55 protein-coding genes (1 of these 55 running past the window's edge) are annotated in these 54,686 nt (G+C 60.2%); 33 read left to right on the top strand and 22 right to left on the bottom strand.

Annotated features, from left to right (window positions below; translation table 11 throughout):
• The 7 genes from ACCD02_RS02565 to ACCD02_RS02535 all read left to right on the top strand — a co-directional run.
• A protein-coding gene (locus ACCD02_RS02565; RefSeq protein ID WP_413298383.1) for an alpha/beta hydrolase crosses the window boundary here: on the top strand, positions 1–971 show its 3' portion. The gene continues 4 nt to the left of window position 1, outside the view; only the last 971 of its 975 coding nucleotides appear in the window; its start codon lies beyond the left edge, outside the window; the stop codon is at positions 969–971.
• A gap of 177 nt (positions 972–1,148) precedes the next feature.
• Positions 1,149–2,144: a GlxA family transcriptional regulator gene (locus tag ACCD02_RS02560; RefSeq protein ID WP_413298382.1), complete on the top strand. Its 996-nt coding sequence runs from the start codon at positions 1,149–1,151 to the stop codon at positions 2,142–2,144.
• Positions 2,145–2,307: 163 nt separating this feature from the next.
• A complete protein-coding gene (locus ACCD02_RS02555) occupies positions 2,308–2,991 on the top strand; it encodes an ABC transporter permease (protein ID WP_413298381.1) in 684 nt (227 codons plus the stop codon).
• Positions 2,988–3,983 carry an ABC transporter ATP-binding protein gene (locus tag ACCD02_RS02550; protein ID WP_413298380.1) on the top strand — a complete coding sequence of 332 codons (996 nt, stop codon included), beginning with the start codon at positions 2,988–2,990 and terminating at the stop codon, positions 3,981–3,983. Before ACCD02_RS02555 ends, ACCD02_RS02550 begins: the two co-directional genes overlap by 4 nt.
• A 2-nt stretch (positions 3,984–3,985) precedes the next feature.
• Positions 3,986–4,651, top strand: a complete 666-nt coding sequence (locus ACCD02_RS02545) for an ABC transporter permease (RefSeq protein ID WP_413298379.1) — start codon at positions 3,986–3,988, stop codon at positions 4,649–4,651.
• Between the two features lie 88 nt (positions 4,652–4,739).
• Positions 4,740–5,627 (top strand): glycine betaine ABC transporter substrate-binding protein, encoded by an 888-nt coding sequence (locus tag ACCD02_RS02540; RefSeq protein WP_413298378.1) that lies wholly within the window; start codon positions 4,740–4,742, stop codon positions 5,625–5,627.
• A gap of 93 nt (positions 5,628–5,720) precedes the next feature.
• Complete coding sequence (locus ACCD02_RS02535; protein ID WP_413298377.1) at positions 5,721–7,265, top strand: amidase family protein; 1,545 nt, start codon at positions 5,721–5,723, stop codon at positions 7,263–7,265.
• Positions 7,266–7,477: 212 nt separating this feature from the next.
• On the opposite strand, the gene ACCD02_RS02530 is transcribed toward ACCD02_RS02535, so the two are convergent.
• Positions 7,478–8,362 (bottom strand): LysR substrate-binding domain-containing protein, encoded by an 885-nt coding sequence (locus ACCD02_RS02530; protein ID WP_413298376.1) that lies wholly within the window; start codon positions 8,360–8,362, stop codon positions 7,478–7,480.
• A gap of 158 nt (positions 8,363–8,520) precedes the next feature.
• On the opposite strand from ACCD02_RS02530, the gene ACCD02_RS02525 reads away from it, so the two are divergent.
• The 3 genes from ACCD02_RS02525 (at position 8,521) to ACCD02_RS02515 (ending at position 14,755) form a co-directional block, all read left to right on the top strand.
• On the top strand, positions 8,521–11,544 hold the full coding sequence (locus ACCD02_RS02525) for an FAD-binding and (Fe-S)-binding domain-containing protein (protein ID WP_413298838.1): 3,024 nt from the start codon (positions 8,521–8,523) through the stop codon (positions 11,542–11,544).
• Positions 11,545–11,894: 350 nt separating this feature from the next.
• Positions 11,895–14,090 carry an OsmC domain/YcaO domain-containing protein gene (locus ACCD02_RS02520; RefSeq protein WP_413298375.1) on the top strand — a complete coding sequence of 732 codons (2,196 nt, stop codon included), beginning with the start codon at positions 11,895–11,897 and terminating at the stop codon, positions 14,088–14,090.
• A 203-nt stretch (positions 14,091–14,293) separates the two neighbouring features.
• Complete coding sequence (locus ACCD02_RS02515) at positions 14,294–14,755, top strand: hypothetical protein (RefSeq protein ID WP_413298374.1); 462 nt, start codon at positions 14,294–14,296, stop codon at positions 14,753–14,755.
• Between the two features lie 126 nt (positions 14,756–14,881).
• Here ACCD02_RS02515 and ACCD02_RS02510 read toward each other — a convergent pair whose 3' ends face one another.
• The gene (locus ACCD02_RS02510; protein WP_413298373.1) at positions 14,882–15,220 is read right to left on the bottom strand and encodes a hypothetical protein; all 339 of its coding nucleotides are present in this window, start codon (positions 15,218–15,220) and stop codon (positions 14,882–14,884) included.
• Between the two features lie 237 nt (positions 15,221–15,457).
• On the opposite strand from ACCD02_RS02510, the gene ACCD02_RS02505 reads away from it, so the two are divergent.
• The gene (locus ACCD02_RS02505; RefSeq protein WP_413298372.1) at positions 15,458–15,784 is read left to right on the top strand and encodes a hypothetical protein; all 327 of its coding nucleotides are present in this window, start codon (positions 15,458–15,460) and stop codon (positions 15,782–15,784) included.
• On the opposite strand, the gene ACCD02_RS02500 is transcribed toward ACCD02_RS02505, so the two are convergent.
• Positions 15,781–16,152 carry a VOC family protein gene (locus ACCD02_RS02500; protein WP_413298371.1) on the bottom strand — a complete coding sequence of 124 codons (372 nt, stop codon included), beginning with the start codon at positions 16,150–16,152 and terminating at the stop codon, positions 15,781–15,783. The two genes, ACCD02_RS02505 and ACCD02_RS02500, sit on opposite strands and share 4 nt — an antisense overlap.
• Positions 16,153–16,307: 155 nt before the next feature.
• Between ACCD02_RS02500 and ACCD02_RS02495 the strand changes: the two genes are divergently transcribed.
• The 5 genes from ACCD02_RS02495 (at position 16,308) to ACCD02_RS02475 (ending at position 20,959) form a co-directional block, all read left to right on the top strand.
• Entirely contained in the window at positions 16,308–16,811 is a 504-nt protein-coding gene (locus tag ACCD02_RS02495; protein ID WP_413298370.1) for an isochorismatase family protein, read from the top strand.
• Positions 16,812–16,946: 135 nt separating this feature from the next.
• Complete coding sequence (locus ACCD02_RS02490; protein WP_413298369.1) at positions 16,947–18,188, top strand: DUF1835 domain-containing protein; 1,242 nt, start codon at positions 16,947–16,949, stop codon at positions 18,186–18,188.
• A 139-nt stretch (positions 18,189–18,327) separates the two neighbouring features.
• Positions 18,328–18,885: a DUF6891 domain-containing protein gene (locus tag ACCD02_RS02485; protein ID WP_413298368.1), complete on the top strand. Its 558-nt coding sequence runs from the start codon at positions 18,328–18,330 to the stop codon at positions 18,883–18,885.
• Positions 18,882–19,322, top strand: coding sequence for a hypothetical protein (locus ACCD02_RS02480; RefSeq protein WP_413298367.1), 441 nt, complete (start codon positions 18,882–18,884; stop codon positions 19,320–19,322). Before ACCD02_RS02485 ends, ACCD02_RS02480 begins: the two co-directional genes overlap by 4 nt.
• A 95-nt stretch (positions 19,323–19,417) precedes the next feature.
• Positions 19,418–20,959, top strand: coding sequence for a class I SAM-dependent methyltransferase (locus ACCD02_RS02475; protein ID WP_413298366.1), 1,542 nt, complete (start codon positions 19,418–19,420; stop codon positions 20,957–20,959).
• Positions 20,960–21,118: 159 nt separating this feature from the next.
• Here ACCD02_RS02475 and ACCD02_RS02470 read toward each other — a convergent pair whose 3' ends face one another.
• On the bottom strand, positions 21,119–21,859 hold the full coding sequence (locus ACCD02_RS02470) for an SDR family oxidoreductase (RefSeq protein ID WP_413298365.1): 741 nt from the start codon (positions 21,857–21,859) through the stop codon (positions 21,119–21,121).
• A gap of 125 nt (positions 21,860–21,984) precedes the next feature.
• Between ACCD02_RS02470 and ACCD02_RS02465 the strand changes: the two genes are divergently transcribed.
• On the top strand, positions 21,985–22,914 hold the full coding sequence (locus tag ACCD02_RS02465; protein ID WP_413298364.1) for a LysR family transcriptional regulator: 930 nt from the start codon (positions 21,985–21,987) through the stop codon (positions 22,912–22,914).
• Between the two features lie 36 nt (positions 22,915–22,950).
• Here ACCD02_RS02465 and ACCD02_RS02460 read toward each other — a convergent pair whose 3' ends face one another.
• Positions 22,951–23,646: a tRNA (adenine(22)-N(1))-methyltransferase gene (locus tag ACCD02_RS02460; RefSeq protein ID WP_413298363.1), complete on the bottom strand. Its 696-nt coding sequence runs from the start codon at positions 23,644–23,646 to the stop codon at positions 22,951–22,953.
• A 253-nt stretch (positions 23,647–23,899) separates the two neighbouring features.
• On the opposite strand from ACCD02_RS02460, the gene ACCD02_RS02455 reads away from it, so the two are divergent.
• Entirely contained in the window at positions 23,900–24,157 is a 258-nt protein-coding gene (locus ACCD02_RS02455) for a hypothetical protein (protein ID WP_413298362.1), read from the top strand.
• An 18-nt stretch (positions 24,158–24,175) separates the two neighbouring features.
• Here ACCD02_RS02455 and ACCD02_RS02450 read toward each other — a convergent pair whose 3' ends face one another.
• On the bottom strand, positions 24,176–25,093 hold the full coding sequence (locus ACCD02_RS02450) for a LysR family transcriptional regulator (protein WP_413298361.1): 918 nt from the start codon (positions 25,091–25,093) through the stop codon (positions 24,176–24,178).
• Between the two features lie 127 nt (positions 25,094–25,220).
• Between ACCD02_RS02450 and ACCD02_RS02445 the strand changes: the two genes are divergently transcribed.
• Positions 25,221–25,484, top strand: a complete 264-nt coding sequence (locus tag ACCD02_RS02445) for a DUF2798 domain-containing protein (protein WP_413298360.1) — start codon at positions 25,221–25,223, stop codon at positions 25,482–25,484.
• A gap of 6 nt (positions 25,485–25,490) precedes the next feature.
• On the opposite strand, the gene ACCD02_RS02440 is transcribed toward ACCD02_RS02445, so the two are convergent.
• From ACCD02_RS02440 to ACCD02_RS02420, 5 genes are all read right to left on the bottom strand, one after another.
• Positions 25,491–25,982, bottom strand: a complete 492-nt coding sequence (locus tag ACCD02_RS02440; protein WP_413298359.1) for a GNAT family N-acetyltransferase — start codon at positions 25,980–25,982, stop codon at positions 25,491–25,493.
• 7 nt (positions 25,983–25,989) lie between these two features.
• Positions 25,990–28,233 (bottom strand): ATP-binding protein, encoded by a 2,244-nt coding sequence (locus tag ACCD02_RS02435; protein ID WP_413298358.1) that lies wholly within the window; start codon positions 28,231–28,233, stop codon positions 25,990–25,992.
• A 326-nt stretch (positions 28,234–28,559) separates the two neighbouring features.
• Positions 28,560–29,993: an efflux transporter outer membrane subunit gene (locus ACCD02_RS02430; protein ID WP_413298357.1), complete on the bottom strand. Its 1,434-nt coding sequence runs from the start codon at positions 29,991–29,993 to the stop codon at positions 28,560–28,562.
• Entirely contained in the window at positions 29,990–31,570 is a 1,581-nt protein-coding gene (locus tag ACCD02_RS02425; protein ID WP_413298356.1) for a DHA2 family efflux MFS transporter permease subunit, read from the bottom strand. Before ACCD02_RS02425 ends, ACCD02_RS02430 begins: the two co-directional genes overlap by 4 nt.
• Positions 31,563–32,672: an HlyD family secretion protein gene (locus ACCD02_RS02420; protein ID WP_413298355.1), complete on the bottom strand. Its 1,110-nt coding sequence runs from the start codon at positions 32,670–32,672 to the stop codon at positions 31,563–31,565. The genes ACCD02_RS02425 and ACCD02_RS02420 overlap by 8 nt, the downstream gene beginning before the upstream one ends.
• 98 nt (positions 32,673–32,770) lie before the next feature.
• Here ACCD02_RS02420 and ACCD02_RS02415 point away from each other — a divergent pair, with 98 nt between their 5' ends.
• On the top strand, positions 32,771–33,460 hold the full coding sequence (locus tag ACCD02_RS02415) for a CerR family C-terminal domain-containing protein (protein ID WP_413298354.1): 690 nt from the start codon (positions 32,771–32,773) through the stop codon (positions 33,458–33,460).
• Position 33,461: 1 nt separating this feature from the next.
• Here ACCD02_RS02415 and ACCD02_RS02410 read toward each other — a convergent pair whose 3' ends face one another.
• Entirely contained in the window at positions 33,462–34,610 is a 1,149-nt protein-coding gene (locus ACCD02_RS02410; protein ID WP_413298836.1) for an MFS transporter, read from the bottom strand.
• A gap of 188 nt (positions 34,611–34,798) precedes the next feature.
• On the opposite strand from ACCD02_RS02410, the gene ACCD02_RS02405 reads away from it, so the two are divergent.
• Entirely contained in the window at positions 34,799–35,413 is a 615-nt protein-coding gene (locus ACCD02_RS02405; RefSeq protein ID WP_413298353.1) for a TetR/AcrR family transcriptional regulator, read from the top strand.
• 140 nt (positions 35,414–35,553) lie between these two features.
• Here the strand turns inward: ACCD02_RS02405 and ACCD02_RS02400 are convergent, their stop codons facing one another.
• Together ACCD02_RS02400 and ACCD02_RS02395 are read right to left on the bottom strand one after the other, a co-directional pair.
• The gene (locus tag ACCD02_RS02400; protein WP_413298352.1) at positions 35,554–35,760 is read right to left on the bottom strand and encodes a hypothetical protein; all 207 of its coding nucleotides are present in this window, start codon (positions 35,758–35,760) and stop codon (positions 35,554–35,556) included.
• A 65-nt stretch (positions 35,761–35,825) separates the two neighbouring features.
• A complete protein-coding gene (locus ACCD02_RS02395; RefSeq protein WP_413298351.1) occupies positions 35,826–36,746 on the bottom strand; it encodes an AraC family transcriptional regulator in 921 nt (306 codons plus the stop codon).
• A gap of 100 nt (positions 36,747–36,846) precedes the next feature.
• Here ACCD02_RS02395 and ACCD02_RS02390 point away from each other — a divergent pair, with 100 nt between their 5' ends.
• The gene (locus ACCD02_RS02390) at positions 36,847–37,575 is read left to right on the top strand and encodes an SDR family oxidoreductase (RefSeq protein WP_413298350.1); all 729 of its coding nucleotides are present in this window, start codon (positions 36,847–36,849) and stop codon (positions 37,573–37,575) included.
• A gap of 42 nt (positions 37,576–37,617) precedes the next feature.
• Here ACCD02_RS02390 and ACCD02_RS02385 read toward each other — a convergent pair whose 3' ends face one another.
• Positions 37,618–38,022, bottom strand: coding sequence for a hypothetical protein (locus ACCD02_RS02385; protein ID WP_413298349.1), 405 nt, complete (start codon positions 38,020–38,022; stop codon positions 37,618–37,620).
• Between the two features lie 326 nt (positions 38,023–38,348).
• Between ACCD02_RS02385 and ACCD02_RS02380 the strand changes: the two genes are divergently transcribed.
• Positions 38,349–39,227, top strand: coding sequence for a DMT family transporter (locus ACCD02_RS02380; RefSeq protein ID WP_413298348.1), 879 nt, complete (start codon positions 38,349–38,351; stop codon positions 39,225–39,227).
• Between the two features lie 109 nt (positions 39,228–39,336).
• Here the strand turns inward: ACCD02_RS02380 and ACCD02_RS02375 are convergent, their stop codons facing one another.
• Entirely contained in the window at positions 39,337–40,266 is a 930-nt protein-coding gene (locus tag ACCD02_RS02375) for a LysR family transcriptional regulator (RefSeq protein WP_413298347.1), read from the bottom strand.
• Positions 40,267–40,369: 103 nt separating this feature from the next.
• Here ACCD02_RS02375 and ACCD02_RS02370 point away from each other — a divergent pair, with 103 nt between their 5' ends.
• From ACCD02_RS02370 to ACCD02_RS02360, 3 genes are all read left to right on the top strand, one after another.
• Complete coding sequence (locus tag ACCD02_RS02370; protein ID WP_413298346.1) at positions 40,370–41,365, top strand: DMT family transporter; 996 nt, start codon at positions 40,370–40,372, stop codon at positions 41,363–41,365.
• Positions 41,349–42,503, top strand: a complete 1,155-nt coding sequence (locus tag ACCD02_RS02365) for a gamma-butyrobetaine dioxygenase (protein WP_413298345.1) — start codon at positions 41,349–41,351, stop codon at positions 42,501–42,503. The genes ACCD02_RS02370 and ACCD02_RS02365 overlap by 17 nt, the downstream gene beginning before the upstream one ends.
• Positions 42,504–42,904: 401 nt before the next feature.
• Positions 42,905–43,540 (top strand): LysE family translocator, encoded by a 636-nt coding sequence (locus ACCD02_RS02360; protein WP_413298344.1) that lies wholly within the window; start codon positions 42,905–42,907, stop codon positions 43,538–43,540.
• Between the two features lie 19 nt (positions 43,541–43,559).
• Here the strand turns inward: ACCD02_RS02360 and ACCD02_RS02355 are convergent, their stop codons facing one another.
• From ACCD02_RS02355 to ACCD02_RS02340, 4 genes are all read right to left on the bottom strand, one after another.
• On the bottom strand, positions 43,560–44,039 hold the full coding sequence (locus ACCD02_RS02355; protein ID WP_413298343.1) for a VOC family protein: 480 nt from the start codon (positions 44,037–44,039) through the stop codon (positions 43,560–43,562).
• 150 nt (positions 44,040–44,189) lie between these two features.
• Positions 44,190–44,960, bottom strand: a complete 771-nt coding sequence (locus ACCD02_RS02350; protein ID WP_413298342.1) for a slipin family protein — start codon at positions 44,958–44,960, stop codon at positions 44,190–44,192.
• Positions 44,961–44,962: 2 nt separating this feature from the next.
• Entirely contained in the window at positions 44,963–45,517 is a 555-nt protein-coding gene (locus ACCD02_RS02345) for an NfeD family protein (protein ID WP_413298341.1), read from the bottom strand.
• Between the two features lie 224 nt (positions 45,518–45,741).
• Positions 45,742–46,968 carry an MFS transporter gene (locus tag ACCD02_RS02340; protein WP_413298340.1) on the bottom strand — a complete coding sequence of 409 codons (1,227 nt, stop codon included), beginning with the start codon at positions 46,966–46,968 and terminating at the stop codon, positions 45,742–45,744.
• Between the two features lie 160 nt (positions 46,969–47,128).
• Here ACCD02_RS02340 and ACCD02_RS02335 point away from each other — a divergent pair, with 160 nt between their 5' ends.
• On the top strand, positions 47,129–48,064 hold the full coding sequence (locus ACCD02_RS02335; protein WP_413298339.1) for a LysR substrate-binding domain-containing protein: 936 nt from the start codon (positions 47,129–47,131) through the stop codon (positions 48,062–48,064).
• 150 nt (positions 48,065–48,214) lie between these two features.
• On the opposite strand, the gene ACCD02_RS02330 is transcribed toward ACCD02_RS02335, so the two are convergent.
• Complete coding sequence (locus tag ACCD02_RS02330) at positions 48,215–48,349, bottom strand: hypothetical protein (RefSeq protein ID WP_413298338.1); 135 nt, start codon at positions 48,347–48,349, stop codon at positions 48,215–48,217.
• On the opposite strand from ACCD02_RS02330, the gene ACCD02_RS02325 reads away from it, so the two are divergent.
• The 3 genes from ACCD02_RS02325 to ACCD02_RS02315 all read left to right on the top strand — a co-directional run bounded on the left by ACCD02_RS02325 (position 48,348) and on the right by ACCD02_RS02315 (position 50,421).
• Positions 48,348–48,884, top strand: coding sequence for a carbonic anhydrase (locus tag ACCD02_RS02325; protein WP_413298337.1), 537 nt, complete (start codon positions 48,348–48,350; stop codon positions 48,882–48,884). The genes ACCD02_RS02330 and ACCD02_RS02325 overlap by 2 nt on opposite strands.
• A 172-nt stretch (positions 48,885–49,056) precedes the next feature.
• Positions 49,057–49,413: a hypothetical protein gene (locus tag ACCD02_RS02320; RefSeq protein ID WP_413298336.1), complete on the top strand. Its 357-nt coding sequence runs from the start codon at positions 49,057–49,059 to the stop codon at positions 49,411–49,413.
• A gap of 75 nt (positions 49,414–49,488) precedes the next feature.
• Positions 49,489–50,421, top strand: coding sequence for a GlxA family transcriptional regulator (locus tag ACCD02_RS02315; protein WP_413298335.1), 933 nt, complete (start codon positions 49,489–49,491; stop codon positions 50,419–50,421).
• Position 50,422: 1 nt separating this feature from the next.
• On the opposite strand, the gene ACCD02_RS02310 is transcribed toward ACCD02_RS02315, so the two are convergent.
• Positions 50,423–51,955 carry an MFS transporter gene (locus ACCD02_RS02310; protein WP_413298334.1) on the bottom strand — a complete coding sequence of 511 codons (1,533 nt, stop codon included), beginning with the start codon at positions 51,953–51,955 and terminating at the stop codon, positions 50,423–50,425.
• Positions 51,956–52,058: 103 nt separating this feature from the next.
• On the opposite strand from ACCD02_RS02310, the gene ACCD02_RS02305 reads away from it, so the two are divergent.
• The 3 genes from ACCD02_RS02305 to ACCD02_RS02295 all read left to right on the top strand — a co-directional run bounded on the left by ACCD02_RS02305 (position 52,059) and on the right by ACCD02_RS02295 (position 54,633).
• On the top strand, positions 52,059–52,976 hold the full coding sequence (locus ACCD02_RS02305) for a GlxA family transcriptional regulator (RefSeq protein ID WP_413298333.1): 918 nt from the start codon (positions 52,059–52,061) through the stop codon (positions 52,974–52,976).
• A gap of 117 nt (positions 52,977–53,093) precedes the next feature.
• Complete coding sequence (locus ACCD02_RS02300) at positions 53,094–54,065, top strand: nitrilase-related carbon-nitrogen hydrolase (RefSeq protein WP_413298332.1); 972 nt, start codon at positions 53,094–53,096, stop codon at positions 54,063–54,065.
• Positions 54,066–54,114: 49 nt separating this feature from the next.
• The gene (locus ACCD02_RS02295) at positions 54,115–54,633 is read left to right on the top strand and encodes a carboxymuconolactone decarboxylase family protein (RefSeq protein ID WP_413298331.1); all 519 of its coding nucleotides are present in this window, start codon (positions 54,115–54,117) and stop codon (positions 54,631–54,633) included.
• Positions 54,634–54,686 lie beyond the last annotated feature (53 nt).

The raw sequence follows: 54,686 nt of genomic DNA, 5'->3' as shown, positions 1-54,686 counted from the left end.
CAGACGTCACTACAAAAGAGATAAACTTTGCTGTTAAGTACGGCGATGCAACCCTGAACCTCAAAGGCACTGTATTTGAACCTGCGAATATCGATGCGGCGGCCCGTAAACTGCCTCCGGTGGTCTTTAACTCCGGTTTTACTGGCGGCGTCACGATGTACGGCCAATTGTTCGGTCGAGCCCTGGCCGCGCGTGGCTATCGGGTCATGACCTACGACGTGGCGGGTTTCTTCTCCAACAAGCAGGTGCGCAACACCCTTCAGGCCGGTGACCAGGTGATCACCCACGTCATCCTCGAAGACCAGAAAGACGAAGTGCTCGGTGCCGTGCAATGGGCGCGGGACAACTTCGGTGAAATGCCGGTGGTTGCGTCTTGGGCAATGGGCTCGGTGGCCAGCCTCGGTGCGGTTGCAGAACTGGCCGCCAAGGGCGGCGAGCAGATTCGTCTCTGGGTACCGATGAGCTACACCAATATCCGCAAATTGCAGGACCTGCGCGCCGACAGTGCCGCTGCGGATGCGGCGATACGCGAACTCGCCGATGATGCAGCGATCCCGGCCTTCGATACCGGTACGGCTGCAACCAGGCTTGGCTACTATCCCTTGGATCCAGATACCCAAGCCTATGTCGATCAGCAACTGGGCGGCTACACCGAAGCGGGCGGTGCCGATCGCTGGCCGGGTTGCAGCCATGTCTCTGCCAAGTCTTACAAGACCTACGTGGCCTATGATCCGGAGCAATCCATTGAAGGAGCCCAGGGCTTCCCGCCTGCGCTGATCATTCATGGGGCTGACAACACCCTGCATATGCCTGCGGAGTCCATCCGCCTGCATCGGCACTATCCGGGTGATGCCGGGCCTGGCGCGCTGATTTTGCCGAACATGCAGCATGGACAGCAGAATCAGGTCGACAGCCCGGTGTTCAAATCGATGATACAGAGCATCGATGAAGCCATCCGCGCCCACGCCTGATCTGCCCGTCACCGCCTGCAAGACCCCGACACCGTGGTCTTGCAGCACCTTCGCTGTCATCCATCTTCAGTCTGGCTTTAGTATGCGGCTCAGGACTTGCGCCCGGCACCTCGCGATCACGCCTGGTGCAGCAGTGCCCTATGTCCGCTTGCAACCTTCCATGACAAGGAACTGGCGATGACAAGCCCCAGTGAACCTACAGCGCCTGCCAGCAGTGAATCAACCCGGCGTATCGGTCTGCTCATCCTGCCGCAATTTTCCATGATGGCCCTGGCCGGAGCGAGCGAGCCATTGCGTGCGGCGAATCGGCTTTCCGGCAAGCGGCTCTACGAGTGGACCCTGCTGTCGGAGTCGGGCGGCATGATCAGCTCCAGCAGCGGCTTTGAGATACAGACCGTCGCCATCGACCAGGCACCCGAGATCGACCGGGTATTCGTCCTGGCCAGCCTCGACATCGAAAACCAGAAGCCACCCAACATGCTGCGTTACCTGCAGCGCATGGCGGCCCGGGGCAAAACGGTAGGCGCCTTGAGTACCGGCACTTTCATTCTGGCCCGTGCGGGATTGTTGGAGGGTAAGCGCTGCACCTTGCATTGGGAGTCCATTGGCCAGTTTGCCGAAGAGTTCCCGACCATCGAGGTGACCAGGGAGCTGTACGTCAACCATGGCAATCGCTGGACCTGTGCTGGCGGGACTGCCGCCATCGACCTGATGCTGGCGCAGGTCGGGCTGGATTTTGGCAACCCACTGGCCGCCAGCATTGCCGAGCAGTTTCTGCACGCGCGCATCCGGGCGCCGGAAGAACACCAGCGAATGTCTATCCAGTGGCGTTTCGGAATCCATGACCGGCGCCTGACAGCGGCCATTGCCTTCATGGAAAACAACCTTGAACACGTCGTCGGCATCGAGAGCATTGCTGATCGCTGCAATCTGTCGCATCGGCAATTGGAGCGCCTGTGGCATCAGCACTTTGGCATGACACCGAAGAAGTTCTACCTGGAGCTGCGCCTCAACGAAGCGCGCCGCTTGCTGCGTGAAAGCGCCCAACCCATCGCTGCCATTGCCTACTGCTGCGGTTTTGTCTCGGCGTCGCACCTGGGGGCGGCCTATCGACGGGTCTGGGGTTGTACGCCGGGCGAGGAGCGGCGGAAATTTGATGAGGCCCACTCCTGACAATGATTGCCGACAAGCCGCGTAATGGCGGTTTTTTGATAGAGATCGTCGATCTCCAGGCGCTGTGACAGTTGCGCCTCGGGGTAAGGTTCTTCACAAGCCCGGCGGGCAATTCCAGATGCACTGCCGGCGAAAATAACAACGACGTGAAGAGGGCGCCACCATGGAAACCATGCACTTCATTCTGGAAAACGCCAGGCTGATAAGCCTGCTACTCGGGCAGCATCTGCTTATCGTGATGGTCGCGGTGGGGCTGGCGATCATTACCGGGGTGCCAGTCGGCATTGCCATTTCCCAGCATCCGCGTGCGCGGCGCTGGGTCCTGGCCTTCGCCGCGATACTGATGACCATTCCCTCCGCCGCACTGTTCGGGCTGATGATCCCGGCCTTGTCCCTGATTGGCTATGGGATCGGCGTGGTGCCAGCGGTCATTGCCCTGTTCCTCTACTCCCAGTTGCCGATTATCCGCAATACCACCACGGCCATTGCCAATATCGATCCGGCGTTGCGCGAGGCCGCCACAGGAATGGGCATGTCTTCCTGGCAACGCCTGCGCAAGGTCGAGCTGCCGCTCGCGGTGCCGCTGATCATGGCCGGGGTCCGCATGGCCACTGTGATCAATATCGGCATCGCGGCAATCGCCGCCTATATCGGTGCCGGTGGCCTGGGTAGCCTGATCATTCGTGGCATCGCCCAGTCCGACACCCGCCAGTTGCTGGCCGGGGCCATCGTCATCAGTGTGATTGCCATTGCTGCCGACTATGCGCTGTACGCCTTGCAACGCCTCTTGACGCCAACCGGCCTGACCAAAATGGGCGCAGGCCAAATGAAGGAAGCGACGACGTGATCCAGATCGATAACTTGAACAAAAAATTTGGCTCTATCACCGCCGTAGAAGATGTCTCATTCAAGGTTGAAGAAGGGCAGATCTGCGTACTGCTAGGCCCTTCGGGCTGTGGCAAGACCACAACGCTGAAAATGATCAATCGGCTGATACCACCCACCTCGGGCACGGTCAGGATCGCCGGTCGCGATACTGCCGAGCTCGATAGCGTGACACTCAAGCGCTCGATCGGCTATGTGATCCAGCAGGTGGGCCTGTTCCCGAACATGACGGTGGAAGAAAACATCTGCGTCGTGCCCAACCTGCTGGGTTGGGACAAGGCCAGAAGCCGCAAGCGTGCTGCCGAGTTGCTGGAAGTGGTGGCGCTGGAGCCGTCGAAGTTCCTGCAGCGCTATCCCTGCGAGTTGTCGGGCGGTCAGCAGCAACGCATCGGTGTCGCCCGCGCTCTGGCCGCAGACCCGCCAGTGATGCTGATGGACGAGCCGTTTGGTGCAATCGATCCGATTAACCGCGAGGTGATTCAGGATGAGTTCATGCGCATACAGCGCCAGGTCAACAAGACCGTGTTGTTCGTCAGCCACGACATTGATGAAGCCGTGAAGATGGCCGACTGCATTGCCCTTTTCCATAACGGCAGGATCGAGCAGTTCGGCACGCCCGACGATCTGTTGGCGCGGCCGGACAGTGAGTTCGTCGCCAATTTCATGGGCGGTGACCGGATCATGAAGCGCCTGTGCCTGCTGCGGGCGGCCGATGTCGCCTGCATGAATCCGCCACGTGAACAGATGCAGGTTGTGGGCGGCAACGGCGGCTCGTTGCACACGCCGTTGATCGTCAAGCCTAGCGACGATCTGCGCCAGGTACTTTCGCAACTGCTGGGGCGCGGACAGCAGTGGGCACTGTGCAACGACAGCGATGGTCGCATGGTCGGCTATGTCTACCAGGCGGATATCCTCGCCAGGCTGGTTGAAAACACCACAACGGCGGGGCACTGACGATGCCTGACGTGATGATGAAATTCTGGACCGGGCTGCAGTATTACTGGAGCGACATCAGCTATCTCAGCGGACAACACCTGCGTATCGTCGCCATCAGCGGCGTGCTGGCTCTGTTGGTCGCGCTGCCTCTGGGCGTGTGGATGAGTCGTGCGGCCAATCAACGCTATGCTATGGCCAGTATGCAGGTCCTTAACGTCGGGCAGGCCATTCCCAAGCTGGCATTGCTGGCCCTGGCCATGAGTCTGCTGGGCATTGGCGGTGGTGCGGCGATCTTCGGCCTGTGGGTCGCAACGCTGTTACCGGTGGCGGTCAATACCTATGAAGGTCTGCGTGCCGTACCCAGGCATCTGATCGAGGCGGCCGAAGCGATGGGCATGACCCCACGGGAAACGCTATTGAAGGTCGAAATCCCCAACGCCATGAATGTGATCTTCGCCGGTATTCGCACGGCACTGGCCATCAATGTTGGCACCGCGCCCCTGGCTTTTCTGGTCGGCGGGGGCGGGCTGGGCGAGTTGATCTTCACCGGGATCGACTTGAATGACTTCGGCATGATGCTGGCCGGTGCCGCCTCGACTGCCTTGCTGGCTGTCGCCGTGGATATGGGCTGCGGCCTGATTCAAAACGTTGTGGTGTCGCGTGGGTTACGGCTGGCCGGGCGTTAGTGCCCATTCCAGGGCTCGAACTGCTGGCGGCAACTGCACCCGCAGATCCTCCAGGGCTGCTTATAAAACTGATAATCCGAGGTGCATGATGATTCATCGAATACTCACCAGTCTGGTCTTCTCTCTGTCCTTGGGCGCATTTGGCAGCGCCAATGCCGAGAACACTATTGTCGTAGGCGGCAAGAAGTTCACCGAGCAGCAACTGGTTGCGGAAATGACTGCGCAGTTATTACGCGCCAATGGCTATAGCGTCGATAAACGCGCCGACCTCGGTTCTTCGGTGCTGCGGGCGGCACAGGAAAACGGTCAGGTTGATGTGTATTGGGAGTACACCGGAACTTCGCTGGTTATCTATAACAACATCAAGGAGCGGCTCGACGCCGACGAAACCTATAAGCGGATCAGCATGCTCGATGCGCAAAAGGGTATTACCTGGCTGAATCCATCAAAAGCCAACAATACTTACGCTCTGGCCATGCGCAAGGATGAAGCGGGTAAAGACGGCATCACGTCGATCAGTGATCTGGCGCAAAAGGTCAGTGCAGGCAAGGAATATAAGTTTGCCTCCAATGCCGAGTTCTTTTCCCGCTCTGACGGCTTGAAGCCTTTGCAGGAGATGTACAAGTTCGAGTTCGAGCGCAAGAACATCATCCGCATGGACGGCGGCCTTACCTATCAGGCGCTCAAGGATGGTCAAGTCGACCTGGCACTGGTGCTTTCTACGGACGGGCGGATCCCCGCGTTCGGTTTCATTGTGCTCAAGGACGATAAGGACTTCTTCCCCAGCTATGCGCTGACGCCCGTCATTCGTACAAAAATCCTTGCGGATAACCCCAGGATCGGTGAGTTGCTCGACGCACTGTCGGCCAGGATCGACGACGAAAACATTGCAAAACTCAATGCTCGGGTCGATGTCGGTCGCGAATCCATAGAGAGTGTCGCCAAAGCGTTTCTGCAAAATAACAAGTTGCTCTGATCACAGAGACTGCATCACCCGGGCCAGGCGAATAAAGCTGGCCTGTCTTGTCGGCTGCCATTCTTTTGTGTGTATCCATGATGGGGAATATCAATGCAGTTATTTGAAAAGTTCACAGCCTGTGTATTTTGCATGCTGGCCACCGCTGCCCATGCAGATGGCGCAATCGATCCTCTGACCCTTGTCGATATGCGCAAGGCCCTGGATAACGGCAGTATTACGTCAGAGCAGTTGGTCAGTCATTATCTGGATAATATTCGCGCCAATAATCGCCAGGGGCAAAATATCAATGCGCTGGTAACGCTTAACGACAATGCGCTGGAGCAGGCCCGGCAGTGGGACGCACAACGGGCGAAAAATCCCGGGGCCAGGCATGCGCCGCTGGCGGGTATTCCTTTCGTAGCCAAGGATAACTTCGATAGCAAGGGCCTGGTCACCTCAGGTGGCTCTTATGTCTTGCGCACGTCAGTGCCGGGCCAGGATGCCTTTGCCATCCAGCAACTGATCGACGGCCAGGCCATCCTGCTCGGCAAGACCAATATGTCGGAACTGGCCGCGTCTTTTGGCTGGTTTGGCTACAGTTCGTTCGGTGGCCAGACCCTGAACCCGCGCAATACTCGGCGTGACGCTTCAGGCTCCAGCAGTGGTTCGGCGGCGGCAGTGGCTGCGCAGTTCGCACCTATAGCCCTGGGGTCAGATACCAGCGGTTCGATTCGAGCCCCGGCCAGTGTCACTGGCACGGTGGGCTTGCGGCCTTCCATTGGCCTGATCAGCCGCAGTGGTGTCATTCCTTTGTCTCTGACTTTTGATACCGCGGGCGTCATTACCCGCAGTGTGCTGGATCAGGCGGTGGTGCTGGATGTCATCAAGGGCCAGGACAAAAACGACGCGGCGACCCTGGACCTGGCGTCCGCGCAGATACAGTTCGTCCGGGGCTTGAGTGGGGCATCGCTCAAAGGCAAGACTATCGGCATCGTCAGCAACTTCAAGGGGGCCAATCCCGAAGTCGATGCCGTGTTCCAGGCAGCGCAGCAAACCCTGAAAGAACGCGGCGCGCATATCGTCAGCATTGCTTTGCCCAAGGGGTTTGAAAGCCTGTGGAGTGATGTGCTGGGTCCGGTCGGTGATGCGGAGTTCAAGCCGCAATTCGAACGCTACTTGGCCACGCTCGATGCCAGCCAGCCTCGCACCCTCGAGCAGTTCGTCGAGCAGGCGGGCAAGAACCAGGCACAAAACAACGAGCACGGTATGAACCCGGCGCGTTTGAGTGGGCTGGAAGCCGTACTGAAAGCTGGCACGACCGATTCGCCACAGGTCATTTCCATCCTGACGCGCAAGATTCCACAGTTGCGTGAGCAACTGTCGGCGATCATGAAGCAGAACAAGGTCGACAGCCTGTTCTTCGCCACCCTCAACTGTCCGCCGTCGGTGGTGCATGGGGTAACAGATGACAGTTATGTCTGTACGGCAGGGGACACCTATGCCGCTTCCTATATAGCCTCGGCGACGGGATTCCCCGAGATAACGGTGCCAGCGGGGACGATCAAGGGCAATCTGCCGGTGGGGGTGTCGTTTCTGGGCCGGTATGGCGAGGACGCCAAGGTCGTGAGCCTTGGATATGCGTTTCTGGGGCGTTGAGTGCGGCTGCGACATCCCTCGCAGAACCCTCAGGAGCCTGGCGTGCCCGCGAATGGGCCCGTACATCCCGCGCATTTTTGGAGCCTGACAGTCAGTCTTCGCGCGCAAGTCCGGCCCCCACAGGGATCTGTGTCGCACGCAAGACCTGTGGGAGCCGGCTTGCTGGCGATCGAGTGCAAAGCGCTCGCAATAGCGGTGGTGGCCGTCCTGGGTCAAATCTGCCCCAGCAACCACCCGCGAAACGCCACGAGCGACGGCAGCATTTCGTTGCGCGGCGGGTAGGTCAGGTAATAGCTGCGCTGGCTGGCAAAGGTCTGGCCGAGGCTGATCAGTTCACCGCTGGTCAGCTCATCGGCCACCAGGATGCGCGGCACCAGGCCGATACCGATGCCGGCCCTGACCGCCTGAATCAAATGCGAAGTCAGTTCGAAACTCGGCCCAAGACGCATCAGGCGGTGGGGCAGGTGGTGATGGCTGAACCAGTCGCCCCAGACATTGGGGTTGTTGGCAACATTGAGCAGCATCAGTTCGCCGATGCGCTCCGGTGTCCATTCACCATGGGTCTGGGCGGCTTCCGGGGACATGATCAGCGCCAGTTCTTCGGCGTGCAGGCGGTGGCTGATCAGGCCCGGCAGGTCGGTGGTGCCCACGACTATGGCGGCGTCGATGCCACTGGTGTCGAAGTCGATGGCGTCTATCCGCGAATTGATATGGATGAGCATGCCGGGGTGGGTCTTGTAGAAGCCATGCAGGCGTGGCAGCAACCATTTCGAACCGAAGGTCGGCAACGTAGCCAGACGCAGGGTGCCGCCACCGGACTGGAAGGCCATGGCCTGCAGGGTGGCGCTGCGAATCCGGCCGAGCGCCTCGCTCATTTCTCGTTGGTATAAGCGGCCGACATCCGTTAACTGCACCTGGCGGCCTTCGCGGCGAAACAGGGTCAGGCCCAATTGCTGCTCCAGCGCCTGGACCTGACGGCTGACCGCGCTCTGGGTCAAGGACAGTTCCACTGCGGCGCGGGTATAGCTTTCATGACGGGCGGCGGCTTCAAAGGCCAGCAGCAGCGACATGGAGGGCGTGAGGTGACGGTAATTCATTCGGAAAAGTCATCGATAGCGGCAGGAATATCCAGTTGTCGTGCGCCATGACCTCCGGGATCATTGGCACAGACCAGGATCCGAGGCTGACCGATTAATGCCCGGACGACAAGTATTTTGCTTTTTCCCGTGACCGACCGACAAGAGGCCATCCCATGATGATCGCCCAGCTGACTGCCGCCGCCCCAGCGCCGCAGTATCCTGAATTTCTCGACGCCCTGCGCGCCAGCGGTTTCCGCGGTCAGCTCAGTGCCGATTATGCCACCCGCACCGTGCTGGCCACGGATAACTCGATCTATCAGCGCCTGCCCCAGGCCGCCGTGTTCCCCCAGGACGCCGATGATGTCGCACGCATCGCCACGCTGATGGCCGAGCCGCGCTTTCGCCAGATCAGACTGACCCCACGGGGCGGAGGCACCGGTACCAACGGCCAGTCGCTGACCGATGGCATCGTTGTTGACCTGTCGCGGCATATGAACGGCATTCTGGAAATCAATGTCGCCGAGCGCTGGGTGCGGGTCCAGGCCGGGGTGGTCAAGGACCAGCTCAACGCCGCCCTCAAGCCCCACGGGCTGTTTTTCGCCCCGGAACTTTCGACCTCCAACCGCGCCACCGTCGGCGGCATGATCAACACCGACGCCAGCGGCCAGGGCAGCTGCACCTACGGCAAGACCCGCGACCACGTGCTGGAACTGCACAGCGTGCTGCTCGGCGGCGAGCATCTGCATACCCGGCCCTTGTCCGATGCCGAACTGGACGCTGCCTGTGCCCGGCCCGGCCGCAGCGGCGAGGTCTATCGTAGCGCCCGGCAGATCCAGGAAACCCAGGCCGAACTGATCGAGGCAATATTCCCCAAGCTCAACCGCTGCCTGACCGGCTACGACCTGGCGCACCTGCGTGATGAACAGGGGCGCTTCAACCTCAATAGCGTGCTGTGCGGCGCCGAAGGTTCGTTGGGCTATGTGGTCGAGGCCAAGCTCAATGTCCTGCCGATTCCCAAGTATTCGGTACTGGTCAATGTACGTTACAGCAGCTTCATGGATGCCCTGCGCGACGCCAACGCCTTGCTGGCGCACAAGCCGCTGTCCATCGAAACCGTAGACTCCCGGGTGTTGATGCTGGCGATGAAAGACATCGTCTGGCACAGCGTTGCCGAGTATTTCCCGGCCGATGCCGCGCGCCCGACCCTGGGCATCAATCTGGTGGAGTTCAGCGGCGACGAAGTCGAGGAAGTCAACGCGCGGGTCGCGGCCTTCGTCGAGCACTTGCAAGCGGACACCTCCATCGAGCGTCTGGGCCATACCCTGGCCGAAGGTGAGGCCGCCGTGACCCGGGTCTACACCATGCGCAAGCGCTCCGTGGGCCTGTTGGGTAACGTTGACGGCGAGATTCGTCCGCAGCCGTTCGTCGAAGACACCGCAGTGCCGCCGGAACGCCTGGCCGACTACATCGCCGAATTCCGCGCCTTGCTCGACAGCCATGGTCTGACCTACGGCATGTTCGGCCATGTCGACGCCGGGGTACTGCATGTGCGCCCGGCCCTGGACATGAAGGACCCGGCCCAGGCTGCGCTGGTCAAACCGATCTCCGATGCCGTGGCCGAGTTGACCCAACGCTACGGCGGCCTGCTGTGGGGCGAGCATGGCAAGGGTTTGCGTTCGGAGTACGTGCCGGCATTTTTCGGCGACTTGTACCCGGCGTTGCAGGCGCTCAAGGGCGCCTTCGACCCCTACAACCAGCTCAACCCCGGCAAGATCTGCACCCCGCCGGACGCGGCCGAGGGCCTGCTCAAGGTCAACGAAGTTACCCTGCGTGGCGATCTCGACCGGCAGATCGACGAGCGCGTCTGGCAGAGTTTTGGCTCCGCCGTGCACTGCAATGGTAACGGCGCCTGCTACAACTTCGACCCCAATGACGCGATGTGCCCGTCGTGGAAAGCCACCCGTGAACGCCAGCACTCGCCCAAGGGCCGGGCGTCGCTGATTCGCGAATGGTTGCGTCTGCAGGGTGCGGCGAGCATTGACGTGCTGGAAGCCGCGCGGGGCAGGGCGTCCTGGCTCAAGGAATTGCCGACGCGGCTGCGCAATAACCTGGCGCGTTCCCGAGGCGAGGCGGACTTTTCCCACGAAGTCTATGACGCGATGGCTGGTTGCCTGGCGTGCAAGTCCTGTGCGGGGCAATGTCCGATCAAGGTCAATGTGCCGGAGTTTCGTTCGCGCTTTCTGGAGCTGTACCACGGGCGCTATCAGCGTCCGCTGCGTGACTACCTGATCGGATCGCTGGAGTTCTCCATCCCTTATATGGCCTACGCCCCGGGCCTGTACAACGCGGTCATGGGGTCGAAGTGGGTCAGCCGCCTGCTCGAGCGCCACGTCGGCATGCTCGACAGCCCGCTGATCCATCGCTACAACCTGCAAGCCACCCTGAGCCGCTGCAATGTCCGCGCGGCGACGCTGCCAGCGCTGCGGGAATTGAGTGACGAGCAACGCCTGCGTACTGTGGTGCTGGTGCAGGACGCCTTTACCCGTTACTTCGAAACGCCGCTGCTGGCGTCCTTTATCCAGCTGGTTCATCAACTGGGCTATCGAGTGTTCCTGGCGCCCTACAGCGCCAATGGCAAGCCGCTGCATGTGCAGGGCTTCCTCGGCGCCTTCGCCAAGGCCGCCACGCGCAACGCCACTCAGCTAAAGGCCCTGGCCGACTGCGGCGTGCCTCTGGTGGGGCTGGACCCGGCGATGACCTTGGTCTACCGCCAGGAATATCAGAAGGTGCCGGGCCTGGAAGACTGCCCGAAAGTCCTGCTGCCCCAGGAGTGGCTGATCGATGCCTTGCCGCAAGCCACGAGCTCTGCAGCGCCGGCAGCGTTCCGCCTGATGGCGCACTGCACCGAGAAGACCAACGTGCCAGCCAGCACCGGGCAGTGGGAAAAGGTCTTCGCCCGCCTGGGTCTGAAGCTGACTACCGAAGCCACCGGCTGCTGTGGCATGTCCGGTACCTACGGCCACGAAGCGCGCAACCAGGACACGTCCCGGACCATCTTCGAGCAGTCGTGGGCGACCAAGCTGGACAAGCAGGGTGAAGCGTTGGCCACCGGCTATTCGTGCCGTAGCCAGGTCAAGCGCATGGCTGACCGGCAGCTGCGGCATCCGTTGGAGGTGGTGTTGGAGCGGTTGTTGGCCTGATGCAGCTAGCGGTGTGATCGAATCTATGGCGGCGAATTCTGTGGGAGATTCTATGTTTGCTGTAAAGCCAGAGCAGCCCCTTCGCGGATGAATCCCACAGATCCGACGATATGCACGCGCTACTGTGGGAGCGAATTCATTCGCGAAAGCGGCATAACAGGCGATAAATATTCATCGGATGTACTGGCCTCTTCGCGAATGAATTCGCTCCCACAGGGTTCGGCGATTCAGCAGGTTTTGGCGTGTTTACAGGAGAGATCATCGACCCACAGCACATAGCCAAAGACTTCCCGCAGAAAAACCGGATAATGGCGGCCATTCGTTTGCTCGCTTATTGATGGTAATGCCACATGGAAATCAAGGTTAACTTTCTCGACAACCTTCGACTTGAAGCCAAGTTTGATGACTTCACGGTGATCGCCGATCAGCCCATTCGTTACAAGGGCGACGGTTCGGCACCGGGTCCATTCGATTACTTTCTGGCTTCGTCGGCGCTGTGTGCGGCTTACTTCGTCAAGTTGTACTGCGATACCCGCAATATCCCCACCGATAACATTCGCCTGTCGCAAAACAATATTGTCGACCCGGAAAACCGCTACAACCAGATCTTCAAGATTCAGGTCGAGTTGCCTGCGGATATTTCCTCCAAGGATCGCCAGGGCATCCTGCGTTCAATCGATCGTTGCACGGTCAAGAAGGTAGTGCAGGCCGGGCCTGAGTTCGTTATCGAGGAAGTTGAAAACCTTGATGCCGATGCCCAGGCGTTGCTGATGCCGAGCCTGGCGTCCGGGGCCAGTACCTTTATTGCGGGCAAGGACCTGCCGCTTGAAGAAACCATTGCCAATATGTCCGGCATTCTCGCCGGTCTGGGCATGAAGATCGAGATCGCCTCGTGGCGCAATATCGTGCCCAATGTCTGGTCGCTGCATATCCGCGACGCCCACTCGCCCATGTGTTTCACCAATGGCAAGGGTTCGACCAAGGAAGGCGCCCTGGCATCGGCACTGGGTGAGTTTATCGAGCGGCTGAACTGCAACTTCTTCTATAACGATCAGTTCTGGGGGGAGGAGATTGCCAATGCGCCGTTCGTGCATTATCCGGACGAGCGCTGGTTCCAGCCGGGCCCGCAAGATGAGTTGCCCAGCGAGATTCTCGACGACTACTGCCTGGAGATTTACAACCCCGATGGCGAGCTGTTTGGCTCCCATCTGTACGACACCAACTCCGGCAATATCGAACGCGGCATATGCTCGCTGCCGTTTGTGCGCCAGTCGGACGGCGAAGTGGTGTATTTCCCCTCCAACCTGATTGAAAACCTGTACCTGAGCAATGGCATGAGCGCCGGTAATACCCTGGCTGAGGCTCAGGTGCAGTGCCTGTCGGAAATCTTCGAGCGCGCAGTCAAGCGCGAGATCCTCGAAGGCGAACTGGCGTTGCCCGATGTGCCTCAGGAAGTCCTGGCCAAGTACCCCGGCATTCTCGCCGGTATCCAGGGCCTGGAAGAGCAGGGCTTCCCGGTGCTGGTCAAGGATGCCTCCTTGGGCGGGCAGTTCCCGGTCATGTGCGTGACTCTGATGAACCCTCGCACCGGTGGCGTATTCGCCTCGTTCGGCGCGCATCCGAGCCTGGAAGTGGCACTGGAGCGCAGTCTCACTGAATTGCTCCAGGGCCGTAGCTTCGAAGGCCTCAACGATCTGCCGCAGCCGACTTTTGAAAGCCATGCGGTGATGGAGCCGAACAACTTCGTCGAGCATTTCATCGACTCCAGCGGCGTGGTGTCGTGGCGCTTCTTCAGTGCCAGGGCCGATCATGAGTTCGTCGAGTGGGACTTCTCCGGCCAGGGTGAAAACTCCAATGCCGAGGAAGCCGCAACCCTGTTTGGCATCCTTGAAGAGCTGGGCAAGGAAGCCTATATGGCGGTCTACGAGCACCTGGGGGCCAAGGCCTGTCGTATCCTGGTGCCGGCTTATTCGGAAATTTATCCGATCGAAGACCTGATCTGGGATAACACCAATAAGGCGCTGTTCTTCCGCGAAGATATCCTCAACCTGCACAGCCTGGATAACCGCGACCTCAAAAGCCTGCTCAAGCGTCTGGACGAAAGCGAACTGGACGATTACACCGACATTACCACCCTGATTGGCATCGAGTTCGACGACAACACGGCCTGGGGACAGCTGACGATTCTCGAATTGAAATTGTTGATTCAACTGGTCCTGAAGAAATACGACGATGCCAAAGAGTTGGTCGAAGCCTTCCTGCAATACAACGACAACACTGCCGAGCGTGGTTTGTTCTATCAGGCGTTGAATGCGGCGCTGGAAGTGCAGTTGGACAGTGATCTGGACATGGCAGACTACGAAGTCAACCTGCGTCGCATGTTCGGCAACGAGCGCATGGACGCAGTGCTGGGTTCGGTGGACGGTAGCGTGCGCTTCTACGGCCTGACCCCGACCAGCATGAAACTGGAAGGGCTGGACCGGCATCTGCGCCTGATCGACAGCTATAAGAAGCTGCATGAGGCGCGTGCTCGATTGGTCGGTTGATCCGACCGATAACGTTGAACAGGAAAAGCACCTCAGGGTGCTTTTTTTATCGCGGTGCGCCGTCCGTGTGAATTGCTGTGAAATCTCTGTGTCTTTGCGAATTGCTGTGAAGCCCGCAGTTGGGGCTAATGGCTTCATGCTACCGTCGTGGACGTAGGCATCGTAATCGCGATATGCCACAAATCCATGAAGGAGCAGAGCCGATGTCGACCGTATCGCCCGCTGGCAGCAACCCGACGCCCCAGAAGTCCACGACGTCGGCCTTCGACGACAAACTTAATATTGCCAAGTCCAGCAAGACTGTTGCCGACTACATGCGCCAGAACGGCAAGTCAGCCATTTCCGGTCAGGAACTGGCGCAACTGGCCAATAACACCTCGGGCAAGGTGCCGGCCGATGTTTCTGCCGCTGCCCAATATATGCAGCGTCACCCGGATGTCTTCACCGCCATCGAAACCCATGACGTCGCCGGTGCCGACAACCTTTCCGGTGTATGGAATTTTGACTGGGCCGCCAACGGTGGACTCAACGGTACGCCGACTGATGCCATCGCCAGGATGCAGGACACCTTTGACCTGGCGATTGCCAAGTCTGCGCAGATAACTGAAATCACCACGGGCAAAAAGGCCGAGCTGGATTCAACCAAGCAGCGGCCCAGTAACTGATAAGGTGCAAGGCAATCCTTGTGGGAGCCGGCTTTGCCCGCGAAGAGCTAGGGACAGGCGATACACCTCCTGTGCCCAATCCATCGCCTTCGCGGGTAAACCTCGCTCCTACGGGTTCAATTCAGCTTACCAACGACCGTAGTCGCGACCATGATCGTAACCGTAACCGCGGTCATGGCCCCGGTTGTAATAACCGTAGGGCGGTGGTGGGGCGCGGCGGTATTCGACGACCCGGGTTACCGGCACATAGGCCACCGGTTGGTAATAGCGTGGTTGTGGCGGGTAGGCCCGATACTCAGGGCGATAGTGATCGTGGCTCGAACCGCTAAGTGCCGTGGCGACAATGGCTCCCACTGCTGCTCCGGCGATAACAGGCACTATCACATCGCGCTCGCTGGCGGATGCCGTACCTGCTGCAACAAGGCAACCGGACAGGATCAAGGCTTGGGTTATCTTCGAAAACATGGGTGTCTCCTCTGGCGAGATAAGTGGGTTCGCCATGGACGTATCTAACACCCGATTCGTGTAAAGAAAGGTCTGGATTCGGTAAAGATCAGGTAAAGCACGGGTTACCTGTACAACTATCGGTGCTATTGATAGTGAGCATCACGCATTATCAGTTCTGTTCTGTGCATATAACTGGAAAATAGCGAACATAGAAGACCCTGCTCTCTCAGCAGAATATCGTCCAGGATATCGCCCATGCGCTTTTCACTTGTCCCTGTTCTCGCCATCGCCAGCTTGCTGCTGTCCGCTTGCGCCTCCACGCCCAACCAGCCAACGGAGACTTTGCACACCAGCAAGAGCCCTGAAGAGTACACCGACTGCGTCATGCCCAAGTTGCAGGGGCCGACCCAGGTCCCGACCCTGACCCAAACCCAGCGCCACTACAAGATTGTCGTCGCCAGCGCACTCACCGCAGACAACATCCTTGAAGCCTACAAGGCGCCCACCGGCGGCAAGATTTTCCTGTATGAACGCGGGCTGCTTGCCAACAGCTTCAAGCACGCGGCACAGGAATGCCTTTAATCGGCGGATGATGCAAACGCCCTGTTGGTGATCACGATGTTATTGCCATTGGGATCCTGGGCATTGGCAAAGCAATAACCATCGGCCTGGTGCATGGAGCCAAACTCCAGACCCCGGGCCAGGCATTGCTGCTTGAATCCTTCGACGTCTTCGATATCAAAGCCCAGCTTTACCGTGACCTGTCCGGTTTTGACGGCCTTGCCCGCCAGATGCAGCATCAGGATCGCGCCACCACCCGGAGCCCGCAGCTCGACGATGCGGTCGCCGTCCTTGCGGTGGCTGACAAAGCCGAAATGCCGCTCATAGAAATCGCAGGTGGCCTGCATGTCTCTGACGTACAGCACGATGCGATTGAGTATCGGTGTCATGGGGGCTTCCTTGAGTGCGGCAGATTATCAATCGTGATGCGGCGCATCTTCAGGGGGCTGGCGGGAATTGTCGAGTGGACGGTGGGAGCAAACCCCACCCGCAAGCGCCTGTGACGATATACTCCGCGCCCTCAGCAAGCGTTCGGGAGAGGCCCATGCGGCAGGTGTTGCTTATCGTTGATGTCCAGTCCACCTTCAGTCCGCCCGAATGGCTGGTCGATGGGGTGCGGGCGTTGTCCGCAAGGATCCCGACCGTTGCATCGATCGAGCTCCATGATGAACAGGTGACCCCGTTCAACCGGCAATTGGGCTGGTACCCGGCTGCCGAAGACGAAAACCTGGTCGAGGCGGACAAGGTCTTCGTCAAGCACGGCTACGGGCAAACAGCGCAAACCATCGACTACATCAAGCAGCTTGGCGCGGAGCGCGTGCTGGTGTGCGGCCTGCAGACCGAGACTTGCGTGCTCGCTGCCGGTTTTGCCCTGTTCGATGCCGGGCTGACCCCGACACTGATTACCGACCTGACCGTAGGCTCGTCCCTGGATCGCTCTGGCAAGCTGGGTATCAGTCTCTGGGAGCATCATTTCCGCCAGGTCACCACCCGGGCAGAGGTGATTGCCGGGCTGGATGCCTGGCCACAGCACATATTGCTTCGATAACCGCTTGCCGCTAAAGTCTGACCCCGGGCGTGCGCTGCGCCTGCGGTCCGCGCGAAGGGGTAACCCAGGCACTGTTGCACAATTCTCTATTCCAGCTCCGGCTTGTCGGCGGACCGAGCCCTTCAAGGAGTTGGCATGCCCGCTATTCCCGCTTCCCGTCATCACGGTCTGCTTGATCTGCCGGCCCTGCGCAAGCGCGCCAAACGTCTGCTCAAGGCCCTGAAAAATCACGAGGCTGAGGACATCAGCCAGCAACTGCGCACCCTCGGCGTTTCAGGACCCGATTACCGTCTCGCTGACACCCAATGGCTGGTGGCCCGAGAGGCCGGTTTTCCCAGCTGGCCAAAACTCATCGCCCACGCCGACGCTGTCGCCTTTGCAGCCCATCACCCAGGCTTTACTGCGGACGGGGAGGCGAGGGTGCAGCATTGGCGCTGCGGCAATGATATAGAGCACAGCTTGCGCACTGCGGGCTTCACCGGCGCATTTCATATGTTCGATGATCCGATGGTGATGGGGCCGGTGCCTGCATTGTCCGAAGATCAATACTGGGCCGTGCGCTCGGCCTACGTACAGCAGGCATTCGGGCTCAACGAGCGCGATGCCGAACAACGCCAGGCCACGCAGCGCGCAGCATTGGCCCAGTTGAGCGCTGACAGTGAGGTGGTGCTGTGGTGTGAAGGCGATGCCTATGACCAGTTATTCCTGATCCGCCTGCTGGCAAGCCTGCCCGTGTTGCCGCGTCGACTCGAATTGATCGAAATTACCCAGGTGCCCGGTATCGAGCGTTTTATCGGCATCGGCCAGTTGGCACCGGACCTGCTCGCCTGGCTATGGCCGCAACGCCGCGCCCTGGGTGAAGACGCCCTGGCATTGGCGCGTCAGGCATGGACCGCCTATACCGCCCCCGATCCCACGGCCTGGGCAGGCCTTGCCGCTCAGGATCATTCTGCGTTGCCACTGCTGGCGCCTGCACTGGCCCGGCAGCTTCAGGAGTTGCCGGGTGCAGACGACGGCTTGAGTCTGACCCAGCGCCTGGTCTTGCGTATTCTTTCGACCCATGGCGAACTGCCGGCTGGCAAGGTGTTTGGCCAGCTGATGATGAGTTACGAGCCGTTGCCTTATCTGGGCGACCTGATGTTTCACACACTGCTTCGGGCACTGATCGATGCGCCGTTCCCGCTGATCAACGAGTTGCCGGGCGAACGCTGGCAGCACCGGACGCTGGGCCTGACCGCGCTTGGCGAGCAGGTCCTGGGCGGGCAGACGCACTGGCTTGATCTGCACCCCGCCGAGCGTTGGGTTGGCGGGGTGCGCATCGTTGCCGATCAGGCACCTTGGCTGGTGAGTCGCGAAGGACGGGTGTGGCGGCGCTGACGTGAGCTGGCAAGGCTCTCCGGATTCAATTCGGCGGAATGTGAACGGGTGCTCATCAACGTCATGGAGAGCAGTCGCTCCCGAACTCAAACGTCCTTTGTGAGTCCATCATGGGCACGTTTTCCAGGGAGAAACACCTATGTCCGAGAGTGATGAGTATGTGGCCGACAGCATCAAAATGTGGGTCTGGTCCGGCTTCTATACGCTGGAAGAAATGGACGAGATGGTCGACGACATCATTGATGACGATTGCGATGTCCCGGCGCTAAAGGCGCTGATCCTGCCAGAAGTGCAGCGTAAGCTCGAAGCTGAACGCTCATGGCCGCAGGTCACGGCCTGCGATCGACTCGATGAGGTTTTCTATCACCTGCATGAGGACGGTATCTGCGCACTGTCCAATGCCGGTTACACGATGTCTGACGGTTTTTCGGATGTCGCGCAAGCCGTTCACGAAGCACCCACCGGGCATTATCACGGCTACTGCTTCTATCACGGGCAAGACGTCGAGCGCGCGGTGGAAGCCAATGATCTGATGATTGCCTTTGGTTCACTGGACGACGATCCGGGGCGCAGTCTCAAGGTGGGGCAGCGCGTGGCCGAGGTGCTGAAAAATGCAGGCTTTGACGTGCATTGGGATAACACGGTGGAGCAGCGCATCCAGCTGCCTGCTTTCAAGTGGCAACGCAGATCGCCATGACCGGTCACGATACAGCCGACGAAGTCGATATCGCCAACAATTCAGGTACGCGTTCTCGTGCCGTTCCGCTGTCGGCCCGGGGCGGTAGTTGGGGCGCGTTTGTGTTTGGTGGTGTTTGGGCGTTGTGTAACGGGGTCTGGTTCGGTGCACTGAGCTTTCTGGCCGTGCTGACGCCGTTGCTGGCACCGCGGTTGACCCCGTTCGCGGCCCTGGTCACGCTCTTCGGCGCGGGTGTGTGGCTTTACCTGGCCGCCCGCGGACGCTCTTTGGCGTGGGCCCACAAACGCTGGGCCAGCTATGAAGCGTTTGACGCTACGCAGCGCACTTGGTCGAAGGTGGCCAGGCTGGTATTTGCCGGGGGACTGGTGGTATCGGGGATACTCGCAGTGGCGTTCTGGATGATGCTGAAGGAGGGGTTGAGTGCGATGAAGGGCTGAGGCTCTGCGCACGCTGACGGTCTTTGTGCTTGTGGTGGGTGATGGCTCTACTCTATAAGAGGGCAATAATAACTCCCACAAAAAAAGGACGGGCTATGAGTAATTCCTGGAACGAAGGTTATTTTACCGACGAGGGGTATGTTTTCGGATATTGCCGCGAGATCAATCCTGTATTCCAACGTTATTGTCTGTTGCTGCGTGGCTTTCACACGCTGGAAAGTACCGAGGCCTACCATTGCGAGCTGGGTTTTGGTCAGGGTGTCTCGATCAATATCCATGCTGCCGCCAATCCAGGATCTTACCTGGGCACGGACTTCACCCCATCCCAGGCAGCCCATGCCAATGCCCTGGGCGCCACGTTTGGCAGTACCGCACGCTTATATGACGACAGTTTCGAGCAACTGCTGGCCCGTGCCGACCTGCCGCAATTCGACAGCATCAGCCTGCACGGTATCTGGAGCTGGGTCAGCCGCGATAATCAGAAGCTGATCGTCGAATTCGCCCAGCGTTACCTCAAGCCAGGTGGCCTGTTGTACGTCAGCTACAACTGCCTGCCGGGATGGTCTCCGCTGGCGCCGTTGCGCAAGCTGTTCAGTCTGCACGACCGGTTCGCTTCCCACGCGGTTCGCCCGGCCGACCGTATAGATGCCGCCCTGCAATTCTCTGAAGTGGTGCTGGCTGCCAACCCCAACTATGCCAAGACGGCCCCGAACCTGGACGCCAAGCTGCAGAGCATCAAAGGCGAGAATCGCCAGTACGTGGCCCATGAGTATTTCAACCGTGATTGGGACTGCGTTTACTTCACCGATGTAGTGGACGCCCTGGCTAACGCCAAGCTCGACTACGCAACCACTGCGGTACCGCTGGACGCGGTGGACCCGCTTAACCTGAGCAGCGAAGGCATGGATGTGTTGGAGGCTATCGAGCACCCCATCATGCGCGAGCAAGTGCGTGACTACTTCGTCAACCAGCCATTTCGTCGGGACCTGTATCAACGCGGTACCCAGCGACTGTCCGCGTCGGAACAGCGCGAGGGCATGCTCAATACCCGCTTCGTCATGCTGCAGGTTGCAGAAAGCGTATCGAGCACGGTGAAGGGGGCGGCAGGCGAAGCTTCGCTTCAGGTCGAAATATATGGCCCTGTGCTCGAGGCGCTGGCGGCCAAGACCTACGCACCGAAAACACTGCGCCAGTTGGCGGGCGCTGTACCGCAATTGACCTATGACGCGCTCGAGCAGGCGGTCAACGTGTTGGTGGGTATGGGCGCTGCGGCACCTTGCCAGAGTGAAGCGGCCGAGAAGCAGGTTCAGGCGCGCTGCACCACGCTCAACCTGCAATTGTGCAAACGCTCACTGCTCAACGACCAGATCCAGACCCTGGCCAGCCCGGTAACCGGTGGCGGCGTGTCGGTGGGCCGCTTCCAGCAGATGTTCCTGATCGCGATCAAGCAAGGCAAAAAGCAGCCTGCGGAATGGGCGCAACTGGCCTGGGACATTATCGGCGATCAAGGCGAAGGACTGGTCAAGGATGGCAAGGCACTGACCACTGCCGTAGAAAACATTGCCGCCCTCACCGAACAGGCCGAGGCGTTTGCCGAAACATCTTTGGTTATTCTCAAGGCACTGAAAATCGCGTAACCAACCGCGGGGTGCAATCTGCAGCGGTCTCGTAACTGGAGTCTATCTCGCGCAACACGATACCGGCGAAGATGGCCCCTTTGCACAGGTCAGGCAGTGATCATGCCTGACCTGTTCGCCAGCAATCGAGCCACGCCTCACGCGTAATCGGCCATCGGCTCAGGCAAAACCGCCATTGGCGCGAAGTACCTGCGAGTTGATCCAGGCGCCGTCGGGACCTGCCAGGAAGGCGACCGCGTTGGCAATGTCTTCAGGCGTACCCAGACGTTCCAGGGGCGCCAGGTTGGCGATCTGCCTGATTTGCTCGTCACTTTTGCCCTCAAAGAACAGGTCGGTGCCGACAGGGCCGGGCGCTACGGCGTTGACGGTGATGCCCCGTCCGCGCAACTCATTGGCCAGTACGTGTACCAGTCCCTCGACACCGGCCTTGGAGGCGATGTAGGGGCCGTAGGCCGGGAACGACTTGGCGATCACGCTGGTGGACAAGGCGATGATGCGCCCACCTTCCTCGATATGAGCCGCCGCCTGGGCCAATACCAGAAATGCGCCGCGCAAGTTAGTGGCAATGACCTTGTCGAAGTCAGCCAGGCTGCCCTCGGTGATCATGGCCATGGGCATAACACCCGCGCTGTTGACCACCACGTCAATATGCCCGAACGCTTGTTTGGTGCCATTGAACAAGGCCGCGACCTCGTCGGGATTACCGACGTCCGCCTGAATGGCGATGGCTGTGCCGCCAGCGGCCTTGATGCTTGCAACGGTTTCCTCGGCCCTGGCTGCGTTATGGGTGAAATTGATCACCACGGCAAAACCGTCGGCGGCCAGGCGCGTGGCGATGGCCTGGCCGATGCCACGGGAGCCGCCGGTTACAATGGCCGTTTTCACTGCTTGGTTATTCATAAGTTGCTCCACAGGCAAAAGAGAGTCGGATCCGATTGATCATGAAGCCATTGTGCTTGTTTGCCTGGAGCGGATAAATACCGCTACATTGATATCAAAATTCAACCAGGGACAACAATCAACCCATGGATCGTTTCGATTCGCTGCAGTTGTTTACCCGTATTGTCGAACTGAGCAGTTTCAGCCGGGCAGCCGCCATGCTGGGAATTCCCCGGGCAACCGCGACCCATGCCATCAAGGAGCTGGAAGCCAGGCTCGGCATCCGCTTGCTCGACCGCACCACTCGGCATGTGAGGCCAACCCTCGACGGTCAGGCGTTTTATGAACGGTGCGTCTTCGTGCTCAGCGAGCTTGACGACGCGGAGTCGTCCCTGCGTCTTGTTGCGTCCAATCCCCGTGGCATGTTGCGCGTGGACATGCACGGCACCCATGCAAATCGGATCGTTCTGCCCCGGATCAACGAGTTTCGTCAGCGCTATCCCGGCATCGACCTGACGGTCAGCGGCGGCGACCGCCTGGTCGATCTGGTGCGCGAGGGGGTGGATTGCGCGATACGTGCCGGTACGCCACGTGATTCGAGCCTGGTGGCGCGGCCGCTGGCTGTGATGCCTCAGATCATCTGCGCCAGCCCGGATTACCTGTCCCGCTTCGGTACGCCGCAAACGCCGGAGGAGTTGCCCAGCCATCAGGCGGTCAGGTTCTTCTCCAGCAGCGGCGCGGTGGATTATCCGTTCGAGCTGCTCATCAACGGCCAGATTCGCGAGTTCGCCCTGGAAGGCTGGATGTCGGTCAACGATGCCGAAAGCTACGTCGTTTGTGCACTGCGTGGCTGCGGTCTGATCCAGGTGCCGCGGTTCCATATCGAAGAAGAACTACGCGCGGGGCTGCTGATAGAGGTATTGAGTGACTGGACCAGTCCGGGGCTGTCGCTGTCGGCGATCTATCCGCATCAGCGGCATCTGTCGCCCCGGGTGCGCGTGTTCATTGACTGGTTGAGTGAGGTGTACAAAGACCGATTCGGGCCGCTTCCTGCCGCGCATCTGCTGTCAACCTGAGTCTGGTAGCGTTGCTGTTGGCGCAGAGCAGGCGCCTCAAGCCAGCAGTTCATCGATCCAGCGCACTTGTCGGGCCAGATCCTGCACCTTTTCTTCGGGCAAGGCCTTCTGCGCTCGGGCGAAGTTGCTCAGAGTGCGCTGTTTCTGGCGCAGCCTGCGTTGCCATTTGGCCAGAAACGCCGGGCTGCGTGCCTGCATCAGCAGCGGGCCGAAATACAGCTCTTCGGCGCTGTATGGCTGCCGCCCAGCGCGCTCGGCGACGATGATTTCGTAGTCGAAACGGTTTTCCCGTAGCAGTTCCTCTACGAGGATTTGGTAGTCGTTGTCCATCAGCCATTGGCGCAGTGGCTGCTCGCCGCCGTTGGGTTGCAGGATCAGGCGCTCCCGACCGCTCAGGCGTGCCTTGCCACTGGCGAGGATATCGCGGATGGTCTCGCCGCCCATGCCGCAGATACTGATCGCGGTGATGCCATCCTGTACCTCGATTGCTGCCAGGCCATCGGCCAGGCGCACACTGATCTGTGCGCCCAGGTCGTTATCGGCCACGGTGCGTTCGGCGGCGTGGAAGGGCGTCAACGCCACTTCGCCAGCCACTGCCGCGACGACGGCGCCTCGGCGCAACAAGGCCACGGGCAGATAACCGTGGTCCGACCCGATATCAGCCAGGCGCGCACCTGCGGGCACATGGGCTGCCACTCGCTCCAGGCGCATGGACAATGTCTGTTCGTTCAACGCTGACCTCTATCAAACAGCACAGCTGTTAGCTGAATTGGAATGGGATTCGGTAGGCGGATGTTGGCCGCGCGCTAGCTCAGGCTTCTGTCCTTCTGAGCGGATCGCGGCGCGATTGTGTCGGCCATGGCCGTACATTTCAAATTTTTGCAGCAACGGAGCAATAGGCACAGATCAGGGAGGATTTGGCAACGCTCGCAGGGGTGACCTGGCGTAGCTTGGGCTACACGTAAAGAGCAGTGCATTTGAGGCAATGGGCGCTACGCCGGTCTTCAGTGCCGTCACTCGGCGCTGCGCCAGTGCGATGGTGACCGAAAGCTTCACGCCGCAGTTTCCGGTGGCCCTGATCGAAAAGGATTTCGACTATTTCATCGAGGCGGCAGAAAGTGGCGCTGCACCGACGATTGCCGCTGCCCGCCAGGTATTCAGTGACGCTATTGAACAGGGCCTGGGCGAGCTGAACATGACGTTGGTGGTAGCCTTTAAGCCAGGTCGTCCGAATGCTGAGTAGCCCGTCCTTGCGCTCGTTCTAAGCAGTTTCACTGCGCAGCGCGTCTTCCAGGAAGTCGATGAATGCACGCACCTTGGCATTCAGCGCCGAGCGCTCGGTGACGCAGGCATAGATATCCATCGGCTCAGGTTCCGCGCAGGCGAGGTTACGGCTGTCAGGCTGAAACAGCTGCAGCAGTTGGCCACTGTCGATGAATGGCTGGGCGACGAAGCTGGCAAGGCGGGCGATGCCGCCGCCGTTTGCGGCGATCCGGGCGATGATATCAATGTCATCGCAGACGAAGCCCGGCTTGACCCTGGCCTCGAAGCGTTTACCGTCGCGGACGAAGTTCCAGGGCAGGAAGCGGCCATCGGTTGGATAACGAAAGACCAGGCAGGCGTGCTGTTGCAGGTCGTCTGGCGTGGCCGGAGCGCCCGCGAGGTCCAGATATGCGGGCGAAGCGCAGAATACGAACGGACGTGAGGCGATATGCCGCGCGATCATTTGATCGGTCAACTGCGCCTTGATGCGGATGCTGACATCGATCCCCTCCAGCCGGTGATCGACCCGTCGATCGGTGCTGATGAGTTCAATTTCGATGCGCGGATAGGCGGCGCTGAACGCAGGCAGCAACGGCGCCAGGACGTGACGGCCGAATGCAGCGGTGGTCGCAATGCGCAGTGGCCCCTGGGGTTCACTGGCGACCGTCGCCGCCTGGGAGGCGAGTTCGATATCGCGGGGTATATGGCGGACCTTGTCGAAATAGCGCGTGCCGCTTTCGGTGAGGGCCATGCTGCGGGTTGTGCGTGACAGCAGGCGCACGCCCAGGTGTGTTTCAAGCCGCGTGATGCTCTGGCTCACCGCCGCAGCACTCATGCCCTGGGCCCTGGCCGCCGAGGCAATGCTGCCGTTTTCCACGACGCGGATAAACGTATTGATCAAGCCGAGGATGTCCATCGGGCTCCTGCCACTGGATTCGTCAATTTTACTTACGGATGATTCAAGCTCGGCATCTCTACCGGCGCATCAGACGGATTGTTAGGTTAGCTGCTGTTCGCTGATTACCTTTGACAAGGACTGACCGATGACCGATAGCACGGCAAGAAAAACCAGTTATATACGCTTCCCCAAACAGGCGACGCCCTATGTCTTCGCCCTCTACATGGCAACCATCATGGCGTTTCTGATGTGTCTGGTCATTACCCTGGCCGAGTTCGGCATGGACGAAAACTACATGAAAAATGTGATGAATGCTTATCGGGTAGCCATGCCGTCGGCATTTGTCTGCGTGCTGATCGTGCGTCCCATCGTTGCCCGGCTGGTGGCCTGGACGGTACATGGTCACTGAGGCTGGCTAGAGCGAAAGCTCGTACCGCCGCTCCTTGTCGCCCGGGGAGAGCGGCGCAGGCAGAAACCCGCAACGCTGCAGTACTTTCTGTGAACCGATATTGTCGTCATAGACATAAGCCGCCAGCCGCGTCAGACCCCAGCGGGTTTGCGCCTGCTGGATCAGATGCTGCAGTGCCAGGGTTGCCAGGCCTTGGCCACAGGCGCGCTGCCCGACCCGATAGCCTACTTCGGCAGAACTCTCGGGTGAGTGGATACTTTTCAGATTTGCCCGCCCGACAATCTCACCATTGGCATCTTCGATGACGAAGGGGTGCCAGGTGCCTTCTGCGAAGTCAGTCAGGTAGCCTGCAATGTGTTCGGCGACGCCCTCTAACGAGTAGAAAGTCGGGTCGCGGGCTTCGATATGAGATTCGAACCACTCGCGGTTGTGGATTTCGAATGCAAGCAGAGCCTGCGTGTCCGTACGTCTGAGCTCCCGGATTTTGAATGCTGTCATTACGTGCTTACCTGATCGGAGTGCGAGCATAAAGCGTTTCGCCCAGCAATTCACACACCCGCGATGTCAACGCTTCGACCGCGAATGGTTTGGTCAGCACCCACATACCCGTACCCAGATGGCCATTGCCGAGTGCGGCGTTCTGCGCGTAACCGGTGATAAAAAGAGTTTTGAGCCCTGGTCTGACTTCTCGTCCAGCATCGGCCATCTGTCGGCCATTCATGCCGCCCGGCAAGCCGACATCGGTAATCAGCAAATCGATATGTACGTCGGAGCGCAGCACTTTCAGGCCAGCGACGCTGTCAGCTGCCTCGATCAGGGTGTAGCCCAATTCGCCAAGGGCATCGGTCAGCAGCATGCGTACGGTCGGTTCGTCGTCGACAATCAGAATCGTCTCGCTACCCTTGGATGTTGGCCCTTGTTCCTTGTCAGTAACCGCCTCGACTGTCGCTGCCTCACCTGCGTAGCGCGGCAGATAGATGCTCATGGTAGTGCCCTGGCCAACTTGTGAGAAAGCCCGGACCTGCCCGCCGGACTGTTTGGCAAAACCGTAGATCATCGACAGGCCCAGGCCAGTGCCCTGGCCGAGGGGCTTGGTGGTGAAGAAGGGGTCGAATGCCTTGGAAATGATGTCGGGGCCCATGCCGGTGCCGGTGTCGCTGACGGACAGAACAACGTATTCACCTTCGGGGATGTCGTGGATGCCGGCGATTTCACGATCCATCCATTGATTGGCAGTCGCGATGGTAATGCTGCCGCCGTCAGGCATGGCGTCACGGGCGTTGATGCACAGGTTCAGCAGGGCGTTTTCCAGCTGGCCTGCATCGACCAGCGTCGACCACAGACCAGAAGCGCCAATGGTCTCGACCTGGATGCCCGGACCCACCGTACGTTGCACCAGCTCGGTGATGCCGGTCATCAGCGTGTTGACGTCGGTCGGTCGCGGGTCGAGGGTCTGACGGCGAGAGAAGGCCAGTAATCGATGAGTCAGCGCGGCGGCGCGTCGGGTTGCGGCCTGGGCGGCCTGCATGTACTTGTCGACTCCATCCAGGCGACCCTGGAGGATTCTGCTGCTGATCAATTCCAGGGAACCGGATATGCCGGCCAGCAGGTTGTTGAAGTCGTGGGCAATGCCACCAGTCAACTGGCCGACGGCTTCCATTTTCTGTGACTGACGCAGTTTTTCCTCGGCCTGCATCAGTTCCCTCGTGCGCTCGGCGACGCGCTGTTCCAGTGTCTCATTGAGTGCCCGCAACGCCGCTGTTGCACGATCGCGCTCGCCTTCGACGAAACGCCGTTCTTCAACGTCGATGAGGACGCCGGGAAAGCGCAGCGGGGTGCCGTCGTCGGCCCGTTCCACGCGGCCGTTGGCTTCGATCCAATAATAATTGCCGTCTGCGCGTCGTACTCGATATTGATGGGCGTAGGCACCGGCGCGGCTGATCGCCTCGGCGATAGCAGTCTTGAGGCCGTCGAGGTCGTCGGGGTGAACAGTGGCAATGACCTGCTCGAGACTGAGGCCTTCGCGCCCTAAAGCCGGATCCAGGCCAAACGACCGAGCAAAGCCTTCGTCCACGACAAAGCGGTCAGTGGGCAAATCCCAGTGCCAGGTTCCGATGATCGCCCCGGCCGCCAGGGCCAGCTTTACACGTTCGACGCTTTCCCGGGCAATCGCCTCGCTGGCGAGCAGGCGTTCCTGAGCGCTGCGTCGTTCGGTGACATCGCTGAAGAAGATCGCGATCTGCCGATCAGCCGGATCGCCAACGCGTATGGCTCGCACGTCGAACCAGCGCTCGAAGGCTTTGGCATAACTCTCGAAATTCGCCGGCTCCCCGGTCTTGGCCACATGGCCATAGGTTTCGAACCAGAAACTTTCCAGATCGGGTGCGAATTCGGTGACCCACTTGCCTCGCAGATTCACCCCGGCCTGCCGTTCAAAAGCCGGGTTGGCCTCCACGAAACGGTAGTCGATGGGGTGATCGTCGGCATCGTACTTGACCTCGACTATGGCGAATGCTGCTTCGATGGTTTCCAGAATGGTCCTGAAACGTTCTTCGCTTTGGCGCAGGTCTTTTTCGGTGGCGCGCAACTGTTCAAGGTCATGCATTGCCAGGCGGTATTGCTCATGGATGTCGTCAAGGCTGGCGGGGCTTCTCAGCGTCGCCGGATTCGCAGCTGCGCGAAGACGCCTGACCTCGGCCTCTAATTCTTCCCTGGTAAGGCATTCCAGATCCGCCCGCCAATTGTGCATCGTTCTTTCCTGAGCTGGACTTTGATAATCAATTATCTAAGACAATGAAATCAGAAACGCTGGAAAGTTGCATCAGGACATATGCGCACTGAAACAGTGCTGTTGGTGGGAGCCGGGCTTGCCCGCGAAGAGAGCCATGCGGCAGTTCTGACGATACGCACTGTCGCGCGGCAAACCTGGGATCCGGAGGAGCCGGCTTGCTCGCGATGGCGTCAGTTCAGCCAACGAATCTCTTGCGAGCGCTCCGCGCTCAATCGCCAGCAAGCCGGCTCCTACGTAATCTCATTCCAATTCCGATGGTTGCGTTGGGATAGGCCGCACCGCTATTACAGACGCCATCCCAACCCCAGAGATTTATGCAGCGAAGCAAAGTCCTTGAGCAGGGTGGCATCGGCGGATATGCGTTTTTCCTGGGCCTGGAAGCGGGTGCGTTCGGCGTCCAGCCAGTCCAGCGTGCTGGCGGTACCGGCGCGGTAGCGTTGCCGGGTCAGGTCGGCGGCGCGTACAGCGGAGGCTTCGACGTTTCGCAGCAGCACGACGTTCTGCCGGTCGTGGCCGTAGCGGGCCAGGGCCACATCGGCGTCGCGCAAGGCAGTGAGCACCACGCTGCGGTACTGCGCCACGGCTTCGTCGCGGGCGCCCTGGGCACCTTCGACGCTGGCAGCGACGCGGCCGAAGTCGAGGAAGTTCCAGGTCAGGCGTGGCAGTACCAGCCAGGTGCCGTTGTCTTTGCGCAGCAGGTGGCCGGGGTCGGCGGCGGAGAACGACAGGTCGCCCATCAGGCTCAGCTTGGGAAACCAGTCGGCCTGTTTCTCGCCGATCTGTGCGTTGCTGGAGGCCAGTTTGCGCTCGGCGGCGCGGATGTCCGGACGGGCCTGAAGAATCGCCGTCGGATTGGCAAAGGGCACATGTTCGGGAATGCCCGGCATGGCCTGTGGCACGCTCAGGCGGCTTCGCAGTACCCCCGGTTCCAGGCCGCAGAGCAGGCCCAGTTGATCCATGGACTCGATGATCGAAGCTTGCAGCGGCAGGCGTTGCGAGCGGGTGTTTTCCACCTGGGTCAGCACCTGTTCCAGTTGCAGTTGCGAGGCCACGCCACGCTCACGGCGCTGCCGCGTCAGGTCCAGGGCCTGGCTGTCCATTTCCACGGTGGCATCGATCAGCGCCAGGCGCGTCTGTTGATCGCGCAGGTCGGCGTAGCTCTGGACCACTTCGGCGGCCAGTTGTACCTGGGTATCGGCCAGTTGCGCCCGGGACGACTCGGCTTCAGCCTGGGCCGCTTCGATGGCGCGTCGGGTGCCGCCAAACATATCGACCTCCCAGCTGGCATCGAACCCGGCCAGGTACAGGGTCAAGGGGCCGCGCCCACCGCCACCGCTGTTGCCACCGTCACCGTTGGAAAGCGCTGAGGTGTCTGGGGAGCGTAGTTTCAACATGGCCGCATCGCCGCTGACCTTGGGCATGGCATCGGCATGGGCGCCGCTGAGGCTGGCCCGGGACTGACGCAGGCGTGCCTGGGCCGTGGCGATATCGGGGCTGTTGACGAAGGCCAGGCTGACCAGCTCATTGAGCTGACGGTCATTCAGGGCCTGCCACCAACTGGCCGGAGAGGGTTCGCTCGATTCGCTACCGGCATTGGGCAGGCGCCCGGCGGCGAGGGTTTTCGGCGCGAAGTCGGGGGCGCCGTGGTAGTCGGGACCGACGGTACAGGCCGAGAGCAAGCCGAGGCTCAGGAGAAAGGGCAATGAACGAGCAATCATTTTCGGGAGCCTGCCTGCGCTGCGCGCGATTTCAGGATAAAGATCAGGGGCAGACAGGCCAGCATGGCCAGGCCCAGAGCATGGAATGCATCGTTATAGGCCATGACCGAGGCTTGCTGAGCAATGTCGCTGGCAACCTGGGTCAAAGCCTGGAGCGAAGCTGTGGTCGGGTCGCCGCTCTGCGCCAGGTAGCTGGCCGTGCTGCTGGCCATATGGTCCTGGGCCAGCTGGCTATTGGCATGGACACCTTCGCGCAACATGTCATCGTGGAAATGGCTGCGCCGGTCCATCAACACCCCGAGCAGGGCCAGGCCGATAGTGCCGCCCAGATTGCGCGACATGTTGTACAACCCGGCGGCATCACCCGCGTCATGAGCCTCTACCGAGCGCATCGATAGTTGGCTCAAAGGCAGCATCACCAGAATCTGGCCGAAGCCGCGCAATAGCTGTGACACCGTGAAGTCATGACCGACACTGGCGGCGGTCAGGCGGGTATCGAGAAAACAACTGGCCCAGTACAGCAACAGCCCGATCCCTACCAGCCAGCGCAGGTCGTAACGTCCGAGTATCCGGGGCAGCAGCGGCAGTACGAAAAACGCCGGGATGCCCGACAGCAGCATGATCGCACCGGCCTGTTGGGCGTTGTAGCCCGAGAGAATGCCGAGGAACTGCGGCACCAGATAGGCGGTGCCATACAGCCCCGCACCCACTGCGGTAGCGATCAGCAAGACGCTGCCGAAGGCGCCGTTGGTCATCAGGCGCAGGCTCAGTATCGGGGTGGCAGACCTGAGCTGGCCCAGGGCAATACCGAAGAAGCCGACCACCATGGTGACGCTCAGCCAGCAGATCAGCAGGGAGTCGAACCAGTGCTCGCGCTGGCCTTCCTCCAACACCACGGTCAGGGAACTGAGACCCATGGCCAGGCCGATGATGCCCAGCCAGTCAGCCTTGATGAAGCGCTCCAGGTTCATCTTCTCGACAGGCAGCCCGACCAGCAGCAGGGTGATCAAGGCAATGCTGATGGGCAGGTTGAGGAAGAAGCACCAGCGCCAGTTGATGTTTTCCGTCAGCCAGCCACCGATTACCGGTCCGAGCAATGGCCCGAGAATGGCGGTCATGCCGAACAGGGTGGTGCCGATGGCCAACTGATGCGGCGGCAGGCGGGTGCGTACGATGGTCTGGGCCGTGGGGATCATCGCGCCTCCGGCGAACCCCTGGCCGATGCGCCCGGCAATCATCGCGCCGAGGCTGGAAGACAGCCCGCAGAACATGGAAAAGAAGGTGAACATCAAGGCCGTGCCAATCAGGAAGCGGCGCAGGCCGAAGACCCGGGTCAGCCACGCCGCCAGGGGGATCATGACGATTTCCGACATCAGGTAGCCGGTGGCGATCCAGGTGCCCTCGGTGCCGGTTGCGCCGATCTGGCCCTGGATCTGCGGCAGGGCCGAGTTGGTGATGGAGATGTCCAGGGTCGCCAGCAATGCGCCCATGGACCCGGCGGCGACGGCGATCCAGTCGGTCAGCGAGGCGTTGCGCGGTGCTTCCTGGGGTACGGCCCCGGCGCGGGCCTCAGCCATGGTGAGGGTCCGCCTGGCCGGTGCGGGTGTCGATATCGACAGTGGCTGACAGGCCGGGCACCAGGGTCTGACGCTGTTCATCGGAGACATCCAGAACGATCCGTACCGGCACGCGCTGGACGATTTTGGTGAAGTTACCGGTGGCGTTGGACGGTGGCAGCAGGGCGAACTGGGCGCCGGTGCCGGGGGACAGGCTGTCCACCCGGCCGTTGAGGTCGTGGCCCGGCCAGGCGTCGACGTGGATGGTCACACTCTGCCCGGAACGCAGGCCGCCGATCTGGGTTTCCTTGTAGTTGGCGGTGAGGTAGACGGAACTCACCGGCACGACGGTCAACAGGCGGGTGCCAGGTTGCACGTACTGGCCGACCCGCACGCCACGGTCGGCGATGCGGCCGTCGAGGGGGCTGCGAATCACCGCGTCATCTACGTCGAGTTGCGATTGTGCTGCCTGCGCCCGGGCCACGCCAAGTTGCGCCTGGGCCTGTTTGAGCTGGGCCTGCAGGGTGCCGTAGCGCGTCTCGCTGGAGCGCAGCGCCGCTTCTTTGGCTGCCAGGGTGGCGCGGGCCTGCAACGACTGGTTATTGAGCTGCGCCAGGTGTTCTTCGGGCTCGGCACCGGACCGGGCCAGGGGCGCGTAGCGGGTGACTTCGCCCTGCGCATGACGGGCGTCGGCTTGTGCGCCCTGCAGCTGGGCGCGGGCTTCGGCAATGGTGGAGTCCTGTTGCACGAGGTCCGCTTGGGCCTTGGCCAGGTCCGCCTGGCGGGCCGCGATGGTGGCGGTGGCTTCGTCGGTGGCCGCCTGGTATTTGCGCGCATCCAGACGCACCAGTATGTCGCCGCGATGAACATTCTGGTTGTCGACCACCAGGACTTCGCCGACGTAGCCGCTGATCTTCGGCGCCACGCTGATGCTGTCCGCTTGCAGATAGGCATCGTCGGTGGTTTCAATAAAACGGCCTTCGAGCCACCAGTAAGCGGCCCATGCGACCCCACCGATCAACGCCGCAGCGGCCATCAGCAGGAGGATTCGGCGTGCCTTGCCGCGTTGGCCATTTCCGGTTGGCTCAGGGGTGGCTTGCACTTCGTCACGAACAGCGGACATCGTGGAACTCCGAATTTATACCAATCGGAATAAAATCGAATTTTCGCCAAAATTTGTCAACTGGTATATTTTTGTTTCTTTACTTGACTGGAGTGCCCATGGCTCGACACAAACCAGCCGCCGAGGGTGGCTACCAGCGCGGCGAAGAAACCCGCGCGCGGATCATCGAGGCGGCGGTAACGGTCTTTGGCAAGCACGGCTACGAAGGCGCTTCGACCCGGGATATCGCGGCCGCCGCAGGGGTCAACGCGCCCGCGATCCAGTACTACTTTGATGGCAAGGAAGGCGTCTACCTGCAATGTGTCGAGCAGTTGATTGAGTTTCTCTGGCAGCAGATGGGCGAACCGGTGGAAGCTGCGGAAAAAGCCTTGCTGGACCCGAATGTCGACGACCGGCAACTGATCGAGGCGACCCTGGGCATCCTTGGTGCGGTGATTTCCATGATCGAAGACAAGGCGGTGGTCTGGCGCGAGTTCCTCGACCGCCATCAGGAAGGTCTCCGGCTGGAAAGCGCCGCAGCGTTGTTCGAGGCCAAGTTCAAGGTCCGCGTGGGTGGAGTCATTCGCGTGCTGATTGCCCGGCTTGCGGGACTGGAAGTACAGGATGAGCGGGCCATCATTCACTCGATGGCCCTGTTCACCCAGGGGCTGGCCTTTCGTGCCCAACGCTCCAAATTGTTGACGGCGTTGAAGTGGAGCGCCATCAACGAAAGGGAAGTGCAACTGGTCAGGGACGTGGTGCTGACCCAGGCGCGCTTTACTCTGGAAGGATTGGCACGTAGCAAATGACTCAGTGTGCTGCCTGTGCCGCCGCCGCGTGGTCTCGCTCGCCCGGGCGGAAACCGTGGTTGCGAGCGCTCCAGGTTATCAGCAGGGCGACTCCCAGCAGAGCCGCGACCGCCCAGGGGAACACCTCTGCACCGGCATATTCCAGGAGCAGGCCGCCAGCCACACCGGCGCCGGCAATCGCGCCGTTCCAGGCCACTACATTCATCGACAACGCGACATCGGCGCCCGGCCCGGCGCTGTCGGCCAGGGCGGTTTGCAGCAAGGTAGCGGCGCCGCCGAAGCTCAAGCCCCAGAGCAAGACGGCGATGCCCACTACCAGCGGCTGCGTACCGGCCATGCCGAGCAATAATGCGATGGCGCCGAACAGCAGCAGGCTGGCCAGCACGGCTCGGCGCAGGTAGTGATCCACCAGACGCCCGGTGATCCAGATCCCCAGTAGCGCCGCCAATCCGAAGGCCAGGAGCACGACGTCGACACGCTCACCCAGCCCGGCACGTTCTACGAAGGGCGCGATGTAGGTGTAGAGGATGTTGTGAGCGAGCATCCAGGCGATCACGACGGCCAACACCGGGCGCACGCCGGGCGTGATCAATACCCGCCGCAGCGGCAGATGTTCGTGGCTGGCCTGGCCAGGGTAGTCCGGCACCTGGGTCAGAACCCAGCCGACCAGCGCGAGGGTGAGTGCCGACATCACCCAGAATGTCGCCCGCCAGCCCAGCAGCGTGCCGAGCCAGGTGCCCAGAGGCACGCCCAGAGACAGCGCAACAGGCGTGCCGACCATGGCCAGGGCCATCGCCTTGCCCTGCTGTTGGGGCAGGACCATGCGCCGCGCATAACCGGCCAGCAGGCTCCACGCCAGACCCGCCGCCATGCCCGCGCCGAAACGGGCAAACAGGGTCAGCAGGTAATGGTTGGACAGGGCCGTGATGGAGTTGAACAGCAGAAAGCCGAGGATGCTGGTCAGCAGCACCTTGCGCCGGGACCAGGTGCGGGTAGCGATGGTCAAGGGGATGGCCGCCAGCAACGAGCCCAGGGCATAGGCACTGACCATCTGTCCGGCCAGCGCCGCAGAAATATTCAGGCCCTGGCTTATCTGCGGTAGCAGGCCGGCGGGGAGGGTTTCAGTGACGATGCACAGGAACCCGGTCATGGCCAGGGCCAGCAGGGCGGCAATGGGCAGGCCGGTGTTGGGGGAATGGTTCACTCGGAAGGTCCTTTGGGGGGTGAAATCGGTTTATATACCAGTCGATATATATGTAGTCAGAGCGAGGGTGCCGTTGTCAATGACTTATGTATCGACTAGTATTTAAGTCGCTTTCCTCTCCACCGGAGTTCGCCATGGCGCAGATGGGCCGTCCCCGTACTTTTGATCGTGACCAGGCCATTGAGCAGGCCTTGCAGTTGTTCTGGGAGCAGGGTTACGAATCGACCTCCCTGAGCCAGCTCAAGGCGAGCATGGGCGGGGGCATTTCCGCGCCCAGTTTCTATGCGGCGTTCGGTTCCAAGGAGGCGCTGTTCCAGGAAGTGGTACAGCGTTATCTGGGCAGCCATGGCCAGGTCACCGAGTGCCTGTGGGACGACGATCTGCCGCCGCGTCAAGCCATCGAACAGGCATTGCGCCAGTCCACCCGCATGCAGTGCGAGGCCGGACATCCCAAGGGCTGCATGGTCAGCCTCGGCGTGATGAGCGCGCCCAGTGTCGAATACACCAGCGTGACCCAACCCCTGACCGACTCCCGCGAACGCACCCGCGCCGGTTTGCGTCGTTGTGTGGAGCGCGGCGTGAGTAGCGGAGAGCTGGCGGCTAATACCAATATCGGGGCGTTGACCACGGTGTTCGACAGCTTCCTGACGGGCATCTCGACCCTGGCCCGGGATGGGGTGGATTGCGAGCAGATCGAAGCGGCGATCGGACAGGTGTTGCGGGTGTGGGATGGGGCCACTGCGCAATAACGGTGGGACCGGCTTTAGCCGGGAAGACAGGACACTAGAGGTTTATCGACCATTGCCACGCCTTCCCGGCTAAAGCCGGTCCCACGTCAGCGCAGTGCTTGTTGTGGGATGGTGTTGTACCAATGCCTCAGCACAATTTCCTATGGAAAAACAAACTGCTTCAAGACTGCCATCATGATCACGGCCAGAACGGCGAGGCCCGCCCCGGCAGTCCAATCCGATTCCGTACGCTGGGCAAACCAGGCGCCTTTGGTTGGATACCGTCCCCAGGTAATCAACTTTATGAGAGGCCAACCGATGGGGAAGCAGATGGCGCGAAAAACTGGTTCGAGCAGTAGGTCCATCATGGGCGCATATCCTTTTTTCATACACACGAAGTCCGTTGGAGCGAATGGGTGGCCATCCAATCTATTCAAAGCGACTCCAACTCACCCTGAATATACCGCGTCGGCGACAGCCCGACATGCCGGGTAAACGCCACGCTGAAGGCACTTGCCGAGCTGTAGCCCACGCGTTCGGCGATCTCTGCCAGGCCGCTGTCCCGGCGACGTAGCAGATTCTTCGCCAGGGCCATGCGCCAGGCCAGCAGGTAGGCCATGGGCGCCATGCCCACGGCGCGGTTGAAGCGTTCGAAGAAGGCCGAGCGGGAAAGGGCAGCTTCGCCGGCCAGTTGCGCCACGGTCCAGGCCCGGGTCGGGCTTTCGTGCAAGCAGCGAATGGCCTGTGCCAGGCGCTCGTCGGCCAGGCCGCGCAGCAGGCCGGGAGAGGTGGTCGGGCCGGAGCTGGAGCGCAGGGCCTCGATCAGCAGCACTTCGAGCAGGCGTTCGAGAATCATCTCCCGGGCCGGGCGCTGGGCCCGTGACTCATCGCTCACCAGTTGCACCAGGGTCGCAAGACGTTGTTGGCCGCGAACATGGATAAGTTGCGGTAGCAGCGAGACCAGCAGAGCCGCGTCCGGCGAACCGAACACGCAGTGGCCGACCAAAGTCAGCACATCGGTGGGGCCGCTTTGCTCACCCAGACGGAATTCGCCGTGCAACTGCGCAACTGGCACGCTCTGTACATCCTCAGCGGGCGGCTCGGCACTGGTCATGGTGAAGCCAAAGGAGGAGGGAATAAGCACAAAGTCGCCGGTTTGCAGGTGCAGTTCTGCATGGCCATCGACGGTCAGGCGCGATGAGCCTTCAAGCACCACGCAGTAAAACGGTAAACCCGGTTCCGCCCGGCGCACTCGCCAGCGCCCGGCGCCCCTGACCACCTTGGAGTAGGGCGTGCGCGGCTGGAGCAGGGTGACGACTTCCGCCAGGGGATCGATAGCGGCTGTGTTTTTCATCGCAGGACTCTGGCGAATGAGATAAGGACTTTCGATTGTAGTAAGTCCTGCATCCGAGTTCTATCGTTTGCCAACCGCAAATGACATGAAGGAATTGCAGATGAAAACCGTACTGATCACTGGCTGCTCATCGGGCTTTGGCTTTGACCTGGCGCGTTACTTCCTCGAGCGCAACTGGAAGGTCATCGCTACCATGCGCACGCCGCGCGAAGATCTCTTTCCACGCTCCGAGCACCTGCGCGTACTGGCGCTGGACGTGACCGACGCACAAAGCATTCGCGACGCCGTGGCGGCCGCCGGGCCCATCGATGTACTGGTCAACAACGCCGGGATCGGCATGTTGGGTGCTGTCGAAGGCATCCCTCTGGACGACGCCCGGGAAATCTTCGAGACCAATACCCTGGGCACCATTGCCATGACCCAGGCCGTGCTGCCGCAGTTTCGCCAGCGCCAGGCGGGGCACATCATCAATGTCACCTCCAGCGTGACCCTTAAACCACTGACATTGCTGGCCGTCTATACCGCGAGCAAGGCGGCGGTCAACGCCTTCAGCGAATGCCTGGCGCTGGAGCTGGCGCAATTCAACGTACGGGTCAGCGTGGTGCTGCCGGGGCGCGCGCCGCAGACCAGCTTCGGCAGTAACGCCCAGGCCCGTATCTTTATTCCTGACGCATACGCCGAGCTGGCCAAAGGGGTGTTTGCCGAACTGACCAAGCCGACCGAAATCACCCGCTCGATTGATGTCAGTGAAGCGGTGTGGCGCGCGGCGACCGATCCCGCTGCACCGCCGCGTATTGCGGCGGGTGAGGATGCGCTGGCGTTGATGTAAGGCGGGATTGAAGAACCGATAAAAATCGCTGATTCAGCAACCTCAGGACAAAATCTGCAGACATTCAGCCAGGCCACATACCCAATCCCAAGCGGATGACTTGTGCACCGGGATCTCGCCAATACCACAGACATTCGGATCTGATTTGAGGCACCAGACTTCCAGCCTGTCGCCAACGCTATAGTCGTTGGCGATTTGGCGCAGGTGGGCAGAGTTCCTGCTATCGAGAATTTTGTGGAAGTGCTGGCCCTCGACGCTGTAGCTGAACGTTACCAGGCGCATTGCGCTCAGCCCGTGTATCCCGTCCAGCATGGGTTTGCTGCCGACAAAGGTGATACGCCCCTCGACCTTTTGCACCTCAGGCGCGGGTGAGGGGCTCATCGCAGTAAATTCTTCAAGGTGATCGACCCGATCCAATACATGTCCGATTCTCATGTCTTCGCACATGGCTTTCGTGAGGCAACTCAGGATAACTGAAAACAATCTGTCTTTTCCGGCGCCAACCCTCATGATCATCAAAGGCTGGCGTGGGATAAACGGCGTTGTGGAGCACGCCGCCGTCGCCTGTCAACTGCCGCAATGCCTATTGAGCTGCTTCACTGATCGACCTGGGGAATGGAATGATCCGTGAATCGATCTTTACACCATCGCTCACAATCTGTACTCCTTGTTCGCGACACCGCCACGGGCGATGCAGTCTGAGTGTTTATAGGGGATTTTGCAGTGACAAGGGGATTGAGCAGTTTCAGAGCAGTTTATAAGGGCGCGGATCTATGAGCCTGTTTCGGCCCCAGGCCCATGTCATTGGTATGTGGTTGATGGCCTGCGTTGGGCTGGTATTTGCCAGCCACGACAGCATTTCCAAAATCCTGATTTTTTCCCTTCCGGTCATCTTCGTCGCCTGGGTGCGCTATTGCATCCATACGCTGCTGGTGACGGGGATGATCATCAGCAGCAAGGGCCCCAGGGTTTTTCATACCAAACGCCCATGGCTGCACCTGCTCCGGGCTTTCTGTCTGCTGGGAGACAGCCTGACCTTCATGTTCGGCCTGACCCATGTGCCGATCGCCGAATCCACCGCCCTGGTGTTTCTGGCGCCGGCGTTCGTCACTATCCTCTCGCCGCTGTTGTTCGGGATCAAGGCCAGCCGCTATCAATGGCTGTCGGTGATAGTCGGTTTCACCGGCGTGCTGATCATCATTAACCCGGCCAGTGATGCCTTCTCGCTGTGGATGCTGTTTCCCCTGGCGTCGGCGTTCTTCTTCGCGGTCTATCAGCTTCTCACCCAATTGGCCGGGGAAACCGACAGCCCCTCGGTGTGCAGTTTCTACGTGGGTATTTTCTGCACCCTGATCATGAGCGTGGTGGTGCCGTTCTATTGGGCGACCCCGGATACCCGGCAATGGATTCTGCTGGGGGTGCTGGGCAGCCTTGGCCTGGCGGCGCATTTTCTGCTGGCCAAGTCCTATTGCTACGCGTCGTCGACTGTGCTGGCGCCTTTGGGCTATCTGCAGATCATCTTTGCGACTATCTATGGGGTGCTGTTGTTCAACGGCTACCCGGTGCTGTCGTCGCTATTGGGGATCGGGCTGATCTTTATCAGTGGGTTGTTGGTGTATGGGCGGCGGTCGGTGGTTTTGAACGCGGCTTGATGGGGGGGACGGAGGACAGTGACCCTTGTTGGAGCCGGGCTTGCCCGCGAATGCGATTTATATTCTCAGAAAACGGACGTTCCGGGCTCTTCGCGGGCAAGCCTCGCTCCTACAGGTTCCGTGTTGGTTGCGCGACCTCTAGCATCTCCCGCAGCCAGCCCTCCAGCAAAGCCGCTTCCCGGCGTTTGATTGGCCCGCTGCGGCCGTAGAGGGACAGGGCGTCGGGCAAGTACACCGTCTCGGCAAACGGCGCCACCAGCTCGCCACTGTCGAGCATGCCCTGGGAAGTGTGGCGCCAGCCCATGGCCAGGCCGTGTCCGGCCACGGCGGCCTGTAGCATCAGCGAGTAGGTGTCGAAGGTCAGTATCCGCGCTTTGCCTGGCAGTGTGTGCTGATGCTCGGCCAGCCAGCTATCCCATTCCATTTGATAGGGCGGCAAGGTCTGGTGGTGCAGGAAGGTGTGCCTGTCCAGTTGATCGAGGCTGATCGAACTGACGCCCATTTTTTCCAGATAGCGCGGGCTGCACACGGGGAAGACTTCATCCGAGGCCGAGAACAGCAGTGGATGCTGGCCGGTTTCGCGATTGCTGCTTTGCATGGCGATATCGAAATAACTGCCGTAGTCGGGTAACGGCCGGGTCAGGGTGGCGACCCGCAGCTCGATCTCCGGGTAGCGCTGGTGAAAGTCCGACAGGCGCGGCATCAGCCAGTGAAAGGCCTCGCACATCTGACAGACCAGCACCACTTCGTTGGCCCCCGCGACGCCGCGAATGTGGTTGGCCTGCTCGGCGATTTCGCCCAATGCATTACCCAGAGAGTAGGCAAACCGGCGCCCGGCCTCGGTCAGGAATACCCCGCGGTTGCGCCGTTCGAACAGCGAGGTGCCGAGATCTTCTTCCAGCGCGCGAATCTGTCGGCTGATCGCCGCCTGAGTGATATGCAGTTCTTCGGCCGCCCGGGAAAAACTGCCCAGCCTCGCGGCGGCTTCGAAGGGCAGCAGGCAAGCCAGGGGTGGCAGTGACTTTCCGAGTTTATTCATACGCTCAGGTAATGGATTCGGGCCGAAAGATCATTTGTAGCACACAAGCGCCTGCCGCAACATCAGCTGAAAGGGAGCGCGATAATTTTCCCTCGGAGGCTGTATGGCGTTTGTGCACCGGCAGATCATTCAAGGGACACTGTTCGCCATCGTCGCGACCTTTTTCTGGGCGTTCAACTTCATCGCACCCTACGTCACCGGGCCTTACAGCATCGAAGACATGATGCTGGCGCGCTACGTCATCGCCGGCGCAATGGGCATCATCTTGTTGCTGTTTTATCGCAGGCAACTGCGCGGCATGAGCCTGGGCCTGCGCCTGAGTGGCATGGCACTTGGGGTCAATGGCTACCTGCTCTATAGCATCTGCATTGCCGGCAGCGTGATCTGCAGTGGCCCGGCGCTGATTGCCGCATTTGTTGGTCTGGTGCCGCTGTTGCAGACGGTGATCGGCAACTTGCAGAGCCGCAGGCTGCGCTGGAAATCCATCGCCATCCCCATGGCCCTGATCGTTGCGGGCCTGGCGCTGTTGAATATGCGCGCGTGGGCGGCAGGGCCGTCCCCTGGCCATCCATTGCTGGGACTGGCCTTTGCCTTTGGCGCGGTTGGCTCATGGTTGTCGTTCAGTGTGTTCAATCAAAAGGCCGTGGCGAACCTGGAGCCTGCTACGACGCAGGCCTGGACCTGCCTGATGATGATCGGCGCGGGCATCGGTGCTGTTGTACTCCTGCCGCTGGTGGTGGGGGCCGGCAAAGCCCTGGTCCGGGAGACTGATCTGTTGAGTGCGCCGGTACTGCTGTTCTACGCCTGGGCCTTGATCATTGCCTTCTCGTCCTCGGTGCTGGGGGCGGGGGCCTGGAATGCCGCAACCCGACGTCTGCCCATGGTCCTTAGCGGCCAGTTCGTCGCCCTTGAATCACTCTTCGCCACGGTGCTGGGCTATGCCTTTCTTGGCCAGTGGCCAGGCACATTGGAAATCGTCGGGATGCTGCTGGTCGTACTCGGCGCAGCCCGTTCGTTGCACATCATCCTGGCGTCGAAGGACGCCGACGTCTCATCACCGGCTTTGCTTGAGGAAATCGCCCATGAATATGATCGCTGACTTCCGCACCTTCCCCGTGGTCAGCCCCATCGTCGCCGTGCGGGCCATGGCTGGCTATGTCGAGGTTAAATGGGGAGATGGCCGGATCAGCCCGTTTCACGAACCCTGGCTGCGGGACAACTGTCCGTGTCCGGCGTGCGTGTATGCCGTGACCCGTGAACAGGTGTTCCAGATCGCCGATGTGCCGGCTGACTTGCGCGTGGAGTCCGCCGGGCTGACCGCGCAAGGTACCCTGGCCCTGGTCTGGCAGGACGGCCACGCCAGCCAGTTCGATCCGGGCTGGCTGCGGGCCCATGCCTATGACGAGGCGTCGCGCAATGAGCGCAACAATGTCAGGCCGAAGAAGCAGCTCTGGCGCGCTGATCTGCCCCTTCAGGTCTTCCCGTACGCCGATATCATGGCCGACGACGCCCATCTGCTGGCCTGGCTGATTGCCGTGCGCGATACCGGCCTGACCCAGGTTACCGGCATGCCGGTGGCGCAGGGCACCCTGACGGCCATCGCCCGGCGCATCTCGTTTATTCGCGAGACCAATTTCGGCGTGCTGTTCGATGTGCAATCCAAGGTAGAGGCCGACAGCAACGCCTATACGGCCTTCAATCTGCCGTTGCATACCGACCTGCCGACCCGGGAGCTGCAGCCAGGCCTGCAATTCCTTCATTGCCTGGTCAACGATGCCTTGGGCGGCGACAGCACCTTTGTCGATGGTTTTGCTGTGGCCGACTACCTGAATCGCGAGGAGCCCGAGCTGTATCGCATCCTCTGCCAGACGCCGGTGGAGTTTCGCAACAAGGGCCGCACGAGCGATTACCGTTTTCTAGCCCCGATCATTGCCCTGGATGCCAGCGGCGCCTTGGCCGAGGTGCGCATGGCCAACTTCCTGCGCGGCCCCTACGATTTGCCGCCCGAGCAAATGTTGCCGTACTACAGCGCCTATCGACGCTTTATCGAGCTGACCCGCGATCCGCGTTTTCGCTTTACCAGACGGCTGGAAGCGGGTCAGATGTGGTGCTTCGACAACCGCCGCGTACTCCACGCCCGTGACGCGTTTGACCCGGCCAGCGGCGCCCGACACCTGCAGGGATGTTATGTGGATCGGGATGAGTTGTTGTCGCGGATTCTGGTGTTGCAGCGTTGACTACTAGAGGCAGGCACGTTGCGGTAGGAGCCAGCGTGCAAACACATGCGCCGCGTTGGATCAGGCACAACACAAACAAATTCGCTTATATCAACCACAATATAACTTACTGAACTGACGTTTTTTGTGGAGTGGGCTTTAGCCGGGAAGATGCAGGCAAGAGCGATAAAATTCTTCTGCATGCCACGTCGCTTTCCCGCCTAAAGGCTGTCCCACAGTGAGATTGTGGTTGCTGCGCCAATGTGCGGGATCTTGCGAAAAAAAGAGTGAGTTCAGACGCCTTATGCGGGCGCCCTCTCTGTATGCCGTTTTCCCGGCCAATCTGTATCTGGCGCCCGTTCTTTGACCTTCCTACCATGGCCCGGCCTATCCAGAACCTCCCCTGTATCAGGAGCCGCCCCATGCCTGACCTGTCCAATCTGCTTGCCTATGGCCTGATTTCCCTCGGCATGGTGCTGACTCCCGGCCCGAACATGATCTACCTCATTTCGCGCTCGATCTGTCAGGGCCCAATGGCGGGGCTGATTTCCCTGGGGGGCGTGGCGTTGGGCTTCGTCGTCTATATGTTCTGTGCCGCCCTGGGGATCACCGCTCTTCTGTTGGCGGTTCCTTATGCCTATGACGTCCTTCGCCTCGGCGGCGCGCTGTACTTGCTGTACCTGGCCTGGCAGGCGGTCAAGCCTGGCGGGCGTTCGCCGTTCCAGGTGCGCGACCTGCCCAGGGACAGCCCGCGCAAGCTGTTCATGATGGGCTTTGTCACGAACCTGTTGAACCCGAAAATCGCGGTCATGTACTTATCGCTGTTGCCCCAGTTCATCGACCCGGTCGGCCACGGCAGCGTGCTGACGCAATCCCTGATGCTGGGTTTTACCCAGATCATCATCAGCGTGAGCGTGAACGCACTGATTGCCGTCATGGCCGGTTCCATCGCCGCGTTCTTCGTCAGCCGCCCGACCTGGCAGGTGGTGCAACGCTGGTTGATGGGCACGGTCCTCACGGGCCTTGCCGTGCGCATGGCAGTGGAAGGGCGGCGCTAAAGCGTTTTCGAGCGGGTGATCAGCCTGCCACGGCGGCCTCGATAGCCGCGATGTCGATTCTGGTCATGGTCATCATTGCGTCGAACGCGCGCTTGGCCGCTGCCTGATCAGGGTTGGCGATCGCTTCGCTTAACACCCGGGGCGTAATCTGCCACGACAGCCCCCATTTGTCCTTGCACCAGCCACAGGCGCTTTCCTGGCCGCCATTGCTGACAATTGCATCCCATAAACGGTCGGTTTCGGCCTGGTCGTCAGTGGCCACCTGAAACGAAAACGCCTCGCTGTGCTTGAACGCCGGGCCGCCATTGAGGCCCAGGCAGGGGATGCCCATCACGGTGAATTGCACCGTCAATACATCGCCCTGTTTGCCGGAGGGGTAGTCACCTGGTGCCTGGAAAATCGTGCCCACGGCGCTGTCGGGGAATGTGTCGGCATAGAATTTCGCGGCTTCCAGAGCGGTGCCGTCGAACCATAGGCAGATGGTGTTTTTTGGCGTCATATCGCGACTCCTTTTTGTAGGTCTGAGGCCTGCGCTATCGCGTGTTAAATACATAACCTGTAGGAGCTGCCGAAGGCTGCTAATGGATTTATCTGATACACCGATTTCGCAGCCTTCGGCAGCTCCTACAAATGTTATTTCAATCCAGATTTAGCGGGACGACCCATCACCCGAAGCCAGCTCCGCCATGCCCCTGAGCAGCTCGATCGGCAACGGAAAAACAATGGTCGAACTCTTGTCCCCGGCAATCGCGCTCAGGGTCTGCATATAACGCAACTGCATGGCCCCCGGCTGGCGGCCAAGCATTTCGGCGGCTTGCATGAGTTTTTCCGAGGCCTGCAATTCACCCTCGGCATGAATCACCTTGGCCCGGCGTTCGCGCTCGGCTTCGGCCTGTTTGGCGATGGCGCGGATCATCGATTCATTGAGGTCGACATGCTTGATCTCGACATTCGCTACCTTGATGCCCCACGAGTCAGTCTGCGCATCGAGCACCTGTTGGATATCGAAATTCAAACGCTCCCGCTCAGCCAATAACTCATCGAGTTCGTGCTTGCCCAACACCGCACGCAAGGTGGTTTGCGCCAGCTGGCTGGTAGCCATGAGAAAGTCTTCCACCTGAATGATCGCCTTCTGCGCATCCATCACGCGGAAATACAGCACGGCGTTGACCTTGACCGACACGTTGTCCCGAGTGATCACATCCTGGGCCGGAACATCCAGCACCACGGTGCGCAGATCGACCCGGACCATCTGTTGTACGGCCGGAATGAGCAGGATCAGGCCGGGGCCCTTGACCTGCCAGAAGCGTCCGAGCTGGAACACCACGGCACGCTCGTACTCGCGCAAAATGCGGAACGTCGATGCCGCCAGCACAATCATCAGCAACAGCAGTGCGACCACACCCAATTGCAGGCCCATGATCATTCTCCATTCAGTGCCGCATCAGCCGCGGTGACTCGCAATAACAATCCTTTGCGCGCCATCACCCGGACTCGTTGTCCGGGTTGCAAGGGCGTTGCGCTCGATACGCGCCACGGCTCGCCCTGCAGCATGACCCAGCCATTACAGGCATCATCGGCCTCTAACCGGGCAATCGGCGCCACACTGCCCAGCAAACCCGCGTCGCCACTGACTTTATGACGCGGCCGGGTTTTAACAGCGCGGATCAACAGCACGATCAGCAGCAGTGCACTGAGCAAGCCCAGCCCGACGATCAATGGCAGCGGTACATCGACGTTGTTCAAAATGATCGCGCCCATGACAAACAGCACAATCCCGCCCAGCCCGATCACGCCGTAATTGGGCAGCGTCGCCTCGGCAAGCAGAAACGCCACACCAAAGATGATCAGCCACCAGCCAAGCGGATTGGGTGTCAGCAGAATGACGGTATCGGCGGCATGGAGCGGGGCGCTCAACAGTGGCAGCAGTACGACAAGCAAGTAACGAGTGTTCACCTGACCCTCCGGGAGAGTCATTTTTGTTGGCTCTGGGTAAAGCTTAGTTGAGGGGCAAGAGGTGAGGGCGGCTTGCCGCCGAGTGGATGTGGCTTGGGATCGTTGGAGAGAGGCTTGCCCGCGAAGAGGCGGGTGCACCCGATACTGCGTGGAAGCCGCCTTGGTGGCGATCGAGTGCGAAACGCTCGCAATGGTTGTAGGGACTGAGCCCGACGCCATCGCCAGCAAGCCGGCTCCTACAAGTGTTAGTGCTGTTCCCTGACCTGCCTGCCATTGAACACCGTCACCGGTACCAGCGTCACCACGGCCGTCAGGGCGATGATCAGGGTTATGGTGGTGACGCCTAACTGGTCGCCGCCATAGCCGTAGAGCACTGGCGCCAGTGCCCCCGAGCCGATGGTGCCGGTGTAGAAGATGGCGAAGGCGCGTTCCAGTTTGCGTGAGTCGACCACGTCGGCGACGGCGCCATACAGTACTGATGAGGTGCCGTTGAGTACGGCGCCGAGCAGCGGCAGCACCAGCATGCCAGCGCCCAATGGGGCGAACAGGACGATGGCGATCAGCAGGGCGGTGGCCAGTTCGGTGACGAAGACGGTCTTGATGATGCCCAGGGATTCCGACAGCCAGCCGCAGACAAACTTGCCCACCGCGCCGCCGATAAAGACCAGGGTCAGGGCGATGCCGGTCTGGGCCAGGGATGCGCCGTTGGCCTTGAGGATAAACGGCAGGAAGGTCAGGAAACCCATGCGCACGGCGCTGTCCAGTATGCCGGTGGCCAGCAGGGCATAGAAGGCGACCGGATCGCCGGGGTGATGGACTTGCGCTTCGCTCGCGGCGGCCTTGGGCGCCGACAGTGGCGTCACCACTACGGCAGCGGCGGGGGCGCGCAGCAACAGAGCGATCAACAGCGCCGACAGCACCGCGATACCGGCGTAGAGGCTGACGGTATGGCTGTAGGTGGTGTAGGTCAGCAGAAAGGCGGCGCCTGCCGGAAGCAGGGATTTGCCCAGGTCACCGGCAAAGTTGTACACGCCCAGGGGCTTTTTCGCGTTGCGACCGTAGGCCCGGGAGACCATGGCCGAGGCGATGGGGTGTTGTGTACTGGCACCGATGCCGGACACCACCAAAGCCAGGCCCAGTAGCAGCACGCTGTCGGTGAGGCCGCCGACAAACCAGCCAATGCCGGTGAGCACGGTCGCGACAATCAGCAGGTATTCCGGGCGGGGCAGTTTCATGGCCAGGGACGAAGCAGGAATCTGCAATGACGCCAGGGTCAGGGAATAGGCGCTGCGCAGCAGGCTCAGCAGAGTGAAACTTAGCAGAAATCGCTCCTGCCATACCGGAAGGAACACGTAGACCAGGTCGCTCAGCCCGTCATGGGTGGCATGGGCCAGGCAGGCGGCGACCAGTGTTCTTTTCGCCGGTCTGCTCTGTGTTGATGGGGTTGCTGCCGGAGTCGCCGCAGAATTCATGAATGTGGCCCGCGCCTTTGCCCAACGCGATATTTCGCGCCCGGCCCTGTTTAAGTGGAAAGAGAGTGAAGGCTGCAATGGCTTCATTCTAGAATGAGCCTCGAAAGTCCGGGTAGTGAAACGAATTCATACCCCATGACGGTTTTTGCGGGCGGTATCCATGGCATTAAAGAAACTTCCTTCGGTGGCTTCGCTGAAAGGCTTCGAAGCGTGCGCCAGACTGCTGAATTTCTCCCAGGCGGCCACTGAGTTGCATGTCACCCAGAGCGCGATCAGCCATCAAATCAGGCAGTTGGAAGAGTCCCTTGGCGTGACGCTGTTCGACCGAAGAGCCGGCGCTATGGAACTTAGCGAGAACGGCGCGGCTTTATTGCCGGTGGTGCGAAGTTTCTTTCAGGGCATGAGTACGATTGTCGAGAAGTTCGAAAACAATGATCGGCAAAAGACCGTACTGGAAGTCTTTGTTCATGACTCTTTTGCCACGACCTGGCTATTGCCGCGCCTGGCCGGGTTTTATGCGCGCTGGCCCCATATCGATATAAAGATTTCTACCGTAGAGTTTTCCCGCTTCGATAATCCGGCCACGCAAGTGGCAATCCGGATCGCGCCCAAGGGCAGCGCCTGGCCGGGGCTGCATTCAGTGTTCGTGATGGCTGAGCAGATTTTTCCGGTGTGCAGCCCTTCGTTGGTGGAGACTTACGGTCCGCCAACCTGCGCGGCGGACATCATGCGCTATCCGCTGATTTTCCGCGTGCGCAATCGCCTGAACGGTGAAGTGGTGGATACGCCGTCCTGGGAAAACTGGCTGAACCGGACCAACGTACCTCTGACGCCGCTGAACCGCACCTTGAGCGTGCCCTATACCGCCATGGCCGTACTGGCAGCCATGCGTGGCCTGGGCGTGGCCATGGCGCGCACCTCGCATATTGCCGACGAGTTCGAAACGGGCAAGTTGCAGAAGCTGTGGAGTGAAGAGGTCGATACCAATAGTGGCTACTACTTCCTGTGCACGCCGGGCAAAGAAAAAACACCGGAAATCGAGGCGTTTTTTGACTGGCTGCAGGAGCAGATTGAATTGCAGAAGATTGAGCGTTAAGCCCCACAGGAGATCCCGCGCTGCCAACTGGTGGGACTGGCTTTAGCCGGGAAGGCCTAAGCAGGATCGGTACATTTTTATCGCCTGCAATATCCTCTTCCCGGCTAAAGCCGGTTCTACAAATCCTGCGTCGCCTGCCATCCATACGTCCTAAAAGGTGGCATGAATGACATTGCCGACATCGGCTGCCCGCCTCACCATAAGGCCATCCGCAACAACATAAAGTTGTGTGGATTGCTTCACCGCAATAAACAAACTTCCTGTTTCCAACGAGAGAGCTTTCATGAACGTCATCGACGATCTTGTACAACGCAATGAAACGTTTGCCAGCAGCGACTTTGATCCCGCACTGAAAATCATGCCGTCGATGAAAACGGTGATTATCGGCTGTGTGGACCCCCGGGTAGATCCGGCGAATATCTTTGGCCTCAAACCGGGTGAAGCTGCGGTCATTCGTAACGTAGGTGGTCGTATCAATCCGGCGACCTTGCAGAATATGGCCATCGTTCGCTCGGTGGCGGTGGCCGAGGGCAAGGATGTGGGGCCGGGCTGGAACCTGATTGTGCTGCATCACACAGACTGTGGCATTACCCCATGCCTGGCCCATGCGCCGGAATTGTTGGCCAAGAACCTCGGGGTAGAGCCCGCCGAGCTGGACAAACTGGCCATCGCCGACCCTTATGCCGCCGTGGCGATTGATGTCGCCGCACTCAAGGCCAATCCCCAGTTGCCGGGCGGTTTTCTGGTCACGGGTATGGTCTACGACGTGGCTACAGGCAAGGTCGAAACCGTGGTGCCATCGGCATTGTTGCGGCCATAAGCGGGCGTAAAAGCCAACACTTCTGAATTAAAACATCCTCTATAACGCCCCGGTATTAATCGGTGGCACGGTTTATCACGCCCTGAGAAAAGTCATGAAATATAACCTTGAAAGTTTCAGTTCAATAAGCAAAGGCAAGTCGTTACTACTTTCATTGATGGCAACCGTCGGTATGACAGTTGCCCTTTCCAATGCTGTTGCCGCTGCGCCTTTGCCTCAGGTGCCGACCACCAGGATCATCGCCATCGGCAGTATCACCCCCGGTACGACCCAGGAGGCCATCAGTGCGGTTCTGCCTCAAGAGGTCAAGGAGACCGTGCAGCTTCACCTGGACGGCAAGATCGAGCAATGGAATGTGCGCAACGACAAACTGGGTGTGGTGTTCGTACTGAATATGACCAATGTCGACGAAGCGAAGGCAATCTTCGCCAGGATGCCTCTGGATCGGGCCGGCTTGATCAGCTTCGAGTTCATTCCGGTAGGGCCGCTGTCGCCCCTGTCGTTGCTGATTACCCCTGCGGCGCATTGATCCCTCCTGCTGGTGACGCCGGATCGCGGCGTCGACCAGTGCCAGCGACAATCCTTCTGATAGTGAACCTGCGTCATGCAAGAAATAGGACTTATTGTTTATCCCGACTTTCAAGTGTTGGGACTTTCCATGTGCGCGGCATTTGAGCTGGCCAACGCCGTCGAGGGGCGCGAGATCTACAAGGTCAGCCTGCTGTCGGACGGTGGGGGGCTGGTCAGGACCTCGGCGGGTTTCGCCGTCGATACCCAGCCTTTACTGTCTCGTGCTTTCGACACCCTGATTGTCTTGGGCGATAACAGCGCGAGCTCTATCTCGTTGCAATTGATCGCTTACCTGCGTGATTGCGCCCCTGCGAGTCGTCGCATCGGTTCGATCTGTACCGGTGCATTCGCCCTGGCCGAAGCCGGTTTGCTCGAGGATCGGCGCGCTACGACGCACTGGTGTCATGCCAGGGATTTTCAGCGCTGCTACCCGCGCATCAGGGTCGAGGAGGACCGTATTTTCATCAATGATGGCAAGCTCTGGACCTCGGCCGGAATGAGTGCCTGTGTCGACCTGGCCCTGGCGTTGTTGGAGCAGGATCTGGGCAGTGAAGTGGCCCGGCAGGTGTCCCGGCAACTGGTGGTTTATCACCGGCGCGCTGGCGGACAGTCGCAGTTTTCGGTGATGCAGGCGTTGCAACCCAGAACTGACCGGATTCACGCGGCGCTGGCTTACGCCAAGGAGAATCTCAAGGCTGATTTATCAGTGAACGATCTGGCCGAGGTTGCTCATCTGAGCCCACGACAGTTCAGCCGTGTATTCCAGGCCGAGACCGGGCAATCACCGGCCAAGGCCATCGAGAACCTGCGCGTTGAGTCCGCCCGGCTGATGATGGAGAGCGGCGGCCATTTGATCGACAGTGTGGCGATGATCACCGGTTTCGGTGACCGGGAGCGCATGCGCCGGGCGTTCATCCGCGCATACGGCCAGCCACCGCAGACGATTCAACGCGCCAATCGGGCCTGAATCAGGACGCCCGCACGCGGTGGTCTGCGGCGGCGGTATCGGCACTGCTGATCAGCGTCCAGGCCAGCACCGCAGCCACCAGGGCGAAAGTCGCTGCCACATACATCACCGACTGATAGCCCGCGCCGAAGCTGTTCAATGCCAGCTCATGCAGGGCAGGGGCGTTGAAGCCGGACAGGTTGCCCGTGCCGATTGCGTGTATCAGGGTCGGCGCGTCCACCTCGGACGCTGTTGGCAAACCCGCAGTGACTCGGTCGCCGATACGGGCAAACAGGATGGCGCCGAACACCGCAAAGCCGATGACGATCCCGCTGAAGCGCAGGGTGCCGGAAATGCCCGATGCCATGCCCGCGCGCTCCGGCGGAATCGCCGACATACTGACCTTGGCCGTTTCGCCATTGAGCAGCCCGGCGCCAATGCCCATTAGCAGCAGGCCCGGAAGCAACGCCAGATAGTGCAGTTGCGGTATCTCCAGGCCGACCCAGGCCAGACCCGCAGAAATGAGTGACAAGCCGATGGTCAACAGCGTGCGGCCGCTCAAACGATGGGTCAGGTGTGCGGCGACCAGGCGCGGTACGACAAACAGCGGTATTGCGATGGGCAGCATCAGCAGGCCTGCCTGTTGCGGGGGGTAACCCAATCCGCTTTGAAAGAACATCGGCAGGTAGCTCAGCATGGTCAGCAGGCAGACCGCAAATGCCAGCCCCGACGCAGTAGCGCCCAGGTAGGTGGGTTGGCCAAAGAAGCTGAAGTCCACCATGGGTCTTTTCTGTAGCTTCTCGGCGACGATAAACAGTGCAAACAGCAGCGCCGCCCCGAGCAGCTCCGACCTGACGAGCGCGCTGCTCCAGCCTTCATGGTTACCACTGATCAAAGCCAGGGTCAGCAGGAACAGGCTGGCACTGAAGGTCACGGAGCCGGCGATATCGACACTGACGGCGGCGGGGTCACGGGACTCCGGCAGGCTGCGAGCGACCATCAGCACCATGACCACGCCTATGGGGATATTGATATAGAACGCCCACTCCCAGCCAAAATACTCGGTGATAAATCCCCCTGCGACAGGCCCAAGGGCCACGGCAATACCGATCACTGTGCCCCAGAAGGCGAAAGCCCGGGCTCGCTCTGGGCCACGGAAGGCGTGGGACAGACTCGCCAGGGCAGCGCTGAGCTGAAACGCCGCGCCTATGCCTTGCAGTGCTCGCGCCAGGTTGAGCACGGTGGCATTGAGCGCCGCACCACAGATCAATGAGGCGACCGTGAATACGATCAGGCCGAAGATCAGCATGCGCTTACGCCCATAGCGATCGGCCAGGGCACCGGCCGGTAGCAGGAAAGAGGCGAAACAGAGTGTATAAGCACTGATGACCCATTCGATGTCGGCAAAGCTGGCGTTCAATGAATGGGCGATGGAGGACAGGGAAACGGCGACTATATTGGAATCGAGGTTGATCATGAAGGAAGGGACGGATACGCACAGCAGGACCAGGAAACGGTGGGTGTTGTCACGGACTAAAGGAGCCTGGCTACTCATGATCGAACACTCGTGCGGGATTAAAGGGATTTAAGATTACAGGTGAAATACAATGATGCCGAGGTCAAATAGGCCACCTTTACGGTCATAGGGCGAAAATGTGATGCAAAACATCGGCATGATTCTTTATCCCGGCTTTCAAGTCCTTGGTTTGTCGATGTCTGCGACCTTCGAAGTGGCCAACATCATGGCGAAGCGGCAGGTCTACAGCATCACGCTCCTGTCGGAGCTCGGTGGAGTGGTGCAGACGTCGGCGGGCTTCGGGGTCGAAACCGAAGCCTTCGATCAGCGCCGCTTCGATACGCTGGTGGTGCTGGGCGACAATATCGTCAGGCCCGCTTCTGCGGGGCTGATCCAGTATCTGCTTGAGGCCAGTGCCGGTACTCGGCGCCTGTGTTCGATCTGTACCGGGTCGGCGACGTTGGCCGAGGCAGGCCTGCTCAATGGTCGTCGGGTCACTACACACTGGCAGCACGCTCCGGAACTCAAGCAGGCCTATCCGGATATTCGGGTGGATGAGGACCGTATCTTCATCAACGATGGACCCATCTGGACCGCTGCTGGCATGAGTGCCTGCCTGGACCTCGCGCTGGCCCTGGTCGACAATGATCTGGGCAGTGACATTACTCGCCTGGTATCCAGGCATCTGGTGGTCTACCACCGGCGCGCGGGCGGGCAGTCGCAGTTTTCGGTGATGAGTGATCTCGATCCCAAGACCGACCGGGTGCAGACGGCCCTGACCTATGCGAGGCAGAATCTCAAGGCGGATTTGTCTGTGGAGCGGCTGGCTTATGTGGCCAATCTCAGCCCACGGCAGTTCAGCCGGGTGTTCCAGAGCGAGACCGGCAAATCCCCGGCCAAGGCCGTAGAGAACCTGCGGGTTGAGTCGGCGCGGCTGATGATGGCCGAGGGTAGTCACTCGATTGATGTTATTGCCAGCGAAACCGGATTCGGCGACCGCGAGCGCATGCGTCGTTCATTCATCAGGGCTTTCGGCCAACCACCCCAAGCCTTTCAGTAAGCTAAAACCCTGTCTTTTGAAGATGACCTAAAAGGTGGCAACAGCGACATACGGACATTAAATTATGTCCGTAATCTTGTCCTCACTGACTAACCAACCCCCAGTGAGGATTTACCCATGACCATCGTCAAAGCCGCCGCCGTACAAATCGCCCCCGTCCTTTACAGCCGTGAAGGCACTGTGGAAAAAGTGGTGCAGAAGATTGCCGAGCTTGGCAAGAAAGGCGTCGAGTTCGCCGTTTTTCCTGAGACCATCGTGCCGTACTACCCCTACTTCTCGTTCGTGCAGACACCGTTCGAAATGGGCGCCGAACACTACAAGTTGCTTGAGCAGGCAGTGGTCGTCCCTTCGGCCACTACCGATGCCATTGGAAAAGCAGCCAAGGCTGCCAATATGGTGGTTTCCATCGGCGTCAACGAACGCGATGGCAGCACTTTGTACAATACCCAATTGCTGTTTGATGCCGATGGCACCCTGATCCAGGCTCGCCGCAAGATTTCACCGACCTATCACGAACGCATGATCTGGGGCATGGGTGACGGCTCTGGCCTCAAGGCCGTGGACAGCGCAGTTGGCCGTATTGGTCAGTTGGCCTGCTGGGAACACTACAACCCCCTGGCTCGCTACGCCCTGATTGAAGACGGCGAGCAGATTCACGCCGCCATGTACCCTGGTTCATTCGCCGGTGACCTGTTCACCCGCCAGATGGAAGTAAGCATCCGTATGCACGCCCTGGAATCGGCCTGCTTCGTGGTCAACTCCACCGCCTGGCTGTACCCGGAACAGCAAGCCCGGATCATGGCCGACACCGGTTGTGACATCGGTCCGATTTCTGGTGGTTGCTTCACCGCAATCATCGATCCACAAGGGGAAATCATCGGCTCGATGACCGAAGGCGAGGGCGAAATCATTGCTGACCTGGACCTGTTCGAAATCGACAAGCGCAAACGCCAGATGGATTCCCGTGGTCATTACAGCCGCCCGGAACTGCTGAGCCTGAACATCGACCGCACCCCTCATCGCCATGTCCACGAGCGCAATGATCAACCTAAAAAAGTGGAACAGGAAAAGCAGGCTGACAGCCTCTGAGTACCGTCGGTTTCGCCCTTACTCTTTAACCATTTCACAGGTAATGATCATGTCCCGTATTCAAGTATTGACCGCTGAACAAACCCCCGCTGGGGCTCGCCCACTGCTCGATGGCGTGCAAAAGGCCTATGGCATGGTGCCGAATGTGTTCAAGGTGCTGGCTCACTCGCCCGCCGCCCTGGGCAGTTACTTGCAGTTTCATCAGGCCAACGAAACCACCTCGTTGACCGCCAGGCAGCGCGAGACCGTTTCTTTGGCGGTGTCCCAGGCCAACGGTTGTGAGTACTGCCTGTCGGTACATTCGCTGGTTGGCAGTAAGGTTGGGCTTTCTCCTGACGAATTGCTGAGTGCCCGGGCCGGCAACCTCGACGCCTATGCCGACTTTGCCCGGGAAGTGACCGCGAGCCGTGGTCAGATCAGTGATGAGGTCCTGGCCAACGCCAGGGCCGGCGGTCTGTCTGACGCGGTAATCATCGAAATCATCTCCCAGGTGACTCTGTTGGTGTTCACCAACCTGCTGAACAATGTCGCTAAAACCACGCTGGATTTTCCTCCCGTGCAGCTCTGAGTCTCAATAGTCACAGGCAACAAGCCGGGTCGAGCAGATGAACTCATCTGCTC

Origin of the sequence: Pseudomonas sp. Pseusp88, from assembly GCF_047303955.1 — a bacterium.
Taxonomy (GTDB): Bacteria; Pseudomonadota; Gammaproteobacteria; order Pseudomonadales; family Pseudomonadaceae; genus Aquipseudomonas.
The sequence above is the reverse complement of the archived record's forward strand: the minus strand, read 5'-3'. Positions and strand labels throughout refer to the sequence as shown.

Excerpts from the sequence above, each read along its gene's own strand:
- ACCD02_RS02560 (WP_413298382.1), top strand. The coding sequence starts at position 1,149 with ATGACAAGCCCCAGTGAACCTACAGCGCCTGCCAGCAGTGAATCAACC.
- ACCD02_RS02555 (WP_413298381.1), top strand. The coding sequence starts at position 2,308 with ATGGAAACCATGCACTTCATTCTGGAAAACGCCAGGCTGATAAGCCTG.
- ACCD02_RS02545 (WP_413298379.1), top strand. The coding sequence starts at position 3,986 with ATGCCTGACGTGATGATGAAATTCTGGACCGGGCTGCAGTATTACTGG.
- ACCD02_RS02540 (WP_413298378.1), top strand. The coding sequence starts at position 4,740 with ATGATTCATCGAATACTCACCAGTCTGGTCTTCTCTCTGTCCTTGGGC.
- ACCD02_RS02535 (WP_413298377.1), top strand. The coding sequence starts at position 5,721 with ATGCAGTTATTTGAAAAGTTCACAGCCTGTGTATTTTGCATGCTGGCC.
- ACCD02_RS02530 (WP_413298376.1), bottom strand. The coding sequence starts at position 8,362 with ATGAATTACCGTCACCTCACGCCCTCCATGTCGCTGCTGCTGGCCTTT.
- ACCD02_RS02525 (WP_413298838.1), top strand. The coding sequence starts at position 8,521 with ATGATCGCCCAGCTGACTGCCGCCGCCCCAGCGCCGCAGTATCCTGAA.
- ACCD02_RS02520 (WP_413298375.1), top strand. The coding sequence starts at position 11,895 with ATGGAAATCAAGGTTAACTTTCTCGACAACCTTCGACTTGAAGCCAAG.
- ACCD02_RS02515 (WP_413298374.1), top strand. The coding sequence starts at position 14,294 with ATGTCGACCGTATCGCCCGCTGGCAGCAACCCGACGCCCCAGAAGTCC.
- ACCD02_RS02510 (WP_413298373.1), bottom strand. The coding sequence starts at position 15,220 with ATGTTTTCGAAGATAACCCAAGCCTTGATCCTGTCCGGTTGCCTTGTT.
- ACCD02_RS02505 (WP_413298372.1), top strand. The coding sequence starts at position 15,458 with ATGCGCTTTTCACTTGTCCCTGTTCTCGCCATCGCCAGCTTGCTGCTG.
- ACCD02_RS02500 (WP_413298371.1), bottom strand. The coding sequence starts at position 16,152 with ATGACACCGATACTCAATCGCATCGTGCTGTACGTCAGAGACATGCAG.
- ACCD02_RS02495 (WP_413298370.1), top strand. The coding sequence starts at position 16,308 with ATGCGGCAGGTGTTGCTTATCGTTGATGTCCAGTCCACCTTCAGTCCG.
- ACCD02_RS02490 (WP_413298369.1), top strand. The coding sequence starts at position 16,947 with ATGCCCGCTATTCCCGCTTCCCGTCATCACGGTCTGCTTGATCTGCCG.
- ACCD02_RS02485 (WP_413298368.1), top strand. The coding sequence starts at position 18,328 with ATGTCCGAGAGTGATGAGTATGTGGCCGACAGCATCAAAATGTGGGTC.
- ACCD02_RS02480 (WP_413298367.1), top strand. The coding sequence starts at position 18,882 with ATGACCGGTCACGATACAGCCGACGAAGTCGATATCGCCAACAATTCA.
- ACCD02_RS02475 (WP_413298366.1), top strand. The coding sequence starts at position 19,418 with ATGAGTAATTCCTGGAACGAAGGTTATTTTACCGACGAGGGGTATGTT.
- ACCD02_RS02470 (WP_413298365.1), bottom strand. The coding sequence starts at position 21,859 with ATGAATAACCAAGCAGTGAAAACGGCCATTGTAACCGGCGGCTCCCGT.
- ACCD02_RS02465 (WP_413298364.1), top strand. The coding sequence starts at position 21,985 with ATGGATCGTTTCGATTCGCTGCAGTTGTTTACCCGTATTGTCGAACTG.
- ACCD02_RS02455 (WP_413298362.1), top strand. The coding sequence starts at position 23,900 with ATGGGCGCTACGCCGGTCTTCAGTGCCGTCACTCGGCGCTGCGCCAGT.
- ACCD02_RS02450 (WP_413298361.1), bottom strand. The coding sequence starts at position 25,093 with ATGGACATCCTCGGCTTGATCAATACGTTTATCCGCGTCGTGGAAAAC.
- ACCD02_RS02445 (WP_413298360.1), top strand. The coding sequence starts at position 25,221 with ATGACCGATAGCACGGCAAGAAAAACCAGTTATATACGCTTCCCCAAA.
- ACCD02_RS02440 (WP_413298359.1), bottom strand. The coding sequence starts at position 25,982 with ATGACAGCATTCAAAATCCGGGAGCTCAGACGTACGGACACGCAGGCT.
- ACCD02_RS02435 (WP_413298358.1), bottom strand. The coding sequence starts at position 28,233 with ATGCACAATTGGCGGGCGGATCTGGAATGCCTTACCAGGGAAGAATTA.
- ACCD02_RS02430 (WP_413298357.1), bottom strand. The coding sequence starts at position 29,993 with ATGATTGCTCGTTCATTGCCCTTTCTCCTGAGCCTCGGCTTGCTCTCG.
- ACCD02_RS02425 (WP_413298356.1), bottom strand. The coding sequence starts at position 31,570 with ATGGCTGAGGCCCGCGCCGGGGCCGTACCCCAGGAAGCACCGCGCAAC.
- ACCD02_RS02420 (WP_413298355.1), bottom strand. The coding sequence starts at position 32,672 with ATGTCCGCTGTTCGTGACGAAGTGCAAGCCACCCCTGAGCCAACCGGA.
- ACCD02_RS02415 (WP_413298354.1), top strand. The coding sequence starts at position 32,771 with ATGGCTCGACACAAACCAGCCGCCGAGGGTGGCTACCAGCGCGGCGAA.
- ACCD02_RS02410 (WP_413298836.1), bottom strand. The coding sequence starts at position 34,610 with ATGACCGGGTTCCTGTGCATCGTCACTGAAACCCTCCCCGCCGGCCTG.
- ACCD02_RS02405 (WP_413298353.1), top strand. The coding sequence starts at position 34,799 with ATGGCGCAGATGGGCCGTCCCCGTACTTTTGATCGTGACCAGGCCATT.
- ACCD02_RS02400 (WP_413298352.1), bottom strand. The coding sequence starts at position 35,760 with ATGATGGACCTACTGCTCGAACCAGTTTTTCGCGCCATCTGCTTCCCC.
- ACCD02_RS02395 (WP_413298351.1), bottom strand. The coding sequence starts at position 36,746 with ATGAAAAACACAGCCGCTATCGATCCCCTGGCGGAAGTCGTCACCCTG.
- ACCD02_RS02390 (WP_413298350.1), top strand. The coding sequence starts at position 36,847 with ATGAAAACCGTACTGATCACTGGCTGCTCATCGGGCTTTGGCTTTGAC.
- ACCD02_RS02385 (WP_413298349.1), bottom strand. The coding sequence starts at position 38,022 with ATGTGCGAAGACATGAGAATCGGACATGTATTGGATCGGGTCGATCAC.
- ACCD02_RS02380 (WP_413298348.1), top strand. The coding sequence starts at position 38,349 with ATGAGCCTGTTTCGGCCCCAGGCCCATGTCATTGGTATGTGGTTGATG.
- ACCD02_RS02375 (WP_413298347.1), bottom strand. The coding sequence starts at position 40,266 with ATGAATAAACTCGGAAAGTCACTGCCACCCCTGGCTTGCCTGCTGCCC.
- ACCD02_RS02370 (WP_413298346.1), top strand. The coding sequence starts at position 40,370 with ATGGCGTTTGTGCACCGGCAGATCATTCAAGGGACACTGTTCGCCATC.
- ACCD02_RS02365 (WP_413298345.1), top strand. The coding sequence starts at position 41,349 with ATGAATATGATCGCTGACTTCCGCACCTTCCCCGTGGTCAGCCCCATC.
- ACCD02_RS02360 (WP_413298344.1), top strand. The coding sequence starts at position 42,905 with ATGCCTGACCTGTCCAATCTGCTTGCCTATGGCCTGATTTCCCTCGGC.
- ACCD02_RS02355 (WP_413298343.1), bottom strand. The coding sequence starts at position 44,039 with ATGACGCCAAAAAACACCATCTGCCTATGGTTCGACGGCACCGCTCTG.
- ACCD02_RS02350 (WP_413298342.1), bottom strand. The coding sequence starts at position 44,960 with ATGGGCCTGCAATTGGGTGTGGTCGCACTGCTGTTGCTGATGATTGTG.
- ACCD02_RS02345 (WP_413298341.1), bottom strand. The coding sequence starts at position 45,517 with ATGACTCTCCCGGAGGGTCAGGTGAACACTCGTTACTTGCTTGTCGTA.
- ACCD02_RS02340 (WP_413298340.1), bottom strand. The coding sequence starts at position 46,968 with ATGAATTCTGCGGCGACTCCGGCAGCAACCCCATCAACACAGAGCAGA.
- ACCD02_RS02335 (WP_413298339.1), top strand. The coding sequence starts at position 47,129 with ATGGCATTAAAGAAACTTCCTTCGGTGGCTTCGCTGAAAGGCTTCGAA.
- ACCD02_RS02325 (WP_413298337.1), top strand. The coding sequence starts at position 48,348 with ATGAACGTCATCGACGATCTTGTACAACGCAATGAAACGTTTGCCAGC.
- ACCD02_RS02330 (WP_413298338.1), bottom strand. The coding sequence starts at position 48,349 with ATGAAAGCTCTCTCGTTGGAAACAGGAAGTTTGTTTATTGCGGTGAAG.
- ACCD02_RS02320 (WP_413298336.1), top strand. The coding sequence starts at position 49,057 with ATGACAGTTGCCCTTTCCAATGCTGTTGCCGCTGCGCCTTTGCCTCAG.
- ACCD02_RS02315 (WP_413298335.1), top strand. The coding sequence starts at position 49,489 with ATGCAAGAAATAGGACTTATTGTTTATCCCGACTTTCAAGTGTTGGGA.
- ACCD02_RS02310 (WP_413298334.1), bottom strand. The coding sequence starts at position 51,955 with ATGAGTAGCCAGGCTCCTTTAGTCCGTGACAACACCCACCGTTTCCTG.
- ACCD02_RS02305 (WP_413298333.1), top strand. The coding sequence starts at position 52,059 with ATGCAAAACATCGGCATGATTCTTTATCCCGGCTTTCAAGTCCTTGGT.
- ACCD02_RS02300 (WP_413298332.1), top strand. The coding sequence starts at position 53,094 with ATGACCATCGTCAAAGCCGCCGCCGTACAAATCGCCCCCGTCCTTTAC.
- ACCD02_RS02295 (WP_413298331.1), top strand. The coding sequence starts at position 54,115 with ATGTCCCGTATTCAAGTATTGACCGCTGAACAAACCCCCGCTGGGGCT.